Consider the following 55,680-nt stretch of genomic DNA (forward strand, 5'->3'; position numbering starts at 1 on the left):
ACCCCGTCCGACAGGTAGGGCAGGAAGAGGACGACGAAGCTGAACGCGCCCGCCGCCTGCGTGGACCTGACCAGCAGGCCCCAGAGGACGGCCAGCGCGGACATGGCCAGGACGTACCCGGCGACCAGCAGCAGCACCAGTGCCCAGCCGGCCGGATCGGCGGTGGGCCTGAAGCCCAGCAGGACCGCCGCGCCCAGGGCGATGGCCGCCGCCGCGACGTTGCGGATCACCGAGGCCACGACATGCCCGGCGGGCACGACCCAGCCGCTGATGGGCAGGGTGCGGAAGCGGTCGATCAAGCCTCCTGTCATGTCGTCGGCGATGTTCACGGCGGTCAGCGCGGCCCCGTACCCGCTGGACATGAGCAGCACGGCGGGCACCACGAAGTCGATGTAGGCCAGCCCGCTGGAGCCGGTGGTGATCGCGCCGCCGAAGACGTACACGAAGAGGACCATGATGAGCACGGGCAGGGCCGTGTTCACGATGAGACTGTCGGGGATGCGCAGCTCGCGCCGCAGGTCGCGGACGACGAGACGGCGCAGGTCGCCCGCGGCGGTGCCGGCGGCGCTCATGCGGCGGCCGCGGTGAGCTCGAAGAAGACGTCGTCCAGCGTCGGGGTGCGCAGCTCCACGCGCTCGGCGCCGATGCCCGCGCGGTGCAGCAGGTCCAAGGCGCGACGCAGGTGGTCGGGACCCTGGAGGGCCAGCGTGAGCTCCCGCGCGTCCGCGTCGAGGTGCGGCGCCGCCTCGGCGAGCGCCGCACCCGCCCGTGGTACGTCCTCAGCCCGTGACAGGCGCACCACCAGACGTTCGGAGCCGACCTGGCGCTTCAGCGCGGCCGGAGAGTCGTCGGCGACGACACGGCCGCCGTTGATCACCGCCACGCGGTCGGCGAGCTGATCGGCCTCCTCCAGGTACTGGGTGGTGAGCAGGATCGTGGTGCCCGAGCCGAGCAGCTCGCGGATCACCGACCACAGCTCGGCCCGGCTGCGCGGATCGAGACCCGTGGTCGGCTCGTCGAGGAACAGGATCCGCGGCGCCGACACCATGCTCGCCGCGAGGTCGAGCCGGCGGCGCATCCCGCCCGAATAGGTCGCGACCCGGCGGTTCGCGGCCTCGGCCAGGTCGAGGCGTTCGAGCAGCTCCGCCGCCCGCCGCCGGCCCTGGCGGCGGCCGAGATGGTACAGACCGGCGAACAGCTCCAGGTTCTCCCGCCCGGTCAGCAGGCCGTCCACGGTGGCCTGCTGGGCGGTGAGGCCGATGACCCGGCGCACCGCGGGGCCCGCGCGGGTGACGTCGTGCCCGTCCACTGTGGCCGTGCCGCCGTCCGGGGCGAGCAATGTGGTCAGGATGCGCACCGTGGTCGTCTTGCCGGAGCCGTTGGGGCCGAGCAGAGCCAGCAGCGAGCCGGTGGGGACGCTCAGGTCCACCCCGGTCAGAACCCGCGTGCCGCCGAACGACTTGACCAAGCCCCGGGCATGGATGGCTTCTGTGAATGGCGTACTGTGTATGACGTTCATAGTTTTAAGGTAATGCAGAATCCTAGGAGCGAGTCAAGGAGGGAACCGATGGCGGAGGAGTGGACGCTGCCACCCGTCGTGGAGCGGATGTGGGGGCGCGAGCAGGTGCCGCGCAGGGGGCCGCGCCCGCGGCTGGACCTGGCGCGGATCACCGCCGCCGCCATCGAGATCGCCGACGCGGAAGGGCTCGCCGGGGTGTCGATGGCCTCGGCGGCCGCGCGGGTGGACGTGGCCGCCACGGCGCTCTACCGCTATGTCGGCAGCAAGGACGACCTGCTCACCGCGATGGCCGACGCCGCCGCCCCGCTGCCGCCCGACCCGGGGGAGACGCACTGGCGGGACTACCTGGCCCTGTGGACGCGGGCCCAGCGCGACCTCCTGCTCGAACACGCCTGGCTGTTGTCCATCGCCCGGCTCGCCCCGCCGATGGGCCCGCGGCGGCTGTTGTGGCTGGACCGCGTGCTGGCCGCGCTCGGCGGCTTGGGGCTCGACGACGGCGAGAAGATCAACGTGGCGAGCGCGCTGACCGGGTACGCACTGACCAACGCGGCGCTCGTCCACGGAGCGGGCGCGGGGGATCCGCAGCTCGACGACGCGGGGATCACCGGCGCCGCCGACTACGGCGAGGTGCTCGCCCAGGTGCTCGACCCCGAGACCTACCCGGCCCTGTCGTCCGCGGTGCGCGGGGGCGCCCTGCGCGGCGCCGAGGGCTGGGTGGACGACGGCGACTTCCTCTTCGGCCTCGGGCTGCTGCTCGACGGCGTCGAGGCGCTGATCACCCGGCGCGCCGGAGGCCGAGGTCCGACGGGAGCAACTGCTCGGTGAGCAGCCGGTACGCGGCCAGCTTCCCTTCCGGCCTGCCCTCGGCCGCCAGGAACGAACACCTGGTGGGCCACGGTCCGCACCCCGGGGGCCCATGCCGAGCTCCGCGCCAGGGTCGCCCGCCACCTCGACCAGCACGCCGCCGACCTCTCCCGCCACGCCCACTGGTTGAGGCGGGCCTGGTCACCGCCCCGGCGGATGATCGGGCGCGGAGGTGGGCGCAGGGATGGGCGCGGTGGGCATGGAGGCGGGGGTGAGGACGGTGGTGAGCATGGTGTCGAGGGCGCGCTGCGACGTCTGGAGCCGCTCGATCGTCTCCGCGATGCGCCGCTGCTCCCGCCGCAGGCTCGTGACCATGCCGGGGCAGGCCGTGGGGACCATCCGGGGGCCCTCGTCGTGGACGCAGTCCAGCAGCCGCCCGATGACGACCGTCGGCAGCCCGGCGGCCAGCATGGTGCGGATGTGGCGGACCGCCGCGACGTCCGCGTCGCCGTACTCGCGGTAGCCGTTGGGCAGCCGCAGCGGCCGCAGCAGCCCCTGCTCCTCGTAGTAACGCAGCAGCCGCCTGCTCACGCCGGTCTCGCGGGCCAGGTCACCGATCCTCATACGCTTCCTTGACCTTCACATGGATGTGACGCCTTAGCGTCGCCGGTGTCAGGGGTAACGAATGTGAGTGGCAACAACGTGAAGGAGCAAATGATGCCGGGTGCGGTGATTGTGGGGGCAGGTCCGGGGATCGGCCGGTCGGTCGCCCGCAGGTTCGCGAAGGAAGGACTGCCGGTCGCACTCGTCTCGCGGTCCGGCGGGACACTGGATCTCGCCGGGGTGCGGGCATACCGGGCGGACAGCGCCGACGAGACGGAGCTGCGCGCGGCACTCGACGCGGCGGCGGCCGAGCTGGGCACGCCGGACGTCGTGGTGTACAACGCCGCGATCATCCGGCCCGGGTCTCCTGGTGAGGCGACCGTACGCGATCAGCTGGACGCCTGGGCGGTCAACGTGGTGGGGGCGCTGATCACGGGCGCGCACGTCGCGCCCGCGATGGCGCGGCGCGGCGGTGGCACGTTCCTGATCACCGGCGGGATGCCCGAGCCCAAGGCGGCCTACACCAGCCTCTCCCTCGGCAAGGCCGGCGTTCGGACGCTGGTGCGGCTGCTCGACGAGGAGTACGGCCCCGGCGGCGTCCACGTGGCCAGCGTCACCGTGGCGGGAGAGGTCGCCCCCGGGACGGCCTTCGACCCCGACGACATCGCCGAGCACTACTGGCGCCTGCACACCCAGCCGAGGGACGCATGGGAGCACGAGGTCCTGCACAGCGGCGAGCCCGCCACGCCGTAGGGCCCAAGAGCGCCGGCTGCCCGGCCCAAGAGCGCCGGCTGCCCGGCCCAAGAGCGCCGGCTGCCCGGCCCAAGAGCGCCGGCTGCCCGGCCCAAGAGCGCCGGCTGCCCGGCCCAAGAGCGCCGGCTGCCCGGCCCAAGAGCGCCAGTCGCCCGGCTCAAGAGGGCCGACCGCCAGGCCCAGGAGCGCCCGCCGTCAGGTCGTGGTCTTCGGACGGGTGAGCTTCCACAGCCAGCCGAGCCCGCGCAGACCGAGCCGTTCGGCCACCCGCTGGGACGACCGGTTGTCCGCGCTCGTGCTGTAGAACAGGTGCGGGCACGCCTCCGGCAGCAGCCCGGCCCACGCGGCGGTGACCGCGGCGGCGTACCCGCGGCCGCGGAAGGCGGGTGAGGTCCAGGTGCCCGCCTCGGCCGCGATGGCCGTCCTGCGGGCGGTGTGGCACACGGCGACGACCTGCCCGTCCTCGACGATCATCGACCAGGGCGCTCCTTCGCCGCCGCCGACCAGCTCCGCCCACTCCCCGGGCTCCCAGGTGAGCGGCCGCAGGCTACGGACGCGTTCGGCGTGCGCGGGCTCGCCGGACCTCAGCACCGCGACCGCGGAGGTGAGCGCGACCGGCGGGCTCACCAGGTAGCTGGGCCCACCGGCCACGACCAGCTCGTCGTCGTCCAGCAGGTCGCGGCACTCCTCCAGCACGGCGGGAGGCCGGCCGGGAGACGACGGGGCGGCGCGGGCGACGAGGGCCAGCAGCCGCGCGGCCAGCTCGTCCGGCACGTCCCGGCCGACCGCCCCGGTCAGGCCGCCGGCCGCCGCGCCGATCACCAGCTCCTCCGGGCCGGGGAGGCGCCCGCGCCCATCGAGGGCCCAGATGGTGCCGATCTCGATGCGAAGCAGGTCAAGGTCTTTGAGGGAAGAGCCCGTCACTATGGGTCGTGTCTCCTTATGAGCGCTTTTTCCGGACGACACGGTACCGAAGGCGCGGCTCAGGAGACCGAGATGAGCCTGATCAGGTCCTCGCGGAAACGGGCGTAGTCCTCGACCGCGCCGAGCAGGTCACCGGAGTCGCGCTCCTTCTCGCGCGCGTGCGCCAGCACCTCCGAGCCCTTCTCGGTCAGCTCGACCAGCACCCGCCGTCGGTCCCGGTCGTCGGTGCGCTTGCCGATGTAGCCGGAGCGGAGCAGATGGCCGATCGTCCGGCTCATCGTCTGGTCGGTCACCCGGCAGCCCACCGCCAGCTCGCGCTGCGTCAGCGGGCCCGTGGTGAGGTGGTGGAGGGCGATCAGGCCCGCGTGGGTGAGCTGGTGGGCGGCCAGGAAGTCGTGGAAGCGCCGCTCGACCAGCCGCGCGGCCACGGACAGCAGCCGGCCGGTGGGCCAGGAGCGGATGTCGGCGCGCACCTCGTCGGCGGCCTCGGCCACGAAACGCGCGTCTTCGCCCACCACGCGCTCATTGTACGGTGCTCGCCCGCGCCCTCCTGGCGATCCGCAGGCCCAGCCACATCAGCAGGGCGAGCACGCCCACCAGGAGGTACTCGACGGCCGGGATCCGCACCACCCCGGCCACGCCGAGCGGCTCGCCGCGCAGCGCGTACACGGCGAGGGCCGCGGCGGCGTAGCCGAGCCCGAGCAGCCACCGTGTGCCCCGCCCGAGGCCCAGCCCGTGCATCTGGGTGACGACGAAGACCCCGAGGAAGCCGAACAGGAACATCGGCCACGCCCCGCCGGGCCCGCTGTTCATGACGGCGACCAGCGTGCCGTGCGCCGCCACCGCGAGCTCCAGGGTGAGCGTCCACCAGCGGGCGGTGTGCGCCCGCGTCAGGAACAGGCTGCCCTGCAACAGCAGCAGGAACATGTACATGAACCCGATCAGATGCCCGCTGGTGGTCTCCGCCGGGTGGTACCAGAAGGTGTAGACCGCCGCCCAGCTGAACAGGTAGCCGTGGTAGCGGCGGGCGAAGGCGACGAGCTCCGCGCGGATGGGGGCCGGGCGGCCGAAGAACAGGCCGCGCCGCCGGTTCTCCATGAGCAGCACCGTCACGAGGAGCAGGATGACCGAGCCCTGGGAGCTGAAGATCGACACGTCCTGCGCGAGCCCGTCGTAGAAGAGCTGCGTCTGCAGCAGGTGCAGGAGGATGAAGCCGGTGTTCACCGCCAGGGCCACGACGTTGACCGGGTGGCGTCCCCGGGCGTAACGGCCGACCTTGGTCTGCGCATAGTGGATCAGCCACCAGAACGCGACCTGATGGGCCGCGTAGCCGCCCCACGCGGACAACCTGGTCCACACCGTCGGCTCTGGAAGCTTCCAGTAGTACCAGGACGGCCCCTGGTCGGGCAGCAGGGCGATGCCGTGCAACCGCTGGCCCAGCAGCCAGACCAGCCCCGTCAGCACCAGGCTGGCCGCCACTCCGCCGACCAGCACCTGTCCCGCCCCCCATTTCTTCAGCATGCTGAACATTATCCAAAATTTCTCAGCCCGCTGAACAATTCCTGTCCTTACAGATACCTCGCTCTTACCTAAGAGGCAGTGGGCCGTACCTATCTAGAGACTCTACGCATAGTATCTGTTTGATTACTTTCAGTAGTTGTTAGCTGGCTGCGCGGGGGATGCCGGGTTCGATCCACTTCAGCGATTGCGAGGAAACATGTCCACGGAGTCAACGGAACCCGGGACGGAATCACGGCTGAGCCTGGACACCAGGGCCGCCCGCAATCTGGCCACCACCACCAAGACCCGCCCGCAGATGCAGGCCATCACCTCCCGCTGGCTGCTGCGCAGGCTGCCCTGGGTGGACGTGCGGGGCGGCACCTACCGCGTCAACCGCAGGCTCACCCACACGGTCGGTCGCGGCCGGGTGAGCGTGGTGCAGAACGGCGCGGACGACGTGCGCATCATCCCGGAGACGCTCGCGGAGCTGCCCCCGCTGCGCGGTTTCGACGGGCCGGAGGTCCTGGAGGCGATCGCCGCGACGTTCACCCCGAGGGACGTCCAGGCGGGGGAGGTCCTCGTCGAGGCCGGCGATCCGGTCACCGAGACGTACATCATCGCCCACGGCCGCCTCAACCGCCTGTCCACCGGCAAGTACGGCAACACGGAGGTCCACGGCGTCATCGCCGACGGCGACCAGTTCGGCGACGAGGCGCTCGGGCAGGACGACCCGCGCTGGCTCTTCACCGTCAAGGCGGCCACGTCCGGCACCATCCTCGTCTCGCCCTGGTCCCGCTTCCAGGAGGTGCTCGCCGCGTCGCCGGCCCTGCAGCGGCACATCGAGCGGTATCTGGAGGGGACGCGCAAGCCGGTCAACCGCCGCGGCGAGGCCGCCGTGGACGTCGCCGCCGGTCACGTGGGCGAGCAGGCCATCAACGGCACGTTCGTGGACTACGACCTGAGCCCCCGCGAGTACGAGCTGAGCGTCGCCCAGACCGTCCTCCGCGTCCACAGCCGCGTGGCCGACCTCTTCAACGACCCGATGAACCAGATCGAGCAGCAGCTCCGCCTGACGATCCACGAGATCCGCGAGCGGCAGGAGTGGGAGCTGCTCAACAACCGCGAGTACGGCCTGCTGCACAACGCCGACTACAGCCAGCGGATCAACACCTGGTCGGGACCGCCCACCCCCGACGACCTCGACGACCTGATCAGCATGCGCCGCAAGACCCGCCTGCTGCTCGCCCACCCCAAGGCCATCGCCGCGTTCTTCAGGGAGTGCAACAAACGCGGCCTGGTCCCCGGCAGCGCCGACGTCGACGGCCACGAGATCCCGGCCTGGCGCGGCGTGCCCATCTTCCCCTGCGGCAAGATCCCGGTCTCGGCCCACCAGACCAGCTCGATCCTGGCCCTGCGCACGGGCGAGGACGACCAGGGCGTCGTCGGGCTGCACCAGACCGGCATCCCCGAGGAGTACGAGCCGGGGCTGAACGTCCGGTTCATGGGCGTGAACGCCAAGGCGGTGATGTCGTACCTGGTCAGCGCGTACTTCTCGACGGCGATCCTGGTCCCGGACGCGATCGGGATCCTCGAGAACGTCGACATCGCGGCCCCGCGCTCCTGACCGGCCGGCCAGTCCAGGATCGAAAGGAAGAAGAGACGCGTCATGCCAGATGAGGTCGCGGCACCGCCCGCGTACCAGACTCCCGACCCGCTGCCCATCCCGACGGGCCCGACGGGCCTGGGCGCCGCCGCCCTGCGCTGGGCCGACGCGCTGCGGCCCGCCGTGAGCGAGGCCGCCGGAGCGGTGCACGTGCCGGTCGCTCCGAGCGGCCTCGGGACCTCCACGCTCCGCCTCCAGGACCTGCGGAAGCCCGCACCCGCAGAGCCGGCGGAAGCGGAGGACCCCCCAGAAGACGGCCCAGAAGACGGCCCAGAAGATGGTGCTGATGACGGGCATCGGCCCGCCGCCCTGCCGCCGGTCCGCCGGGCCCTGCCCGACCTCGCGCCGCTGCCCTACCGCGAGCGTGAGTGGGGCGACGGGTCGTACCCGCCGCTGTACTGTCCCGACACCGTACGCGACGACGAGGCGCTCGGCGCGGAGGTGAACCGGCGGCTGGTGGCGTGGGCGGAGCGGACCGGCATCTACGCCGGGCAGATCGAGACGTTCGGCGACACCGGGTTCGGGCGGCTGGCCATGCTCGCGCATCCCGACAGCGACGACCCCGACCTGCTGCTGGTCGGCGCCCAGATGAACGCGGCCTGGTGGGCGTCGGACGACTACTACGCCGACGAGACCGACCTCGGCGCGACGCCCACGGAGCTGCCCCCGCGCCTCGCCCTGGTGACCTCGGCCATGGACCCGCCCCCGCCGGCCGGCGACTACACCCGGCAGCTGGAGGAGGCGATCGAGGCGGATCCCGTCCTGGTCGCGCTCCGATCGGCCGTCGGCCACGTCAGCCGCCATGCCAGCCCCGCTCAGAGGATGCGAATCTGCAACATCACCTCCCAGATGTACGTGAGCTGGACCGCGTACGCCGCGTGGCGCTACCTGGAGGCGCCGCCGCCCGTGTGGCGCTACCTCGCGGCCCGCCAGCACGACAGCTTCTACACCTCCATGACGCTCATCGACATCGTCGCCGGGTTCGAGCTGCCCGCCGACCTCTTCGGCGACCGGCGCTTCCACACCGCCCTCATGCAGGCGGGCACCGCGAGCGTCATCGTCAACGACCTCCACTCCGTCGCCAAGGAGGCGGCGGACGAGCTCCCGGACGCCAACGTGGTCCTCCTCATCGCAGGGGAGGAGAAGTGCTCGATCCGGGAGGCGACGGAGGCCGCCGTCCACATGCACAACGACTTCGTGAAGGGCTTCGAAGCCAGCCAGCGGGCGCTGTCCGCCGTTCCGTGCGCCGAGCTGCAGCGGTTCCTGCGCGGCGCACAGGGATGGATGGCCGGATGTCTCGAATGGCACGGCTCCAGCAGCCGCTACAAATCGTGAATTCCCTCAGGAAAGGAGCTCGTCAGGTGACTGCGAACCCCGTACTCAGCAGCCTTTACCAGCATTCCGTCGCCGACTACTGGAACGCCGAGCGCAACCCGGTCAACCTGCGCCTGGGCGAGGTGGACGGCATCTACCACCACCACTACGGCATCGGCGAGGCGGACTGGTCCGTCCTGGACGGCCCGGAGGAGACCCGCCAGGAACGCATCGTCGCGGAGCTGCACCGGCTCGAACAGGCGCAGGCCGACGTCCTCATCGGGCAGCTCGGCGACCTGCGGCCGCATCATCGGGTCATGGACGCCGGCTGCGGCCGCGGCGGCTCCAGCCTGCTCGTCAACATGCGGCACGGTTGCAGCGTGGACGGCGTGTCGATCTCGGAGTCCCAGGTGTCCTTCGCCAACGAGCGGGCCAAGGAACGCGGCGTGGACGACAAGGTGCGCTTCCATTTCCGCAACATGCTCGACACCGGGTTCGAGGCGGGCTCGTTCCAGGCGATCTGGAACAACGAGAGCACCATGTACGTCGAGCTCTCCCTGCTGTTCGCCGCGCACTCCCGGCTGCTGGCCCGCGGCGGCCGGTACGTGACCATCACCGGCTGCTACAACGACGCCTACGGCCTGCCGTCGCGCGCCATCAGCCAGATCAACGCCCACTACATCTGCGACATCCACTCACGCAGCACCTACTTCAAGGAGATGGCGGCCAACCGTCTCGTGCCGGTCAGCGTGATCGACCTCACGGCGGCCACCATCCCCTACTGGGAGCTGCGGGCCAGGACCCAGCTCGCGACCGGCATCGAGCAGGCGTTCCTGGACGCGTACAAGAACGGCAGCTTCCAGTACCTGCTCATCGCCGCCGACCGTGTCTGAGACAGGCGTCTGAGGCAAGCCCTTAGCCGGTGGTCTCGCGCCAGCGGTTGGTGATCGGCAGGCGGCGGTCCCTGCCGAAGTTCTTGGGGGTGATCTTGGGGCCGGGCGGATACTGGCGGCGCTTGTACTCCGCCAGGTCCACCAGCCTGATCACCCTCGTCACCAGGGCGGGGTCGTGGCCGGCCGCGATGAGCTCCTGCGAGCCCATGTCCTTCTCCACGTAGTCGTCGAGCAGCCGGTCGAGGACCTCGTACGGGGGCAGGGAGTCGGTGTCGCGCTGGTCGGGCCGCAGCTCGGCGCTCGGTTCCTTGGAGATGGAGTTCTCCGGGATCGGGCGCTCCGCGCTCATCAGGAACTGCGGCTCCGAGTGGGCGTTGCGCCACCTGGACAGCTCCCACACCATCGTCTTCGGGACGTCCTTGATCGGCGCGAAGCCGCCCGCCGAGTCGCCGTAGAGGGTCGAGTAGCCGGTCGCCAGCTCGCTCTTGTTGCCCGTCGTCAGCACCAGGTGGCCGTGCTCGTTGGACAGGCCCATGAGGATCATGCCGCGCACCCTGGCCTGGAGGTTCTCGGAGGCCAGGCCGGACAGGTCGATCTCCTTCTCGTAGGCGTTGACGATCTCGGCGATCGGCACGACCTGCGCGTTGACGCCCTGCCTGCGCACCAGCTCCTCCGCGTCCGCCAGCGAGTGGTCGGAGGAGTAACGGGAGGGCATGAGCGCCACGTGGACGCGGGAGGGGCCGATGGCGTCGGAGGCGATCGTCGCCGTCAGGGCGGAGTCGATGCCGCCCGACAGGCCCAGGATGACCGACTGGAAGCCGTTCTTGGCCACGTAGTCCCTGACCGCGAGCACGAGCGCCGAATAGACCTCCGCGTGCAGGTCCAGCCGCTCCGCGACCCTGCCGGGCGCCGGCTCGCGCGGCTCGCGCGGCTCGACCGGCTCGCCGGACAGCACCAGGCGGTCGACCGTGATCGTGGAGCCGTCGCCCGCGTCGTGCGGGAACGTACCGGCTTGAGCGCCGGAGACCGGAAGGTCGTCCAGATCGACGACCAGCAGCTCCTCCGTGAACTGGCCCGCGCGTGCCACCAGCTCGCCCGAGCCGTCCACGACGATCGAGTCGCCGTCGAAGACCAGCTCGTCCTGCCCGCCGACCTGGTTGACGTAGACGAGCGCGCACCCGGCCTCGCGCGCCCTGCGCGCGCACAGCTCCAGGCGTACGTCGTCCTTCTCCTTCTCGTACGGCGAGGCGTTCGGCACGACCAGCAGCCCGGCTCCCGCCTGCCCCACGACGGCCACGGGGCCGCCCTCCTGCCAGAGGTCCTCGCACACCGCGATCGCCACGTCCACCCCGTGCAGCCGGAAGATCGGCAGCCGGTCGCCGCGCACGAAATAGCGGTATTCGTCGAACACCCCGTAGTTCGGCAGGTGGTGCTTGGCCGTGCGGGCGACCACCTCGCCCTTGTGGAGCAGTGCGGCCGCGTCCAGCGGGGCGCCCCTCGGCTGGCCCACCCGGGGAGCCAGGCCGGCGCGGTCGACGTAGCCGACCACCACCGGCAGCTCGCCCAGGCCCTCCCGCTCCAGCGTGCGCGCCACCTCTTCCAGGGTCCTGATGCTGGCGTCCACGAAGGACGTGCGCAGCACGAGGTCCTCCACGGGGTAGCCGGTCAGGAACATCTCGGTGAAGACGACGAGATGGGCTCCGCGCTCGGCGGCGTCGCGGGTCCACGCGACCAGCCGCTCCGCGTTGCCGGTCAGGTCGCCGACGATGGGATTCGTCTGTGCCAGGGCAATGCGCAGTTGTGCCACATGACCAGCCTAATACGCCATGATTTTTATCGTCAAAGCGACGAAAAGAACCTCATTTCGTGACAGCGGTGCCGGGCGTGACCAGGCCCGACTCGTACGCGGCCATCACGAGCTGCGCCCGGTCGAACAGCCCGAGGTGCTCCAGCAGCGATTTGACCATGACGCCCGCCTCCTCCTCGGACAGCGCGAGCGTCTGGCCGATCTGCCGGTTCGTCAGGCCCCTGGCGACGAGTTTCAGCACGTCGAGCCGGGCGTCGGAGAGCCCGGCCAGCGCCGGGGGAGAGGCCGGGTCGGTGCGCCCGGTGAACGCCGAGATCAGCCGGGTGGTGACCGCCGGGTCGATGAGCGCGTCCCCGGCCGCCGCGGCCCTGATCGCGGCCAGGAACTGCTCGGGGGCCGAGGTCTTCAGCACGAATCCGCTCACCCCCGCTCGCAACGCCGCGTACAGGTTCTCGTCGCTGCCGAACGTGGTCATCATCACCACCTTCGGCGGCCGGTCCTCGGCCAGGATCCTGCGGGCCGCGGCCAGGCCGTCGAGGTGCGGCATCTGGATGTCGAGCAGGACCACGTCGGGCCGCGTCTCGCGCACCCCGGTGATCGCCTCCTCGCCGTTGCCCGCCTCGCCCGCCAGCTCCACCCCGGCCTCGATGTCCAGCATCGCCCGCAGCCCCGCGCGGACGAGGGCCTGGTCGTCGGCCACCAGGACGCGCAGCACCTTCCCCCGGCCTGAGTCGTGCGCTGCGGGGGTGGCGGCGGCCGGTTCCTCCAGCCGCTGGGCGAGCATGTCGGCCTCCAGGCGCTTGAGCCCGGCCGACAGGTCGAGGCCCAGCTCGTCCCGCCACACCGCGCGCGCCCTGCGCAGCGCCGCCAGCGCGTCGCCCTGGCGGCCCATCCGGTAGAGGGCCACCGACAGCAGCCGCCACGCCTCCTCGCGCAGCGGGTACGCCAACGCGTGCGCCTCCAGGTCGGCGACCAGCGCCGTCGCCCGGCCCAGTGCCAGCCCGGCGCCGGCGCGCCGCTCGACGGCGATCAGCCGCAGCTCCTCCAGCCTGCTCGCCTCGGTGGCGGCCCAGCTCAGCTCCGCGAACTCGGCCAGCGCGGGCCCCCGCCACAGCCCCAGCGCGGTGTCCATGGCCGCCCACACCCGCGCGGGATCGCCGTCCGACTTCACCAGGGCCTCGAACCGCCACGCGTCCACCTGCTCGGGCGCCGCCCGCAGGGCGTAGCCGGGCGCGGCGGAGACCAGCACGCCCGCCTCCTCGCGCGGCGCGCGGTCCGGTTCGAGCGCGCGGCGCAGGCGGGACACGTAGCCCTGGATCGTGGACAGGGCCTGCGCGGGCGGGCTGCCCGGCCACAGCTCGTCGATGAGGGTGTTCACGGGCACGGCGCGGCCGCCGGCCACGAGCAGGCGCGCGAGCACCGCCCGTTGCCGCTGGCCGCCGAGGTCGAGGGAGGCGCCGTCGGACCAGGCCTGGAACGGTCCCAGCGCGGTGAAGGTCAGCATGTCAGGCGTAACTGTAGAGGGAGATCGTGTCTGGGTATATGGCGAAATTTCATAGGGGAAGAGCAGCACGCCCAGGGTGAGCTGCCGGACGATCACCAGCCGCGGCCGGGCTGTGCACCAGGATCGCGCCGGTCAGCGCCGCCGGATCGCCGGTCCGAGCAGCAGCAGCCCGGCCGCCGACAGCACGCCGACCCCGCCGACCGAGAACCACAGCGCGCCCGTGCCGATCTCCAGCAGCGGCCCGCCGAGCAGCGGGGCCAGCACCGCGGCCAGCGACCAGGCGAACCCGAACAGCCCCGCGTACCGGCCGCGCAGCTCCGCCGGCGCCAGCGTGGCCACGACGGCGCCGGGGATGCCCGCCGTGATGATCTCGCCCGCGGTCCACACGGCGATCGTGGCGATCAGGCCCAGCGTGTTCGTGACGAACGCGGTCATCGCGAACCCGGCGCCCATCACGGCCATGCCCAGCGCCAGCGTACGGGCCGCGTCCCTGCGCCCCAGCCAGCCGGACACCAGCGGCTGCACGACGACGATCAGCACCCCGTTCAGCGCCATGGCCAGCCCGTACTGGCCCGGCGACAGCTTCACGACCTCGGTCATCGCGACCGGCAGCATGGTCATCGTCTGCGAGTAGACCAGCGCGTTGCCCAGGATGACGAGCGTGAAGCCGACCATGACCCGGTCGCGCAGCACCACGCCGAACCCGCCCGCGGACTTCCGCGCCTCCGGCCTGGTCTCCGGCACCGCCCGCCAGACCAGCACGGCGAAGAGCACGCTCGACACCGCGTCGATCCAGAACAGCCAGACGAACCCGAGCCCCGCCAGCCAGCCTCCCGCCGTCATGCCGAACGCGTAGCCGAGGTTGATCCCCCAGAACAGCAGCCCGTACGCGCGGGGCCGCTCGACCGGTGAGACCAGGTCGGCGACCAGGGCGTTCGAGGCGGGCCTGTAGACGTCGATCACCAGGCCGAGCAGGAACATCGCGGCCAGGATCGCGGGCAGCGAGGTGCTGTAGCCGAGCGCCAGCATGCACGCGGCGGTGGCCAGCATGCCGCCCGACAGCGTGGCCCGGCGGCCGATCCGGTCCGTGAGCACCCCGGCGAGGAGCTGCGACAGCAGCGAGCCCGCGCCGAACACGCCCATCACCAGGCCAGCCGTGGCCAGCGAGAGGCCGCGGCTCTGGGTCAGGTACACGCCGGTGAAGGGCATGACCATGGTGCCCAGGCGGTTCACGACCGTGCCGCCCCACAGGGCCCAGAACGGGCGCGGCAGGCCGCCTATCTGGGCGCGGAAGAACTGCGCGGCCTTCTGGGCCTGCTTTTGGGACTGCTTTTGGGGCGGCGGTCCGACGGAGACGGTTGACACGCGATAAGACTGATATTTGGGCTTTTGTTGCGCGAACGATTTAGTGCACACTAAAAGGATGTCCATAACCTGGGTGCTGAGGCCGGAGGACGTGGCGCGCATCCGGTTCGCGTTCTCCCCGATGTGGGAGCTCGTCGCGAGCCTGCGCACCCTCCAGGGGCCCGCCAGGCAGTCGATCCACCTGCCGTGGATCAAGGCCGTCCGGCCCCTGATCGACGGGCTGGACCTGGCCGAGCTGTTCGCGCTCGTGCCGCCGAGCGGCTACATCGCCGACTTCATCACGCCGCCGCCCGACACGCCGATGCCGGAGTTCGGGGCCGAGCTGGAACGGGTCAGGAGCGCGCCGCCCGAGCTGGCCCGCGCGGAGGTCACGAAGATCGCGGGGACCGACCCGGCGCTGCTGGAGCGGTTCGCGGCCGACCCGGAGGCGGGCGTGGCCCGGGTCGCGGACGCGCTCGAACGGTACTGGGAGACGTGTTTCGCCGAGTTCTGGCCCCGCGTGTACGGGCTGCTGGAGCGCGACGTCCTGCGCCGATCGCGGCAGCTCGCGCAGGGCGGTGCGCGGGAGCTGTTCGCCGGGCTCGACCCGGCCGTGGTCTGGACGGGGGAGCAGCTGATCGTCGACCGGCCGTGGTGCATGCTGGGCGGGCTGCACGGCGACGGGCTGGTGCTGGTGCCGAGCGCGTTCTGGTGGCCGGCGGTGGCGGTGATGTCGGCGCCGTACCAGTCGACGCTGGTCTACCCGGTGCTCGGCGTCGGCACCCTGTGGGACCAGGGGCCGCCGCCCGCGCCCGGCGCGCTGGCGGCCCTCATCGGCAGGAGCAGGGCGCGGATCCTGCTCGCGCTCGCCGAGCCCAGCACCACCTCCGCCCTGGCCGGGCGCATGGAGCTGACGCCCGGCGCGGTGAGCCAGCACCTCGGCGTGCTCAGCGGCGGCGGGCTCACGGTGGGGATGCGGGTCGGCAAACAGGTCGTCTACCGCCGCACCCCCGCGGGCGACATGCTCGCGGGCGGCACCGCCATGGGCGCCCATTGAGCGCCCGCTGAGCTCTCATTGAGCGCCCGCTGAGCACCCATGGAGGGCCGCCCGCTCTCAGGCGTAGCGCTTGGACTCCAGGAGCCAGTCCAGGTGGGCGCGCGGCGCGGCGAGGTAGGCGCAGGCCACCTTGGCGGCGTCCCTGGCCTCCTTCGGCCCGAGGTCGTCCAGCGGCAGCAGCCTGGCGGCCTTGCGCATGTCCTGGCAGCGCGCCGCGATGCGGTCCAGCACCCAGGCGATCGCCTCCCGCTCGCCCAGCCCGAGCTGGCGCATCGCGAGCACCACGAAGTTGTGCACGTCGCCGCGCTCCTTCGGCCGCGAGGCCACGTCGTTGCACCAGGCCGTGACGTCGCTGCAGGCGTCCACGAGCTGCTGCCACGCGTCGCACTCGTGCACCCAGGCCGGCACCTCCACCCGCAGGCACGGCTCGACCAGGTCGTAGACGTACGGGCCCACGGTGCCCCTGCGCAGCGCCGGATACTCCTCCAGCGTCGGCATCCGGCCGGAGGCCCTGTTGTCGGCCTCCGTACGGCAGGCGTCGTGCTGGCGTTGCAGCCCCACCGCGAACCTGGCCCGCCACTGGTCGCTCATCCGCGAGCTCGTCACCCGCCACAGGTCGGCGAAGGCCGCCTCCAGCGGATGGCGCGAGGCGCCCTTGAGCATGCCCTGGAAGATGTCCAGCGGGCACGAGCCTTCGTCCAGCTCGTCGTCCAGGTGGAACAGCCAGGTCAGCCACTGCGCGAACAGGGCGGCCGCGGCGGCGTCGAACTCGGCGAACGCGCGGCCGGCCATCCGGTGGAACCCGACCTCCGGATCGGCCCGCAGCCCGGTCCGCCTGGCCCAGTCGATGACCGCGGCCTCGATCGCGTACACGGCCGGGTGCATCCTGCACGGCGCCGCCATGGCGGGCACGCGTTCGATGAGCGGCAGCAGCGCCAGCGCGGCCGAGCCGCCCCTGCGAGGCAGCGGCATCATGGAGGCCAGCGCCGAGCGCAGCGCGGTGCGTACCGTGGCGAACACGGTGGTGCTCATCGTGGTGCTCACAGCGGTCCGAAGAGCCAGTTGCCGGGCGCGTTCGGGTCCTCGCTGCGGTAGAACTCGGCGGCGGCCAGGACCAGCTCGTCCACGGTGAGCGAGCCCCTTCCCGTCCGGTCCAGCCGGTCGAACGCCTCGTCCACGTCGTCGTAGGCGATGCCGAACGCGCACAGCATCGTACGGAACTCACCGGGCCGGATGCTTCCGTCCCTGTCGCTGTCGCACAGCTCCGCCACCGCCACGGTGGCGGGTCTGAACACCGGGTCGTACCGGTCTCCCCTGACGAACGCCGCCGCCATCCCCGTACGGAAGTCCGCACGCGCGATGCCGGAGTCGCCGTCGCGTTCGAGCGCGTACGACAGGGTGGCCCAGATGCCGTCGAAGCTGTCGACGAGGCTCGCCCCGGTGACCGACGTGGGGGACTCCCCGAAGCCCACCAGAATGCGGGCGCCCAGCCCCAGCAGATCCTCACGCTCGACGACGCCGTTCCCGCACGCGTCGATGTGGTCGAACGCCCGATCGAGCTTGTGATTGAGCAGGTCGATAGCCACCAATGCCTCCCCCGAGACTAACTGCGTGATCACAGTAAGTCTGGGCGGGCCCTTTGTCAGCGAGGCTCGCACCGGCACCCCCCGTAACGTGTGCGAAACACGGACACGGCATCCTGATAGGAGACCTGTTCTGTCTTATTGAGGGGATGCCTTGGACCGCCAGCAGGAGTTCGTGCTCCGCACGCTCGAGGAACGCGACATCCGGTTCATCCGGCTGTGGTTCACTGACGTGCTCGGCTTCCTCAAGTCAGTAGCGATCGCACCGGCCGAGTTGGAGGGCGCGTTCGCGGAGGGCATCGGTTTCGACGGCTCGGCCATCGAGGGCTTCGCCCGCGTCTACGAGTCCGACATGCTCGCCAAGCCCGACCCGGCCACGTTCCAGATCCTGCCGTGGCGCAGCGAGACGCCCGGCGCGGCGCGCATCTTCTGCGACATCCTCATGCCCGACGGCTCGCCGTCGCACGCCGACCCGCGCTGGGTCCTCAAGCGCACGCTCGCCAAGTGCGCCGACATGGGGTTCACCTTCTACACGCACCCGGAGATCGAGTTCTTCCTGCTGAAGAACCGTCCCGAGCCGGGCGTGCGGCCCGAGCCGATCGACTCCGGCGGCTACTTCGACCACACGCCCCACAGCTCCGGTCACGACTTCCGGCGCCAGGCGATCATGATGCTGGAGTCGATGGGCATCTCCGTCGAGTTCAGCCACCACGAGGGCGCGCCCGGCCAGCAGGAGATCGACCTGCGCTACGCCGACGCGCTGACCACGGCCGACAACATCATGACCTTCCGCCTGATCATGAAGGAAGTCGCGCTGGAGCAGGGCATCTGGGCCTCGTTCATGCCCAAGCCGTTCACCGAGCACCCGGGCTCCGGCATGCACACGCACATGTCGCTGTTCGAGGGCGACAGGAACGCCTTCTACGAGGCCGGCTCCGACTACCGCCTGTCGAAGATCGGCCGGTCGTTCATCGCCGGGCTGCTCAAGCACGCCGCCGAGATCACGGCCGTCACCAACCAGTGGGTCAACTCCTACAAGCGGCTCTGGGGCGGGGCCGAGGCCATCGCCGGGCTGGGCGGCGAGGCGCCCTCCTACGTGTGCTGGGGCCACAACAACCGCTCGGCCCTGGTCCGGGTGCCGATGTACAAGCCGCACAAGGGCGGCTCGACGCGCATCGAGTTCCGTTCGCTCGACTCGGCGTGCAACCCCTACCTGGCCTTCGCGCTCATCCTGGCGGCCGGGCTGAAGGGCATCGAGGAGAGCTACGAGCTGCCCGCCGCCGCCGAGGACAACGTCTGGACGCTGACCAGCGCGGAGCGCCGCGCCCTGGGCATCCAGCCGCTGCCGGGGTCGCTCAACGACGCGATCGAGGTCATGGAGCGCAGCGAGCTCGTGGCGGAGACGCTGGGCGAGCACGTCTTCGACTTCTTCCTGCGCAACAAGCGGTCGGAGTGGCGCGAGTACCGGCGCCACGTGACCGAGTTCGAGCTCGGCCGCTACCTGCCGGTCCTGTAGCCGTACCGGGGCGGGTCGCTGAGTGCCCGCCCCGATCATGACGTGAAGCCGGTGGCCGGGGCGGGCCCGGTGAGTGCCCGCCCCGGCCCTGTGCTCAGCCCTGGAACTCGCGGACCTCGATCGGCAGCAGGGCCACCGCCTTCGCCATCTTGCGGGCCCAGCCGAGCGCGGCCTCCATGTCGGGTGCCGTGATGACGGTGAACCCGCCGACGTGCTCCTTGCCCTCGGTGTAGGGGCCGTCGGTGGTGAGCACCTCGCCGCCGCGCAGCTGAACGACCTCCGCCTGCCCCGGCTGCTGCAGCGCGCCGGAGAAGACCCAGACGCCGGCGGCCTTCATCTCCTGTTCGAGGGCGATGAGGTCGCGCATGACGGGGTCCAGGATCTCGGGCGGGGGCGGGTCGCCGTCGGGCTGGAACATGGTGAGCAGGTAGCGCTTCATAAGAGGTTCCTTTTCGTCGCGGTCCTCGTTCTCAGTCCTTACACGAACGACCTCTGCCCGGATCGACACGCCCCGACGAAAAAAAGCGGGCCACGCCGTGGACGTGACCCGCTTTAACCCGAAATTTCTACTTATTGACGTACTTGTACAGGTACACCGCGGTCTTCTTGAGCTGGGCGGCCGAAGCCTTGCCCGTACGGTGCCTCTCCGCGGTGCCGACCGCCTGCTTCAGCGTCGTCTTGCCGTGCACCTTGGCCGAGCCGTTGTACACGCCGTGCGCGTAGTTCAGCCAGGCGGCCAGTAGTTCGCGGTCGAGCAGCGCCTTGGCGGCCTTGCTCTTCGGCTTGAGGATCTTGTACGCCTTGCTGAGCGAACCGGCGTTGCTCAGCTCGGCGAAGACCTTGCTGCCGTTCTGGGCGATCGCGAGGTAGCAGGTGAGCGTGGAGTCGCTCAGGGAGCCCTTGTTGCGCAGCATCTCGGTGGCCCAGGACGTGGAGCTCAGCGGCTTGGTGCCCTTGCCGCGCACGCATGTGTCGGGAACCGGGATCGGATCGCCGCCCAGGCTCGGGTTGTCGTCGAAACCTGGGTCGTCCGTCGGGTGCGACTTGGTGGGGGAGGGCTGCGGCTTGGCGGACGTCGGAGTGGCGGTCGGCGTCACCGTCGGGCTGACGGTCGGCGTCGGCGTCACTGTCGGAGTGACCGTCGGGGTCGGTGTGGGGGTCGGTGTGGGGGACTGGGTCGGCTTGGGCGGTGTGGCCTTTGCCAGGTCGATCCGCTTGGTCGTCACCTGAGCGCCGCCACTGGCGTAGGTGATGGCCTTGCCGGTCTCCTGCAGCTTGCTGACGAGGGCCTCGATGGGCAGGCTCGGGTACGCATGCCGCATGACCGCCAAGGCGCCGGCGACGTGCGGGGTGGACATCGAGGTGCCGCTCAGACTCTGGTAACCGTTGCCCGTCACTGCCGAGTTGATCTGCATGCCAGGAGCGAACAGGTCGAGCAGGGGGCCGGCGTTGCTGAAGCTGGCCACGGCGTCACCGTCGTCGGTGGCGCCGACCGTGACTGCCGCCGAGAGGCAGCCCGGACTGATGACGCCATCGGAGAATCCGTTGTTGCCCGAGGCGATGACCGTGGCCACGCCGAACTGCCGCAGCGTCACGACTTCATCCTTGAGCCCGTTGGCGCCGGGGATGTTGTCGCAGTGCGTGGTCTGCTTAGGGCCGCCGCCGAGGCTCATGTTGGCCGCGACGATCTTGAGTCCCGCGTGAACGCTGTCGACGTACTGCAGCGCGGCCTTCTGGTTGGAGGTGAAGCTGCCGACGCACGGCTTGGCGACGTGCAGGACCTCTTCGCACGCGTTGCCGTTGAGCCTGGTGAACACCTGGATGGGCAGGATGCCCGCTTCCGGCGCGACGCCGTCGGAAGGCGCGCCGGTCGTCTTCTTGCCCGCCGCGATGCCGGCCACGTGCGTGCCGTGGTAGCACAGATTTCCGGTGGGGCCGACGCACTTCGCGGTCTCCGCGTTCGCCGAGCCCGTGCCCGTCTGGGCCGTCTGGCCGTTCGGGCACAGCGATTGGGCCTGGTAGTACGTGTTGCCGTCGTTCGTGGAGAAGCAGGCCTCGCCCACGATCCGGCCGGCGAAGAACGGGTGGTCGAGGTCGATGCCCGTGTCGAGGATCGCGACCGTGGAGCCCTTGCCGGTCCAGCCGGCCACGTTGGCCTTGTCCGAGCCGATCAGCTTGGTGCTGACGTCGAGCGAGGCCGCGCTCAGCGTGTCCTCGTAGATGGCCTCGATGCGGTCGTCGGTCTTGAGCTCTTTGAGCGTCGCCTTGTCGAGGGTGGCGACCAGGAACTCGTCCGAGGACGTCTTGTCGACGACCTTGGTGTCAGCCGAGGCGTTCTCAGCCGTCTTGGCCACGGCGGCGACGCTCTCCCCGTGCTTGAGCTCGACGATGGCGCGTACCTTCTCGCCGCTCCGCACGTCGGACGTCACGCTGTTGGCGACTTCAGGGTCGCCGGTGGCCGCTTGCGCGGGAGTGCTGACGGCCAGAGCAGCCGTCATGGTGATGGCGAGCACAGAGGTGCCCGCCAGCAGAGACCGTAGTCTCACTGGTCCTCCGAGGGGGGTAAGCCGGTTCTGCAACGGACCGGCTGTCGAAAGAGGGACCGCCATCAGCGGATATGACGGGTGTGCGAGCACACTCAGCTACACCCGCGCCTCCCCGTGGCTGATGGTGTGGAAATCTCCCCGCTTATGCGTGTTCGGCAAGCGTATGGAGCGATCCATGTGTTTGGTGAGAATGAAGTTATTCCGTTATCGGGAATTTCCGGCTTGCCGCTTTAGGGGCGGATCTGCTGGTCCCTGCGGCGGACTACGTCACGTCGCCCCGGTGCTGCTCGGTGTTTTCCGAGGGGAGAAGGGTCAGCCGGAAGGGTGGCGGTTGCCTCCGGTGGGGCGGGCGCCGGTGCGGGCCTCGTCGAACAGGATGGCCTCCAGCAGCGCCGCCTCGGCCCGATCCACGATCTGGGCGCCTGCGGCGGGGGCCGGGTCGCCGGTCTTCACCCGCGTCACCAGGCTGTCCCATCTGCGCTGGTGGCGGGCGAACGTCTTCGCCGCGACCACCCTGCCCCTGGCTCGCTGGCCCGCCAGCGCCGCCTCGGCGGGCGCGTCCAGCAGGAGCAGGTGGAAGGTCGTGCTGTGCCGGCGGGCGAGCCAGGCGAAACCTCTGAGCACGTACGGGGCGCAGCCCCGGTTGTGGGCGATGACCGAGTGGCCGCGGGTCAGCGCCTGCCGGATGCGGCTCAGGTGGGTGGCGAAGACGACGGCCCGGCGGAGCGGGTTGGGGGCCCAGTCAAGCCTGCCGTACCAGTGCTGCCTGGACTGCACCGAGTCGATCACCACGACCGTGCCGACGGTGACGGGCAGGCTTTCCGCGCCGTGCAACCCGTACAGGCGTTGCAGCAGGGTGGTTTTGCCCGCGCCGGGCAGCCCGGTCAATATGACCAGAGACCCGGGCGGATACCGCAACATCGCCCCCTGCACAGGCTCACCCCGTAACATCCAGATCGTCGTCCCCTGCCGCGCCAGCATAGGGCGTGTGGTTCCAGACTCTCCGAGGTTGGCCGATCGTGCGCACCTTCGGGGCAAATCATCTTGTTCACGGGGTGAGCCTGGCTGTGAGCGAGGTCACCTCTTCGTGCAACCGGCTCTGCGCGGATCCGAGGTCGACCAGGGCTTTGCGCACCTCCGCGAGCTCTGAGATCACCTCGGCCAGCTCGGCCTCGGTGCGGCGGTCGAGTGCGGCCGTGCGTTCGAAGCGCTCGACGAACCAGGAGGCGATGGCCGCCGTCACGACGCCGAGCAGGGCGATCCCGGCGAGCATCAGCCCCGCCGCGACCAGTCGGCCCTCGGAGGTCACGGGGAAGCGGTCGCCGTACCCGACGGTCGTCATGGTCGTGAGCGACCACCACAGGGCGTCGCCGACCGTCTTGATGTTGCCGCCGGGGTCGACGCGCTCCGCGTCCAGGACGGCGACGCTGCCGACCAGGGCCAGGAAGATCGCGGTGCCGCTGACGTAGACGACGGCGCGCAGGCGCAGCGGGACCTTCACGCGCTCGGCGATGACGTGCAGCAGGAGCAGCGCCCGCAGCAGCCACAGCGGGCGGAGCAGCGGCAGGAGGACGACCAGAAGGGAGGGGATGTTCCTGATGAGGAAGCGCAGGCGCTGCGGGGCCAGGGCGACGCGGATCACGTAGTCGGCGGTGAACAGGGCCCAGGTGATGATCTGCAGGTACCAGAACGCGGTGCGCGCGGGGGCGGACAGGCCCGGGACGATGACGGGGACTGCCCAGCCGAGTAAGAAACCTGTGCCGATGATGAGGAGCCCGCCGCTGGTGCGGCGCTCCCATGAGGTCAGCCGGTCCATGCCGACAGTGTGCATAATCACGTCCGCCGCCAGTAGCCCTCCTGCGGTCGGACGGCCCGCCGCTGTGGGCTTCAACTGGCCGTACGCCTGTGCTTCTGTGGCGGGCCGGTATCGGGGGATTGGTCGCGGGACGTGGGAAATCCGGGATAAGGTACAGCCAACGCCTTGATCGGCCTCACTCCACCAGCGGTCCGGAGTGAGGCCGATTTTCGTTGCTTCTGACCCCCGAGTCACATCCGCGCCATGTGCGGTGCGTAACGTGCCGGTACCCCTGGTAGCAGGGATGCCTGGGTGGGGAAGTTTCGGGCCCCTTCGAGGCGTTACGTAGTGGTATCGAGCGGCGCCAGGACCCCCGACATCTGGCGAAACCGGGAGTCCAGTAAAATCGGCCTGCTTCTTATGATATTTCCGGACTTCTCGCCTTGTGTGGCGATATAGGAGGGTGTGGCATGACGACGGCTGCCCTGCAGACCGTGTTGACCGTTCCCGAGCGTTTCCGGGGACCCGTGGGCGTCGCCAACGGCGGCTGGATAGCGGGCACCATGGCCGAAGCGCTGAACGGTGGTCGATCAGCCGTCGAGGTCACGCTTCATGCGCCAACGCCTCTGGGGACCGAGTTGCGGCTGGAGCACGTGGCCAACTCCGTGTCCCTCTTCGACGGCGACAAGCTGCTGGTCGAGGCGATCCCCGTGGCCGAGGATCTGGAGGGCCCCGGCTTCGTGCCGTTCAACGACGCCGCCCGGGCCGAGGCCGGGTTCGTGGGCCTGAAGGCGCACCCGTTCGCGGAGTGCTTCGCCTGCGGCCTGCGTGAGCCCGGTGACGGTCTGCGCATCTTCCCCGGCCCGGTCGAGGGCACGGATCTGGTGGCGGCCGGCTGGCGGGTGCCGTTCACGGTGACGGGCGAGGACGGGGTGCCCGCCTCGATCGTGGGCGCGGTGCTCGACTGCATCACCGGCTGGGCGCACTTCGGCCCTGGCGAGACGGCGCTGCTCGGACGGCTCGCGGTGCAGATCCACCGCCCGGTGACGCCCGGCGGGCGATACTCCGTCGTGGCGCGGCCGACCGGTCGTGACGGGCGCAAGATGTTCGGTCAGAGCGCCATCTACGAGGCGGACGGGACGATCGTGGCCGCCGCTCGCGCCACGTGGATCGCTCCACGTTAGTCAGCCGTCACGCCGTACCGTGTGGCGGGTCCGGAGATCGGCTGTCATGCCACGTTCGTGTGGCGGCTCCGTAGATCGGTGCCGCCACATCGGCTGGTCAGGCCGGGGAGGTGAGCCGGTCCGTGACGGTCGTCGCGCAGCGGTCGTCGAACAGGATCGTGTAGTGGTTGCAGTCCGGCACCAGCTCGTCCCTGAGGCCGGGCAGCCGGGCGGCCCAGGGCAGCGCCAGCTCGTCGGGGAGCATGCCGGTCTCCTGGTCGAGGAGCCCGCGCGGTGCTCTGAGCAGGTGCAGCGGGGACTTGATCGCCTGCAGCGCGGCGGCGATCCGGTCCGCCTCCAGCCGGATCCACCGGCCGTCCTCCAGGACCGCCTCGCCGACGGCTCGTGAGCGCAGCGCGCCCTCCGGGCCGGTCAGGTCGTAACGTACGTACGCTTCGGCGTCGGCGTTCCAATGTCCGGCGAAGGCGGGATGCGCCCTGAAGAACTCGACGTACGCCTCCGCCGACGGGAACGTCTGCCGCAGCCTGGCGAGTGCCGGACCCAGTGACGCCTCCGTCGCGGCGTCGGCGTCCATCCCCTCGGGCAGCGGTGGCAGGGGCAGCCCGCCGTCCACCAGCACCACCCGGCCGAAGTCCCGCTCGGCGGCGGCGAGCGCGGCCACGTACGCGCCCATCGAGTGGCCGGTCAGCACCGCGTCAGGGCCCGCGCCGACGTGGTCGGCGACGCGCAGCACGTCCTCGGCGTGCCTGGGCAGGCCGTACGGGCCCGGCAGCGCGGCGCTGTGACCACGGCCACGGAGGTCCATCGCGACCAGCGACGAGCCTTCTGGCAGCCGCCGTGCCACCGCGCCCCAGGCCATGAGTGAGGCGGTGATGCCGTGCACCGCGATGATCGTGCGCGGGCCTGATCCTGCTCTGCCGATGCGCAGGCCGTCGAGGTCTTCGAATGTGAAGCTCATAGGCGGAGCTTAAGGACAAACGGGGTGGGGTGGCCTGGGCCGGTGGGCAAAGATTCCGCGTCGATGCCGCCCTGCTCGCGAGCGGGGGAGGGGGTGAGGCCCGGCCCTGGGTGGGGGCGTCGGGAGCCCGGCCGTCGTGGGTGGTGAGGGTGTGGGGAGCCCGGCCATCGTAAGTGGCGAGGGAGTGGGGAGCCCGGCTCACCGTGAGTGGCGAGGGCGTGGGAAGTCCGGCCCGTCGCGGGTGGCGAGGGTGGTGGGAAAGTTCGGATAATTTGCCGATATGCGCATCACGGTGATCGAGCATGAGGCTGAGGCAGGGCTCGGGTATTTGGCTGGGGCTGGCCTGCGACGTCGTACGGCCGTACCTGGGCGATGAGATCCCCGTGCGGCCGGCGGACGGTCTGATCGTGCTGGGTGGTGCGGCGGCCGCCTGGGAGGACGAGCGCAGCCCCTGGCAGCCCGCCACCCGCGACCTGCTGCGCCGTGCCGTGGACGAGGCCACGCCGACGCTGGCCATCTGCCTGGGCGCGCAACTGCTGACCATGGCCTGCGGCGGCACGGTCGAGCGGGGTGCGAACGGGCTGGAGGTGGGCGCCCGCGAAGTGGTCGCCCTGCCGGCCGCCGCCTCCGACCGGCTGCTGTCGGGCGCCGGTACGGCCGTGGCCGTCCAGTATCACCAGGACGCCATGACGCGGCTGCCCGATGGCGCGGTGCCCTTGATGACCGGCTCCCAGTACCCGAACCAGGCCTACCGCCTCGGTGAGACGGCCTGGGCGGTGCAGTTCCACCCCGAGGCCACGCCCGAGATCTTCTGCTCCTGGACCGAGGAGTCCGGGCTGGCGGCGGCCGGCGAGCTCAACGCCGAGGTCAAGGCCGCCGAAGGCGCGCTCGTCGCGACCTGGCGGCCGATGGCGGCGGCGTTCGCGGAGGTGGTCAGGGCCGGCGGTCGTACCTGAGGGCGCTCGCGCCTGAGGGCCTTCGCGCTGGGGGAGCGCGCGCTGGGGAGCGCGGGCCCGCGACGGTCAGAACCAGCGGTCGCCTCCGAGGAAGCGTCGTCGCGGGTGCGACTCTCCGGCCTGGACGGCTCCGGCCCGGACGGCTCCGGCTCGGACGGCTTCGGTTCGGACGGCTCCGGCCTGGACGGCTTCGGTTCGGACGGCTCCGGCCTGGACGGCTTCGGTTCGGACGGCTCCAGCCCTGCTACGGGGCCTGGTGAGCGCGTGCGCCAGCACGTGCACGCCGCCGAGCAGCGCGGGAAGCGCCGCCACCGCCGCCCACCCCGACCGCCCGGATGAGACCGGCACCCCCGCAGAACGCAGCCGCCGCCAGGCCCACACCGAGAACGGGATCACCACCACGGGCGCGGTGACCACCCCCGGCGTGTAGCCGCGCGTCGCGGCAGACTGCGCCAGGTGCGCCACCCCGTGCAGCCCGAACCCGGCCAGCGCCGCCTGGAACACCGGGCTGCGCCCGCCCGTACGGGCTCCTAACGCCGACGCCCCGGCCATGGCGACGCCCATGAGCCCGATGGCCACGTTCACGTGCCGCTGCGACACCTCCAGCCGGTCCCACGGCACCCGCGGATACCGCGACTCCAGCCGGGGCCGGGCCGTGCGCACCCACCCGGCCATGGTCGCCAGCTCCTCCGCGTCGTGCACGGTCCACGCGGCCAGCAACCCCCACGTCACCGTCCACGGCACAGCCCTCATGCCGGCCCCCATGCCCGCCCGTGCGCCGGCCGCCCGACGCGCCCCCGCCCCGGCAGCCTGGCCCGCCGCCCTGCTTCCCGTGGAAGACCCCATCCTTGCCCCCTCCGCTGAAACGCGAAACGCAACGCAACGTTGCGTTTAACTCTACGGCGAAACGCCGGGATGCTGTCAAGATGGAGGGGTGCCCAGGATCGAATCCACCGCAGCGAGGCTCGCCAAGCTCGGCTTCGCCGACGGCGCCAGGGCCGCCCAGCTCGTCCGGCAGGCAGGCGCCGAGCTGGACGACCTCCTCGAATCCCTGGTCACCGTGGCCGACCCCGACCAGGCGCTGATCTCACTGACCCGCCTGGCCGAGCGCGAACCGGCCGTGCTCGACACCCTCCGCCAGGACGAGCACCTGCGCTCCAGGCTGCTCGCCGTGCTCGGCGTCAGCGCGGCGCTCGGCGAGCACCTGGTGCGCCACCCCGGCCAGGTGGCGCTGCTCGCGAGGCCGGAGCTCGGTGACGCGCGGGCGGAGCTGCTGTGCGCGGTCGGCGCCGACCCGGACGACCCCGAGCCTCGCGCGACCGGCGAGAACACGCTGGTCGCGCTGCGCGTCGCCTACCGCGGCAGGCTCACGCACCTGGCCGCCCGCGATCTGACCCGGCAGGCCGGGCTGGGAGAGGTCACCTCGGAGCTGTCCGACCTCGCGGGCGCCGCGCTGGAGGCCGCGCTGGCCATCGCGCGGGCCGAGGTGGACGACAGCGAGGTACGCCTGGCGGTCGTCGGCATGGGCAAATGCGGCGCCAGGGAGCTCAACTACATCAGCGACGTCGATGTGATCTTCGTGGCCGAGCCGCGGGAGGGCGCCGACGAGACCAAGGCGCTGCGCGCCGCGACCCGGCTGGCCCAGGCCATGATGCGGGCCTGCACCGCGACCACGCCCGAGGGCTCGCTGTGGGAGGTGGACGCGGGGCTGCGGCCGGAGGGGCGGTCCGGGCCGCTGGTGCGCACGCTCGCCAGCCACCTGGCCTACTACAAGCGCTGGGCCAAGACGTGGGAGTTCCAGGCGCTGCTCAAGGCCCGGCCGGTGGCGGGCGACCTGGAGCTGGGCTCCGCCTACGTCGAGGCGGTCAACGACATGGTGTGGGCGGCGGCCACCCGCGAGCACTTCGTCGAGGATGTGCAGGCGATGCGCCGCCGGGTCGAGGCCCACGTGCGCCCCGAGGGCGAACGCCAGCTCAAGCTGGGTCCCGGCGGGCTGCGCGACATCGAGTTCGCGGTGCAGCTCCTGCAGCTCGTGCACGGCCGGCTCGATCCGCTGCTGCGCCGCAGGGCCACGCTGCCCGCGCTGGCCGCGCTGTCGCGGGGCGGCTACGTCGGGCGCGACGACTCGCGCGGGCTGGCGGAGGCGTACACGTTCCTGCGGCAGGTCGAGCACCTGCTGCAACTGCACCGGATGCGGCGTACGCACATCGTGCCCACCGACGAGGCCGACCTGCGCAGGCTCGGCAGGGCGCTGGGGATGACGGCCGATCCGGTGGGGGAGTTCACGGAGCGGTGGCGGCGGCACGCGATGGAGGCGCGCAGGCTGCACGAGAAGCTGTTCTACCGGCCGCTGCTGCAGGCGGTGTCGCGGCTGCAGGAGTCCGAGGCGCGGCTGTCGACCACGGCGGCCAAGGCCAGGCTGGAGGCGCTCGGCTACGTCGATCCCACCGGGGCGCTGCGGCACATCGCCAACCTCTCGACGGGGGTGTCCAGGCGGGCGTCGATCCAGCGCACGCTGCTGCCCGTCATGCTCGCCTGGTTCGCCGACACGCCCGACCCGGACGCGGCGCTGCTCGGGTTCCGGCAGGTCAGCGACAAGCTGGGCAGCACGCCGTGGTACCTGCGGCTGCTGCGCGACGAGACGGCGGTCGCGTCCAGGATGGCGCGCGTGCTGGGCACCAGCCGCTACGCGACCGGGCTGCTCATGCACGCGCCCGACGCGGTCGCGATGCTGGGCTCGGACGCGGAGCTGGCCGTACGCCCGCAGGAGTCGCTGCTGAGCGAGGCGTCGGCGGCGGTGTCCAGGCACGTCCCCACGGGCACTCCCACGCAAAGCCCCGCACAAAGCCCTGCACAAAGCCCTGCACAAAGCCCCGCACAAAGCCCCGCGCAAGCGGGCGACACCGCGCCCGCCAACGGCGGCGACCCGGAGACCGCGGTCGCGGCGGTGCGGGCGTTGCGGCGCAAAGAGCTGTTCAGGACGGCCGTGGCCGACATCTTCGGCCTGATCGACATCGAGACGGTCGGGCACGCCCTGTCGTCCCTGTCCGACGTGACGCTCCAGGCCGCACTCGACGCCGCCCTCGTCCGCGCCAGGAACGTCACCTCGTTCGCCATCATCGCCCTGGGCCGGCTCGGCGGCATGGAGAGCTCCTACGCCAGCGACGCCGACGTCATGTTCGTCCACTCGCCCCTGCCCGGCGTCGAGGAGCGCGAGGCCACCGACGCCGCCTACGCCGTGGCGAACGAGCTGCGCAGGCTGCTCTCGCTGCCCGCCCCCGACCCGCCGCTGATCATCGACCCCGACCTGCGGCCGGAGGGCAGGCAGGGCCCGCTGGTGCGCACCCTTGCCTCCTACCGCGCCTACTACTCGCGCTGGTCGTCGCCGTGGGAGTCGCAGGCGCTGCTGCGGGCCAGGTTCTCGGCGGGGGACGCGGCGCTCGGCAGGGAGTTCGTCGCGATGATCGACGACCTGCGCTACCCGCAGGACGGCCTGCACGACGACGCCGTCAGGGAGATCAGGCGGCTCAAGGCCCGCATGGAGGCCGAGCGCCTGCCGCGCGGCGCCGACCCGGCCCTGCACACCAAGCTCGGCCCCGGCGGGCTGTCCGACGTGGAGTGGGTGGCCCAGCTCCTGCAGCTCCGCTACGCCGGGACACTGCCGTCGCTGCGCACCACCCGTACGCTCGACGCCCTGCGCGCGGCCGTGGCCGAGGGGCTGCTGAGCCGCTCCGACGAGAAGGTGCTCGGCGAGGCGTGGCGCTTCGCCTCCCGCATCCGTGACGCGATCATGCTGGTCAAGGGCCGTCCCGGCGACAGCGTCCCGCGTGACGCGGGGGAGCGCAGGCTGATCGCCAGGACGCTCGGCTACCCGCCGGACGGCTCGGAGGACTTCCTCGACGACTACCGTCGCGTGACCCGGCGCGCACGGCGCGTGGTGGATCGGGTCTTCTACGGGGCTTGATCAATGACCGCGAACGGGTGTATCAATGCGCGGTGTTATCCATTTATGTGGATCTGGCCCTCGGCCTCGTCGTGTCGTTCCTGCTGCTGTCGCTGCTGGTGAGCGGCCTCAACGAGGCGTTCGTCCGGCTGCTCGGCATTCGCAGCAAGTTCCTGTGGGCCTACCTCAGGGACACCCTGGACGGCTCGGACGCCCAGGGCAAGTCATGGTTGCCGGCCAGGCTGCGCGACGTCTTCGCGGCGTTGCCCTTCGTCCGCGACCCGCGCCCCAAGCACAGCGACCAGCCGGCCCCGGCCGAGCCGGGGGTGCTCCCCGCGCAGGAGACCAAGGCGGAGGACGCCATGGTCAAGCTGCTCTACCAGCGGGTCCAGGAGATCGACCACCCCATGAAGGGCCGTACCAGCATCGCGAACATCCCTCCAGGGCGCTTCGCGGTCGCCCTGATGGAGATGGCCGCGGCGGAGCCGGGCGGCGTCGAGGGGTTCCTGGAGAAGCTCAAGGCGATGCGCAGCCCGCTCTACGGCCACCTCAAGGGCGTGTGGGAGACGGCGCAGCGCGACCTCGACCGGTTCAGGCAGGGGGTGGAGACCTGGTTCGACGGGGAGATGCAGCGGCTGTCCATGCTGTACAAGCGCTACGTGAAGTGGGTGGTGGCGGTGCTCGGCGTCGCCGTGACGCTGCTGTTCACGATGGACGGGCTGGAGTACGGCAAGACGCTGCTGCGGGACAACGCCTTCCGCGCCTCGGTGACGGCCGTGGCCGAGGCGGGGCCGGACGCGTACAACGAGCTCAAGGCGCGGTGCACGGGCGGCGATCCGGTGCCGTGCGTCACCGAGACGCTCAGCCAGCCTGCCCTGGTCAAGATGCTCGACCAGGCGCTGGTCAGCGTGTCGATCCCGGAGCAGGGCGACCCGTCCGTGCACTGGAACGGCGGCCTGTGGTGGGACCGGCTCACCACGCCGAGCCACTGGCCGGGCTTCCTGCTGACGTACGTGGCGCTGCTGTTCGGGGCGCCGTTCTGGTGGGACGTGTTCCGGCGGATCACGGGTATCAAGACGCGGCGGTCATGACCCGCCTCTGGCGGCCAGGGCGACGACGTCGGCCAGCTCCGCCAGCTTGCCCGGGTCGTCGGTGAGCCTGGCCGTGGCCAGCCGCACGTGGGGGGTCGGCGCGGGGTCGATGACGTACCGGCTGCCGGCCGCGACGGAGATCCCGTGCGCGGCCAGGGTGACCAGCGCGGCCGACTCCTCCCGTACGGGCACCCAGAGCACCAGCCCGTCACTCCCGCCCGTACGCACACCGCGCGCCGCCAGCTCGCCGGCCAGCCGCGCCCGGCGGCTCGCGTAGACCGCGCGGGCGTGCTCGACCCGCTCGCGCACGCCGGCGTCGCCGAGCAGGTGCGCCAGCGTGTCCTGGAGAATCCTGCTGGTCCAGCCGGTGCCGAAGCTGCGCAGCACGCGCACCCGCTCGACCGCGTCCGCCGCCCCGCCGATGACCGCGATGCGCAGGTCGGGGCCGTGGGACTTGGAGAAGGAGCGCACCAGCACGGTACGGCCGGGAAAGCGCGTCCCCATGCTGACCATCGGCGAGACCGACAGCTCGCCGATCCCGTCGTCCTCGACGATGAGCGTGGCCGCCGGCTCCAGCAGCGCGGCCAGCTCCGCCGAGCGCTCGGGGGTCACGGCGTGGCCGCAGGGCGACTGCCCGCGCGGCTGGTACACGAACGCCACCGGCCGCGCCTTCAGCGCCTTGGCCAGGGAGTCCGGCTTGGGGCCCGACTCGTCGCAGGCCACGGGGATGATCTGGACGCCGATAGTCTCCAGGATGTCCAGCAGCCGCGCGCCGGTCGGCTCCTCGATCGCGATCCGGTCGCCGGGCAGCGCGGTCGTCTGGCACAGGAGCTGGACGCCCTCGTAGCCGCCGCCGACCGCGAGCCAGCTCTGCGCGGCGAACGGCCAGGCCGGCTCGACGGCGGCGCGCAACCGGGGCGTGATCGTCTCGCGGGCGTAGTCGTTGAGCCCGTCGGCGTGCGCCGCCGCGAGCAGGGCCGAGTCCAGCGGCGGCAGCAGCGCCGGGTCGGGTGAGGCGATCGCGAGGTCGATGGCCAGCCGGTCGCCCCAGTGGCCGATGCGCTCGTACCGGATGGGGCGGGGCACGTCGGGCGGCCCGAGCACGACCGTCCCGCGCCGGCGTTCAGTGTGGATCATCCCGCGCCGCCGCAGCTCGGACCAGGCCTCCGCGACGGTGCCCGAGCTGACGCCGAGCTCCCTGGCCAGGCCGCGGACGGTCGGCAGGCGCGTCTGGGCGGTGACCGTGCCTTCCCTGATCAGGTCGGTCAGAGCGGCGGCGATGCCCCGCGCGCTGGGCTCGCCGATCCGCTGCGCCAGCCATCCGGCGTCCACATTGCCCCCTGCAATCCTGTTTCAGGCTGTAAATCTTTGTTCAGGAACAAAGATCACCTTGTGTTCTCTTGTTTCCTGAACATATGGTTTCTGGCAATTAACGGCAAGTAAGAACCGTTTGGGGGGTTTGTGGCGAATACCAGAATTCGTCTGGGACTGCGGGACTGGGATCACCTCGTGCCGGTGGCGACGGGCGACGTCCGTCCCGAGGGCTTCGAGCTGGACCTCGACTCCCGCGCCGTCACTCCCGACGTCCTGAGCGAGCCGGAGCTGGACGGCGGCGAGACCTCCTTCAGCAGGTACGTGCTCGGCCGCGCGGCCGGCGACGACCGCCTGGTGGGCCTGCCCGTGTTCGTGATGCGCGGCTTCCGCCACCGCTGCGTCCTCGTCCGCCGCGACAGCGAGCTGACCTCGCTGGACGAGCTCAAGGACGCCCGCATCGGCCTGACCGGCTGGCCGGACTCGGGCAACACGTGGACCAGGGCGTTGCTGCGGGCCGCCGGCGTGGACGTCAAGGGCGTCGAGTGGACGGTCGGCCCCCTGGTCGCCGGTGAGACGGGCAAGGACCGCGTCGGTCCCGTCCCGTTCCCCGACAACGTCTCGCTGACCGAGGAGTCCCTGGCCGAGGGCCTGGCGGACGGCCGCTTCGACGCGATCATGACGCCGTTCATGCCCGCGGAGTTCTTCACCCCGGACAGCCGCTTCCGCCATCTCCTGCCCGACCACCGCGCCGCCGAGCTGGCCTACTACCAGGAGACCGGCTTCGTTCCCGGCATCCACCTGGTCACGCTCAAGCGCGAGAGCGTCGAGCGCGCCCCGTGGCTGCCCCAGGCCGTACAGGACCTGTTCGAGGCGTCCAAGTGGCACTGGCTGGCGCGGCGGCGGCTGCTCGCCGACACCACGCCGTGGCTGCTCGCCGACCTGACCGGGACGGCCCGCACCTTCGGTGCCGACTGGATGCCGTACGGCGCCGGCCAGAACGCCGCCATGGTCGCCGCCTTCTGCGCGGAACTGCACGCCCAGGGCATCTCGTCCCGCCGCATCGCCCCCGAGGAGGTCTTCCCCGTATGAGCACCTTGAGAATCGCCGTGGGGCAGTTCGCGTCCGCCGAGGACTGGACCGCCAACCTGAAGACCTGCCAGGAGCTGATCGACCAGGCCGTCGCGGGCGGCGCGGACCTGCTCGTCCTGCCCGAGGGCTCGCTCTCGCTCTTCGTGGACGAGCCCAAGCGCATCCGCGAGGCCGCCCAGCCGCTGGACGGGCCGTTCGTGAGCGGGCTGGTCGAGCACACGCGCGGCTCCGCGACCACCGTGATCGTCGGCGTGCACACCCCGGCGGAGGACGGCCGGGTGTACAACGTCCTGGTCGCCGCCAGGGACGGCGAGATCGTCGCGACGTACACCAAGCTGCACCTGTACGACGCCTTCGGCCGGCGCGAGTCCGACAACGTCGTCCCCGGCGTGAACGCGCCCGTCGTGATCGACTGCGCCGGTTGGAAGGTCGGCATGATGACCTGCTACGACGTACGGTTCCCCGAGCTGGCCAGGCTCCTGGCCGACCAGGGCGCCCAGGTGATCGCGCTGCCCACCGCCTGGGTGCGCGGCCCGGCCAAGGAATGGCACTGGGAGGTCATGGTCACCGCCCGCGCCCTGGAGAACACCTGCTACGTGGCCGCCTCGGGCGAATGCGGCCGGCGCAACATCGGCGCGAGCATGGTCGTCGACCCGCTCGGCATCACCCGGGCCCGCCTCGGCGACGCGCCCGGCCTGCTGTGGGCCGACGCCTCGGCCGAGGACCTCGCGGCCGCCCGGCTCAGCCTGCCCGTCCTCGAGAACCGGCGCTTCGCCGTGGACCCGCGATTGGAGCGACATGCCTAAGAACTACGCCGCTGCGGCCCTGCTCGGTGCGGCCCTCCTGGTGGCCGGCTGCGGCGCCAACCCGGAGGAGGCCGAGGGCGCGCTGAGCTCCCAGCAGCCCGCCGGGGAGAGCGCCGCCGCGCAGACCAAGGACCAGGCGCTGTACGACCGGCTGCCGGAGAAGGTCAAGACCGCCGGCAAGCTGATCTCGGTGAACAACGGCTCCTTCCCGCCGTACGAGATCGCCGGAGCGGACGGCAGGTCACTGACCGGCGCCGCCGCCGACATGTCGGACGCGCTCGGCCAACTGCTCGGCGTCAAGATCGAGCACGTCACCGTGGACGGCCTGCCGAGCTCGCTCACCGGCATCGCCTCGGGCCGCTACGACTTCGCGATCGGCCCGGTCGGCGACTTCCCCGACCGTCAGAAGGCCAACGACTTCGTGGACTGGGTGAAGGAGTACGTCGTCTTCGCGGTGCCGAAGGGCAACCCAGACAAGATCGGCTCGGTCGCGGACACGTGCGGGCTGAAGATCTCGGTCATGGCCGGCGGCTCCGCCGAGAAGGTGATCAAGGGCCAGTCGGACACCTGCGCCAAGGCGGGCAAGCCGAAGATCACGGTCCAGTCGTACAAGGACCAGCCGACCTCCGTGCTGGCGGTCAGCTCCGGGCGCGCCGACGCGTTCTTCTCCTCCCAGGCGCCGCTCACCTACTTCGTCTCCCAGGCCGGCGGCAAGCTGGAGCTGGCGGGCAAGGGCCAGGCGAACGGGTTCGACGACCTCTACCAGGGCGCGGTCGTCGGCAAGGACTCACCGTTGCGTGACGTGCTCAAGGACGGCATGCAGAAGCTCATCGACAACGGCACGTACGCCAAGATCATGGACAAGTGGGGGACCACCGACAACAAGCTGGACCAGGCCGGTGTGAACCTGGCGAAGTCATGAGCCTGCCCGAGATCGACGTCGCGGGCGCCGCCCGCACCCGTCATCCGCTGCGCTGGGTGGCCTCGATCGTCCTGCTCGTGCTCGCCGCGCAGCTCGTGAGCCTGCTGGTCACCAACCCCAACTTCCAGTGGGACGTCGTCGGCCGCTACGTCAACGCGCAGCTCATCGGCCAGGGCATCTTCACCACGCTGCTCCTCACCGTGATCGCCATGGCGGTGGGCGTCGTGCTGGGCGTGCTCCTGGCGATCGGCCGGCTCTCGGAGAACCCGGTCGCGCGCGGCGCCTGCGGGCTCTACGTCTGGTTCTTCCGTGGCACTCCGGTGCTGGTGCAGCTCGTGCTCTGGTACAACCTGTCGTACCTGCTGCCGGAGATCTCCTTCGGCATCCCGTTCGGGCCCGAGTTCGTCAGCGCCGACACCAACGTGCTCATCACGCCGCTGCTCGCCGCCATCCTCGGTCTCGGGCTGAACGAGGGCGCGTACATGGCGGAGATCATCCGTGGCGGCCTGATGTCGGTGGACCCCGGGCAGACCGAGGCGGCCTCGGCGCTGGGCATGAGCAACGGCCGCACCTTCCGCAGGATCGTGCTGCCCCAAGCCATGCGCTTCATCATCCCGCCCACCGGCAGCCAGGTCATCAGCATGCTGAAGGCCACCTCGCTGGTCAGCGTCATCGCCCTGGCCGACCTGCTGTACACGGTGCAGTCCATCTACAACCGCACCTTCCAGACCATCCCGCTGCTGATCGTGGCCTGCGTCTGGTACCTGGTGATCACCTCCGTCCTGTACGTCGGCCAGTCGTTCATCGAGCGCCACTACGCCCGCGGCGCCACCAGGAACGCCCCGCAGAGCTTCTGGTCCTTCGTGGCCTTCCGCCGCCGCCGTCCCCCGGAGGTGACCCCGTGAGCGTCCCCATGGTGCACGCCCGCGCCGTACACAAGCACTTCGGCCACCTGGAGGTGCTCAAGGGCATCGACCTGGACGTGCAGCCGGGCGAGGTCGTGGTCATCCTCGGCCCGTCAGGGTCGGGCAAGTCGACCTTCCTGCGCTGCGTGAACCACCTGGAGACCATCGACGGCGGCGCCATCCACGTGGACGGCGAGCTGATCGGCTTCGAGGCGTCCGGTGGCCGGGTGCGGCACCTGCACAAGCGGCAGATCACCCGCCAGCGCAGGGAGATCGGCATGGTCTTCCAGCAGTTCAACCTGTTCCCGCACATGACGGTGCTGCAGAACGTCATGGAGGCGCCCGTCGGCGTCCGCGGCGAGCCGCGCCAGCAGGCCAGGGAACGGGCGCTCGCGCTGCTGCGCCGGGTGGGCCTGGAGGACAAGGCCACCGGCTACCCCCGTCAGCTGTCCGGCGGGCAGCAGCAGCGGGTGGCGATCGCGCGGGCGCTGGCGATGCGGCCCAAGCTGATGCTGTTCGACGAGCCGACCAGCGCCCTCGACCCCGAGCTGGTCGGCGAGGTGCTGGCCACCATGAAGGGCCTCGCGGAGGACGGGCTCACCATGATCGTGGTGACCCACGAGATCGGGTTCGCGCGCGAGGTGGCCGACCGGGTGGTGTTCATGGACGCCGGCGTGGTGGTCGAGTCGGGTACGCCCGCCGACGTGCTCGACAACCCGACCAGCCCGCGGACGAAGGCGTTCCTCAGCCGCGTCCTGTGAGCTCATCGGCGGCCGGCTTCACCGGGGTCAGGTGCTCATGGCGTACAGGACGTCGCGCAGTGCGGGCTCGCGGCTGCGCAGCCAGATGAGCCGCAACGCCAGCGCCGGCGCGTCGCAGTCCAGCTCCACCAGCGCGCCCGAGGCCAGATCCGACCCCAGCGCGAAGTCGGGCAGCAACGCCGAGCCGAGCCCCTGCCGCGACCACTCGCGCGCGGTCGCGATGCTGGTGAGCTCCCTGCGCGGCAGGTCCGTCCCGAACGCCTGATCGGCCGCCAGCCGGATCGAGCAGCCCGGTGCGCTCACCAGCAGCGGCTCCCGGTCGCCGCCCGGTGCCGCGACCAGTGACAGCTTGACCTCGCCCACGTCGAAGTGGTCCAGGTCGGCCGGCGGCGTGAACCCGAGCCCGCCGACCCGCGGGCCCCAGTCGAGCAGCAGCGCCGCGTCCAGCCGGCCGTCCGCCACCTCGGCCAGCAGCGGCTGCCTGGTCAGCGAGTGGACGTCCACGTCCAGGTCGGGGCGGCGTTCTGACAGGCGGCGGATCACGGCGGGGAGTTTGGCCGCGGCCAGCATCTCCAGCGCGCCGATCCGCACCCGCCCGCGCCGGCCCGTCACGGCCCGTCGTACCTCGTCGGCGTGGTCGAGCAGGCCCTGCGCCCGCGTGAGCAGCGCGGTGCCCGCCTCGGTCAGCCGCATGCCCTGCGGCGTGCGCTCGAAGAGCGTCACGCCGAGGCTGCGCTCCAGCCTGCGCACCTGCTCCGACACCGAGGCCGGGGCCAGGCCCAGCACGTTCGCGGCCGCGGTGACGGTGCCGGACCCGGCCACCGCCACGAACCCCCTCAACTGCCGCAACTCCATACATGTCAGCATACGGCTTTCCCGAATGCCCCCTGAGGCTGCGCCTGTTGAGCCGGCCGGGCCTGTTTCAGCAGGCTGAGGGGCATGTTCGGCTTCTCCCTTGCCTACTTCCTGGTGATCCTCGACACCACCGTCCTGACGATCGCCCTGCCCGACCTGAGCGCCTCGCTCGGCGGCTCACTGGCGGGCCAGCAGTGGGCGGTGAACGCGTACACCGTCGCCTTCGCCGCCTGCCTGCTCGCCGGGGGAGCGGTGGCCGACCGGTACGGCGCGGCCCGCGTCTTCAAGGCCGGCGTGGCCGCCTTCGGCGTGCTCTCGCTGCTCAGCGCCGCCGCACCCGACCTCGGCGTGCTGATCGCCCTGCGCGCCCTGCTCGGCGTGGCGGGCGCGCTCTGCACCGGCGGCTCGCTCGGCCTGCTCGCCGAGATGTTCCCGGTCCCCGCCGCGCGCGCCCGCGCCACCGGCCTGTGGGCGGCCATCACCGGCAGCGCTCTCGCCGTCGGCCCCCTGCTCGGGGGCGTCCTCGTCGACCTGTACGGGTGGCGCGCCGTCTTCCTCATCAACCCGCCGATCGCCCTGATCAGCCTGCTGGCCATGCGCCGGGCCAGGTCGCCGCGCGGGCACCGGCTGATCGACTGGTGGGTCCAGGTCCTGGCCTGCGTCTTCCTGGGACTCGTGGCCGAGGCACTGATCGACTCCTCGCTCGTGGCGGGCCTGCTCGCCCTGGCCGCGCTGGCCGGCCTCGTGCTCGCCGAACGCCGCAGCCACGCCCCCGCCCTGCCCGGCGGCCTGCTCGCCGCCACCTGGCCGGAGCTGCTCGCGGGCGCGGTCGCGAACTTCGCCTTCTCCGGCGCCCTGTTCGTGCTCACCCTGTTCTTCCAGGACACCCGGCAGCTGACCCCGATGGCGGCCGGCCTGGCGTTCCTGCCGCTCACGCTCCCCATGACGGTGAACCCGCTGCTCACCGGCCGCCTGGTGGCCCGCTACGGCCCGCGCCCGCCGATCTTCTGCGGCCTCGCGCTGCTCGCGATCGGGCTGGCGGGCCTCGCGCTCACCGACGTCCTCGTGCCCTGGCTGGTCGTGATGGGGTTCGGGCTGTCGTTCGTGCTGCCCGCGCTGATGGCGGGCATGGTCAACAGCGCACCTCCCGGTACGGCGGGCACGGCCGGCGGCGTGCTGAACGCGTTCCGCCAGGTCGGCGCGACCCTGGGCGTGGCGGTGCTCGGCGGCCTGTCCCGGCCCCTGCTCGCGGCCGCCGTCCTGGTGTCCCTGACCTGCCTCTGCTACGGCGCTGTAGGCTCGCGGAGACGATCACATGTACCTGCCGCCGCGGAGTGACCCATGTATTTCCAGCATTCCGATGACATCTGGCGAGACTTCCCCGAGCTCGTCCCGGGGGCGCTGCACGCGGCGGGCATCACCGGCGACGTCTCCGCTCACGACCGGGTCGCCGGCTTCGCCGAGGTCGCGGCGAAGCGCCTGGCGAGCGCCTCGGAGAGCGAGCTGCCGGAGATCCAGGCGTGGCGGCGCGCCTTCTCCAGGATGGGCCTCAAACCGACCCAATACCGATGCGCCTCGGAGTCCCTGCTGCGCCGCTTCAGGAAGGAAGGCTCCCTGCCGACGCTCCACCCGCTGATCGACCTCTGCAACGCGGTGTCGATCGCGTACGCGATCCCGGTGGCCGTGTTCGACGTCTCGCAGGTCTCGGGCTTCGTCGAGGTCCGCCACGCGGCGGGCGACGAGACGTATGTGACGTTCTCCGGCGATACCGAGCACCCGCCGGCCGGCGAAGTGATCTTCGCGGACGCGGCCGGCCAGGCGCACGCCCGCCGCTGGACCAACCGCCAGAGCGGCCTCTCGGCGGTCCGCGACACGACCACGGACGTCCTGATCGTCGCGGAGGCGCTGCACGACTCGGCACGCGCGGACATCGACTCCCTCCTGACCGCCCTCTCCGGCGAGCTGACCACACTGTGGCCCGTCACCCCTCCGAAGCCGGCGATCCTGACGGCCTCTGCACCCCGGTTCGACTTCAGCTGACCGGGCCGGCCTACGGCACAGCTCACCATCCCTGAAGAGATCCGGCAGGCGCTGCATATCGGTGAAGGGGACGAGATCGAGTTCGCCATGCATGATGATGGCAGTGTGACCGTTCGTGGCTTCGTGTCGATTCCGGCTGACCAGGCATGGTTTTGGACTGCTGAATGGCAGGCGGGTGAAGGGCAGGCCGCAGCCGACATCGCCTCCGGTCGCTCCACGTTCCATCGCTCTGCCGAAGACATGTTCACTCACCTTGAGTCGACCGACGACTGATGCCAATGTTCGACACGGCCGACCGGTTTGAGCGGCGAGATTTCGTAAGGTGATCACCGAAGCGTTCGTTCCCGACATTCTCGCCGACGGGCCATTTCGTGGCGGGCTCCGGGTGAAGGGCGTAACCGCCTATCCGGGAGTATTCGAGATGACCTGGGCGCCTGACGGCCGTGCCACTTTCAGCTACGGCGCTGAGCGGGTCCCCGGTGAAGTGCACATCGTCTGGCGCAGGATCGGCACTCACGACATCTTCACTCCGCCGCCAGGTCCTTAGGACCGCCAGGGGCTGTGGAGCTGAAGGCCGGCGAGGTGGCTGTCGGAAGTCTTGTCGCGGCCGAAAAGTGATCGGCGACGGGCGTACGGGAGTGTCGCGCGAACTTTCTCGCGGGATGCGTCGTCGTACTCCCAACGATCAACATCGCTGGGATCCGGGGTCCACCATGAGCTCACTACGCGTGATCGCGCTGTCGGCTGCTGTGCTGGCGGTGGCCGGTTGTTCGGCCCAGACCGCCGGGACGCAGGCTGCCGTCACCCAGACCGTCGCACCGCGGCAGCCCGTCTCGGGGGCGTCGTCCGACTCGCCTCCGGCCGGCCTTCCCAAGCCGACGGCGACCACTGGTCTAAAGGCCCGTCCGCGTCCCAAGGTCTGCGATCGTCGCGGCGAACACCGCGTACCCGTCTCCGACGTGCTGACCATCAGCGGCGTCAGCGTCGACGGCGATCGCGTGGTGCTGAAGGCCAGACCGTCCATCCTGGTCTGCGGCCCCAGGGTCGCCAACGACGGCTACTACGAGCCCGCCGCCGGCCCCGCCAAGACCTACCGGCTGGCCCGGCGCGCCACGGTCATCCTCATGGACATGAGCAACGGCCCCGTGCCCGCACACTACGGCGTCGGGGCGTTCGTCGAGCTGCTGCGCGCCACGCCCGAGCTGAGCCTGGAACGTGGCGGTCTCGATCCGCATTTCCGCTCCTTCAAGACCGCCTCCGCCGACCCCTCGGACGGCACGGAGATCACGACGCTCTCTCAGCAGTACCACCCGTGACCGGCTATCGGGCCGCACCGTTCATGATCTTCCGCCACAGTTCCAGCGCGTCGCCGTACGGGCTGGGGTGGCTTTCGCGGACGACGGGGGCCGAGGGGGATCGGTCGGTGGTCCGGATCCAGGCGAGCCCGCCTCCGGCGCAGAACTCGTAGATCTCTTCGCGGCAGTCGCACGTGCGCCGGACGATGCGCACGCTGTGAGACCTCGGCGCGGGATGCTGCCACGCGATCGCCTCGGCGTCCGGCTGGTGCCCGTCGGCGTGCGGGCCATGGAAGTCGGGATAGATGTCCACAGTGTCGGCCCTCCTGAACTCCTGAGAGCCCTGACTCTAGCCTGCTCGTCCATGCTCGTACATACTCGTACTCGAACATGAAGCCTTGAGTATGCTCGCTTACGGTCGAGCTATGATCGAGTTCGCCGCGGACCGTCCCGTCTGGAAGCAGGTCGCCGACATCCTGCGTGCGCGCATCGGCAACGGCACCTACCGGCCGCGTCAGCCTATCCCCAGCGAGACGCAACTCGTCGGGGAGTTCGGCATCGCGCGGGGGACGGCCAGGAAGGTCGTGGCCGCGCTGCGGGACGAGGGGCTGATCTACACGGTGCCGCAGATGGGGTCGTTCGTCTCACCGCCGGAAGGTGAGTAGACGTGTCATCTACCTCAACCGGCCCTCGACCGGCGTCCGCTGTCGCCCCCACCTTCGTACTGGTCCACGGTTCAGGCTCCAGCTCGTTCATGTGGGCCCCCGTCCAGCGCGAACTCGCGTTGCTCGGCCACCGCAGCTTCGCCGTCGACCTGCCGGGGCATGGCCTCGACGCGCAGTACCCGGTCGCCTACCAGGCCCCGCAAGACCTCGCCGCGTGGGCGGACGAGCCGTCGACGTTGGCCGGGGTCAGCCTTCAGGACAACGTCGACATGGTCGTTGACGTCGTCCGCCGCGTGGCCGGGCACGGGCCGGTGGTGCTGGTGGGGGCCAGCCTCGGAGGGACGACCATCAGCGGGGTGGGCAACACCGTGCCCGACCTGGTCGATCGGCTGGTGTACATCTCCGCGTGGTCCTGCGTGGAGCTGGCCAACCCCATCGAGTACATGCAGACGCCCGAGTTCGGTGCCAACCTGCTGGCGCCCCTCGCCGCGTTGAACGTCGGAGACCCGGCTCGACTCGGCGCCGGCCGGGCCAACTACCGCACCGCCGACCCGGCCCTGCTCGCCGGTCTGAAGGCGGCGATCATGGCGGATGCCACCGACCAGCAGTTCCGCGCCTTTCTCAACATCCTGCAGCCGGACGAGTCCATTGCGGTGATGACGTCCGATGCCCGCGTCCATGCCGGCACCTGGGGCACGATCGCCCGCACCTACATCCGCCTCACCCGCGACCTGTCGCTGCCCATCGCCATGCAGGACCGGCTGATCGCCGAAGCGGATGCGCTGACTCCCGGCAACCCCTACGACGTTCACACCCTGGACACGTCACACGTCGGGTTCCTGTTCAGGGCGGCGGAGGTGGCCGCGATTCTCGACAAGCTACGCGTTACCTGAATGGTCCAGCTTGGACCGGGCTTCATGCCCGGGAAGGATTTCGGTGGCTTCAGGGGCCGGAAGCCTGCCCAGAAAAGTGTTGAGCTGCCAATCGTAGGTGCCGGGCACCCCTGTCTCCTTCATGCCGATCTCACGCTTGACAACTCTATAGAATTCGCCGCGCGCACGACTCGTCGCCTTTATGGCAAGATCCCAAGGTAGATCCGCCGCTTTTCCGATGGCGATCGATTCCAAAAGAAAAACGGACTCGTGCCACTTTCTTCCCGCCATGATGGCTTCGTCGCTGCCGAAAAGCAGCACGGCCTCCCAGCTCACGGTCCGGTCCTCCTCGGCCGCCGCCAGGTCCGCATCGGAGTATTCCGGGGCCAAGAAGTTCAGCTCGACGCCCACACCTCGCTGGGAGGCCAGCTTGACGCAGATCGAGATGGTCTTCTTGATGGCATGTGCATATTCCATGTAGGCGATCACACGACGTTCGTCCCACCGTGTGGCAATCTGCCGTTTCCACCTCTTGCGTTCGGTGAGTGCGGTAACGCTGTACGTTCCGATCGCGCCTAATAGGACACCGATGAGTGCGGGGAGTTGTGCAAAGAAATTCTGCAACTCACACAACCTTCCTGGAGGGCATTCGGGATGCCAAAGGTCGCAGATCGTCACGAAGGCCCAGATAAGTATAAGCCTGGTATTACAGTAGAGAATATACTGCGAAGCGCCGGTCTGAGCGCGTGATCAGCCTCCATATCCCACTGCAAGATGGCGGACCTACATGCGGCAGGGCGACGCGTCATCGCGCACCGTCGGCCGCGTACGATGCCGTCACGTCCTCAGGCATAATCGTGGCTCCACATGAGGAGGCGCCCGTCCCGCCCCGCCGTGATCACGGCTGTCCGGCCGTCGAGCTCGGTGAGGCGGACGGCGGACACCTCGTCATCGTGCCCGGCGAGCGGCTCGCCGAGCACGCTGCCCTTCTCCAGGTCCCACACGTAGAGCCGTCCCTTTCCGGTGCCGGTCACCGCAACCGGACGTCCGTCCACGAGCCCTGCGTCCATGCAGGTGATGAAGTCGTCGAACTCGTCCTCCTCGATCAGCTCGGTGATGTCGTCCGGCCAGGCGAGCGGCTCGCCCCATTCGCCCGTCTCGGGGTCGCCGAGCACGACCTCATCGCGGCTGGCCGCCACCACACGGGGCTGTCCGTCGACCGGCACGAGCCCGATCCCCTGCAAGCCGCCGACGTAGCAGCCGAACTCGACGAGGCTCCGCCCTTCGAGCGGGTCCCACACCACGGCGCTGCCGTCCCAACTGCCCGACACCAGCACCGGCTGGTCCTTCAGCATCCCCGACGTCAGGCCGCCAAGACCGTCGAAATGATGTTCGCACAGCTCCGCGTGTAGCTCGCGCCGCTCGACGTCGTACACGCGCACGCGGGGGCTCGTGCTGCTGTCGCCGCCGACGAGCATGGGGCGTCCGTCCAGCTCCATCCCCAGCGACTTTCCGAGGCCGGCATGCGACTCATCCGCGAAGACCCGCACCGCGCCGCTCTCGAGGTCCCACTGCGCAAACGGCTGATGGCTCGCTCCCCCGCCGATCACGATCCGGCCATTGTGGACGACGGCTCCGATCGCGAGCACTTCGGTGAAGCGCAAATCGCTGTCCTTGTGAAACGGCATGTCCAGCCGGTGCTTGCTCCACCGATCCTCGGACGGGTCCCACAGGAACACGCTGCTGACGTTGTCGACACAGACGAGGAGCGGACGTCCGTCCAGCCTGACGATGTCGAAGTCCTCGATCGGGCCGGCCGAGGGGATCATGGCGGATCGGATGACGGAGAAGGCTGCCATGATCGACACCGTAGGGGAAACGGCCTACAAGCGCTCCAAAACGGATTGATCTCCTGACGGCCCGAGGACGCCGTCACTCGCGGTGACAGGACGACGCCGCCGAGAGTGGGATGTGGCAGGCTTCCGGCTATGGGTCCCCGCATCCCCGCAACTCGGGGAATACGGAAACCCATTCGGCTCGCTATGCGGCCACCGCCGGTAAGCGATCACCGTGTTGCGACAGCCCCTCGAATACGCCCTGCCGGGCTACTTCGTATTTGCGGTGTTATGCCGGTCTGCATGGTGCCGTGGTCGCTTCGCTGGTGTTGCGGAGGGGAGCGAGCCTAGATCTTCTTCAGATGCGCGGTGAGGCCGGGGTTGCGGGTGTCGTTCAGTTCGGGCGCCGTGACGTTGGCGCCGTCCCGTCCTCCTCTGCCAGGGCGATCAGGGAGCAGCCGAGTGAGCGTCAAGCAGCAGGTCATCACCGACGAGCAGTGGCAGCACGCCCGCACCATCTGGGACTACCACCAGATGCACCACGACCTGCGCCGGTGCCATGTGGCCATCGGCTTGGGCAGTCATGATCTCGGCGTGGCACGCGCGGCCGCAGAGTTCTACCACGCGGGCTGGTTCTCGCTGCTCGTCTTCTCCGGTGCGACTCGCGGGGAACGGTCACAGCGGCTGGCTGACCTTGCATGGTTGACTGGCGCGACGACCTACCTGTGCGGGACCGGCGGCATGCGATACCTGGCCGGTCCACACGCCTCGCGGCGAGCGATGACCGACCTGCAGACAAGGCTCGCGATGAGGCCACGCGGAGAGCGTGGGTTGTGCCTGCGGCGCTGAACGTTTGCGCCAAGAGGCTGGCTACCGCCACTGCCCCGACTGGGTTGCGGCTTCCCCGGGAGAAGTAAATGGCAGGTGCCGGTGGGCGATGCTGACCCGCTGCGGGCTGACGAGGCGGCGCAGCAGGTGGAGGGGCTGGCCGACCCGGGCATCGAGCGGTGGTGAGCTGATAATCGCGCACCGCAATTATCAGTCTCACCTGCGAAGGACGGCCCGACACCGATCAGGGTGCCGGGCCGTTCTGCTGCCGCTGAAACCGCTTCGTCACACGTCGTAGTAGAGCTCGAACTCGTGCGGGTGCGGGCGCAGCCGGATCGGGTCGACCTCGTTCTCGCGCTTGTACGCCACCCACGTCTCGATCAGGTCAGGCGTGAACACGCCGCCCTCGAGGAGGTAGTCGTGGTCCTCCTCCAGCGCGTTGAGCACGTCGGTGAGCGAGCCGGGCACCTGCGGGATGTTCCGGGCCTCCTCCGGCGGGAGCTCGTAGAGGTCCTTGTCGACCGGCTCCGGCGGCTCGATCTTGTTGCGGATGCCGTCGATGCCGGCCATCAGCATCGCGGCGAACGCGAAGTACGGGTTGCACGACGGGTCCGGCACGCGGAACTCGATGCGCTTGGCCTTCGGGTTGGAGCCCGTGATCGGGATGCGGACGCACGCCGAGCGGTTGCGCTGGGAGTAGACCAGGTTGACCGGGGCTTCGTAGCCGGGGACCAGGCGGTGGTATGAGTTGACCGTCGGGTTGGTGAAGGCCAGCAGCGACGGGGCGTGCTTGAGCAGGCCGCCGATGTAGTAGCGGGCCGTGTCGGACAGGCCCGCGTAGCCGACCTCGTCGTAGAAGAGCGGCGAGCCGTCCTTCCAGAGCGACTGGTGGCAGTGCATGCCGGAGCCGTTGTCACCGAAGATCGGCTTGGGCATGAACGTGACCGTGTGGCCGTATTCGAGCGCCGTGCTCTTGATGACGTACTTGTAGAGCATCAGCTGGTCGGCGGTCTTGAGCAGCGTGCCGAACTTGAAGTCGATCTCCGCCTGACCGGCCGTGCCGACCTCGTGGTGCTGCATCTCGACGTCGATGCCGCACTCGATGAGGTTGCGGACCATCTCGGAGCGCAGGTCGGTGAAGTGGTCCATCGGCGGGACCGGGAAGTAGCCGCCCTTGTAACGCGGCTTGTAGCCCAGGTTGCCGCCCTCGGTCGCCTTGCCGGTGTTCCAGGCGCCCTCGATGGAGTCGATGTAGTAGTAGCCGGCGTTCTCCTTCGTTTCGAAGCGAACGTCGTCGAAGATGTAGAACTCGGCCTCCGGGCCGAAATAGACCGTGTCGGCGATGCCGGTGCCCTTGAGGAACTCCTCCGCCTTGCGGGCGACGTTGCGCGGGTCGCGGCTGTAGGCCTCGCCCGTCAGCGGGTCGTGCACGAAGAAGTTCAGGTTGAGCGTCTTGTGCTGGCGGAACGGGTCCACCACGGCGCTGGTCGGGTCGGGCAACAGGAGCATGTCGGACTCGTGGATCGCCTGGAAACCGCGAATGGACGAGCCGTCGAACATGAGTCCGTCGGTGAAGACGCTCGCGCTGAAGTTCTCTACCGGGAAGGTGAAGTGGTGCGTCGTCCCCGGCAGGTCGGTGAACCTGACATCGACGAATTGCACCCCTTCGTCACTGATGAACTTCAGGACGTCGTCGGCGGAGTTGAACACTCTCGAACCTCCCTGGGGACTGGCCATCATTCCGACGCTAGGGCGTGGCCGTTTCCGTATGGTGTCTCGATTGTTTCGCACGTGTTACGCAGGGTCAGCCTGGCACATGATCACCCACGAGGGCGCTCACGTCCTGTTCGCGGCGGCACATTTCTTGAGTCGTGGCTGGTCGAGGTCGTAGGGGTCGATGGGGGTGCCGGTCGGGCGCTCCCCGTCCTGGGCCGAGCCGGGGTAGTGGGGGCGGACGAATCCGTCCTCGCGGCGGGTCCCGCACCCGGCCGGGGTCACGCTGCCGCCCCATTCCCCGACCCATGTGACGGCGCCGCGCGTGTCGCGGTACATGAGCACGCTGCCCTGGTGGTGCCTGACCAGCCGGATCGTGCGGCCGGGATCCCCCGGCGGGTGGACCGCGTAGACGACCAGGTAATTGGTCGTGAGCTCGGCGCCGGTGTGCCCGTCCTTCTTGTACGCCGACAGCTTCGACGCGCCGTGCACCTTGATCACGTCGGTGGCCAGCTCGGTCGTCTTCGACGCGAAGCTCACCACCCACGACCGGGTGTTCCGCTCGCCCTTGCGGTCGAGGTGCGCGCGGAACTGCGCGCGCTCGTCAGGATGGAGCAGCTTCATGAACGACGCCGGCTTCCCGCCCATGAGCGTCCTGCGATCGAGGTGGGCCGCCGCCAGCAGGTCGCGCGCCCGCTCCAGCCCCTTGGCCACGTCCTTCTTCGACAGCCCGCCGAGCGCCTTGGCCTTGGGCATGACGAAACCGGCCGCGCCTTCCGCGTAGTCCGCCGCCGGCGACCCGTCGAACGGCCCGGCCGCCTGGCCCTGCCCGGGCTCGGGCGCGCCGGTCTCCCCAGGCTCCCCGACGGTGGCCTCGTTCAGGGCGGGCCCAGTCTCCGTACTGAACGAGTCCAGGTCCACGCCGGACGGGGCGAGCAGCTCCGGGCGGAAGGTGACGACGGCGCCCCCGGCGACGAGCACGGCCGTGATCGTGGCCATCGCGAGCCAGGCGCGCCCGATCCTGCGCGGACCGGCCGCCCCCGGCCGGTCCCATCGATCGGCGCCGCGCGCCCGATCGGCCCCGGCTAACCTGCCGGTACGCCGCTCCGCCCGGGCCTGTCTGGCCCCCTTCGCGGCCGAGGTGCGCATCTTGCGCTGCTCCTCGGCGTCGATCTGCGCGACCAGCTCGTTGAACCGCGCATCAAGGTCATCCCCGTGTGGCATGGCGTACATCATGGCCGCCTCTTGACGCGGTTGGGTCACAATCCGGACCGGCCCATCGGGCGGCTACCGTGGAGTGCATGAGCAGCAACGAGCCTCGCTGGACCCAGACCTGGCTGGGCGGAGTACGCGCCGCCGGGGTGGACCTCGGCTACCCGGGCGAGCGCCTGGGGCTGCCCGAGAAGGGCAGCGGGTCGGTCGCCGGATGGGGACGCAGGATCGGGGCCCTGGTCATCGACTGGATGATCTGCACCTGGGTCGTCGTGCAGCTGCTGCTCAGGATGAACCCGGCCGAGTCGCCGTGGGCGCCGGTCGCCGTCTTCGCCCTGCAGTACCTGATCCTGGTCGGTTTCATGGGCCAGACGTTCGGCCACCGGCTGACGGGGATCAGGGTCGCCGCGATGGACGGCGGCAACCCGCGGCTGCTGCCCGTGCTGGTGCGCACCGTGCTGCTGTGCCTCGCGGTGCCCGCGCTGATCTGGGACCGCGACCATCGGGGCGTGCACGACCGCGTGTCCAGCACGGTGGTCGTCCGGATGTGACCTCGCTTAAAAAAACCATACCGGGTTCAAAAATGAACTCGGTATGGTTTACGCTGTCCTCATGATGGCGGGACTGAGGGAGCGGAAGAAGGAGCAGACCCGGCGGCGGATCTCCGAGGTGGCGCTGCGGCTGTTCGACGAACGCGGCTACGACGCGGTGACCGTCAACGAGATCGCCGAGGCGGCCGGGGTCGCCAAGGTGACGCTGTTCAACTACTTCCCGACCAAGGAGTGCCTCGTCACCGACGGGGTCGAAGAGGACATGGCCGCCGTCGTCGTGGCCGGCCGCGCGGAGGGGCGCGCGCCGATCGAGGCGTTGCGCGAGCACTACCTGGCGACGGCCGGACAGGGCGCGGGCGAGGTGGACGTCGAGGCGCTGCTCGTCAGGATCCGCGTCATCGGGTCGAGCCCGTCCCTGCTGGGCGCGGTGTACGGGGCGCACATGGGCCAGCGCTACCAGCTGGCCGCCGCCCTCGCGGATGGGCGGGAGGGCGATCTGACCGCCCACCTGATGGCCGCGCAGATCACCGCCGCCGTCACCACGCTGCAGGAGTCGTTCTTCCATCGGCTCTCCGCGGGGGAGTCGCTGGAGGAGGCCGGCCGCCGCCTGGCGGCCGACGTCGAGCTGGCCTTCGACCTCCTCGAAAACGGCTTTAAATCGATAAAAGGGGAAAAATCATGAAAAACGGGATCAACTATGACGTGGGGTTCCTGCCGGGCGACGACAACTCCCGCAAGACGTTCGACGCCGGCACCGTCGCCCGCGACATGCGGGTGATCGCCGGCGACCTGCACTGCCAGGTCGTCAGGATCTCGGGGGCGGACCCGGAGCGGCTCACCGTGGCCGCCGAGCAGGCCGCCGCGGCGGGCCTGGAGATCTGGCTCACGCCGTTCCCCGTGGACCTCACGCAGCAGGAGATGCTCGGCGTCTTCGCCGAGGCGGCCGAGCGCGCCGAGTCCGTCCGCCGGGCCGGGGCCGAGATCGTCCTGGTCACCGGCTGCGAGCTCACCGCGTTCGGCAAGGGCTTCATCGAGGGCGCGGGCTACCGCGACCGGCTCAACGCGATGACGACCGGCGACATGACCTGGTGGACGACCCTGATGCAGGTCATGCCGCGCTTCAACGGTTACCTGGCGGAGGTGGCCGAGACTGTGCGCCCGCGGTTCGGCGGCCGGCTGAGCTACGCCTCCGGGCCGTGGGAGCCGGTCGACTGGACGCCGTTCGACGTGGCCGGCATCGACGCCTACCGCGCCTCCTACAACGCCCACGACTTCACCGACGAGCTGCGCGCCCACTTCAAGCACGGCAAGCCGGTGGCCGTGACCGAGTTCGGCACCTGCCCGTACAAGGGGGCGGGCGACCGGGGCGGCTCGGCGTGGGTGGTGCCCGAGGACGCGGTGCCCGACGAGGGCGAGCAGGTCCGCTACTTCACCGAGCTCATGGACATCTTCGAGCAGGAGGGCGTGGACACCGCCCTGTGGTTCACCTTCGCCGCCTACAACCGCCTCGGCGACGCCGGCATCGGCTCGTACGGCGTGGTCACGATGCTCGACGACACCCGGTGGGAGGCCAGAGAGGTCTTCCGCGCCATGGCCGCTAGATATTCGCGCAGCTGAAGATGGCCGTGCCCGGGATGTGACGGCCGCGCAACGGGCTCCAGCCGCCCCACACCCGCTCGTGCCCCTCCGGCCACTCGGGCTCCAGCAGCCCGGTGAGGCTCAGCCCGGAGGTCACCACCAGGTTCACCCAGTCGGCCATCGTGCGATGGTGCTCGGCGTAGGTCACCGCGCCGCCCTCGTCCTTCTCCACGTAGGGGGAGCGGTCGAAGTAGGACCGGTCCGAGGTCAGCCCGCGCGGCCCCGGATCGTCGGGGAAGGCCCACCGCACGGGGTGGCTCACCGAGAACACGAACCGGCCACCCGGCCTGAGCACCCTGCGCACCTCGCGGAACACGGCCGCCGGATCGGCCACGAACGGCAGCGCCCCGAACGCCGAGCAGGCCAGGTCGAAGGAGCCGTCCGCGAACGGCAGCGCCTCGGCGTCGGCCTGCGCCACGGGGACGTGCAGGCCGGTCTCCAGGTCGATGCGCTGCGAGTGGCGCAGCTGGCGGTGCGAGATGTCGAACGCCGCCACCTGCGCCCCCTGCGTCACCAGCCACCGCGCGCACTGCGCCGCGCCGCAGCCGATCTCCAGGACGCGCCGGCCGCGCACCTCGCCGAGGAGGTGCGCGTCGGCCTCGTCCACGCCTTCAGGGCACCACACGAACCCGCTGTCACGCAGGAACTCGCCGTGCTCGACCTGGTACTCGTCGGCGTTGCCGTCCCACCAGCCGAGATTGGCCCGCGAGGAGACGGAGATCACTAGCGCATCTTGGGGCCGCGCGGCATGCGGGCGCCCTTGGGCATCGGGCCCTTGGGCATCGGCATGTTCTTCGGCAGCGAGCGCAGGCGATCCTTGACCTCGTTGACCGAGGGCTTCTTCAGGTTGCGCGGCAGCTTCATGATGTGCCGCTGCAGCTTGCCGAGCGGCACCTGCCCCTCGCCGTCGCCGCACTGGATGTCGTAGATCTCGACGCCCAGCACCACCCGCGCGACCCGCTTCTTCTCGGCCGAGAGCATCTTCGCCACCCGGTTGCCCGGCCCCTCCGACACCAGCACCACGCCGGGATAGCCGACCACCAGGTGGATCAGGTCCTGGTCACGGTTGACCGCGATGGCCGGGGTCACCTGCCAGTTGCCACGCATGCCCTGCAGCACGGCCGCGGCGGCGCCGGTCTGGCCGTGCAGGATGGAGTATTGGGCCTTCTGCGCGAGCTGCCCGAACACCACCAGGCCGACCGTGAACGCCGCCAGGACACCGATGAACACCGAATACCACAGGTAGTCCGTGACCAGGCCGATCACGACGACCACAGCGAGCGTGCCCACCGCCGAAAGGAAGACGATGGGCAACCCCTTGGGGTTGGCCTGCTTGATGATCTGCGCGATCATGCGGAGCTGCTTGATGCGCCCCGGCTTCTCTGGGTCCTCGGACTTTGCCATGCTCAGAAGGATACAAACCAACTGGTGCGGGATGGAAAACGTGCCCGGCTCTTTTTGGTAGCGGCTAGATCTTCACCGTGACCGAGAGTCGCGGATCGGCCACACTGTGTGCCGCCTGGAGAGTGTACTCGCCCTCGGCCGTCCGCCATCCGTCCGACCACGTCTGGAAGGCCCGCTCGGGCAGGAAGACGGTGGTGATCACCGTCTCTCCCGGATCGGCCTCGACCACGTCGAAGCCGCCCAGCCACCGGCCCGAGTCGTCGGAGACGTAGATCTGCACGACCTCGCGGCCCGGGCGCGGCCCGGTGTTGGTCACGGCGACCGTCACGCTGGTGCCCTCGGCCGCGATCGAGTCGTACGACCAGGTCGTGTATCCCAGCCCGTGCCCGAACCAGAACGCCGGCGTCCGCCCCGACCGCTCCCACGCCCGGTAGCCGATGAAGGCGCCCTCGTCGTAGGGGACGACGCCGTCCACGGGCGTCACGTTCGTCACGGGCGCGTCCTCCAGGCGGCGCGGCCAGGTCGTGGGCAGCCGCCCGCCCGGCTCGGCGTCCCCGAACAGCACGCGGGCCAGCGCCGTCCCCGCCTCCTGCCCGGGGAACCAGGTGAGCAGCACCGCCGCCACCTCCTCCGTCCACGGCATCTCGACCGGGGAGCCCGCGTTGACCACCACGACGGTGCGCGGGTTCGCGGCGGCGACGGCGCGTACCAGCTCGTCCTGCCGTCCGGGCAGCGCGAGGTCCGTACGGTCGAAGCCCTCGCTCTCCACCTCGGGCGTGGTCGCGACCACCACCACGGCCACGTCGCACTCGCCCGCCACGCGGACGGCCTCGGCCATCAGCTCCTCCTCGCCGGGGGAGGGGACGGCGTGGCCGAGCGTGAAGGAGACGAACGCCATCCCCCCGAACGCCCCCGCCGGGTGCGTCACGGTCAGCTCGTACGTCTCGCCGGCCGTCATCGGCACCCGCACCCGCCGCTCGGGCGGCGACAGGAACGCCATGGCCGGGTCGCCGCCCGCCAGTTCGACGGTCTCGTCGAAGACGGCCGTGCCGTTCACGGTGACGGTGAACGCGCCGACCCCGGCGACGGAGAGCTGGTGGTCGCCGGAGACCTCAGCCGGGTACGAGGTCCGCAGCCGCACCGCCTTGAGCCGGTCGCCGTCCACCCCGGGCGGCAACCGGCCGAGCCACCGCGCCTCGGCGGTGGCCAGCGGCTGCTCGGCCAGCACGCCGCCCGCCTCGTCCAGGAACACGGCGGTCGCGGGCCGGGCGAGCGGCGACAGGCGGATGCGCGGATCGGTGCCGACGGCGTACCGGACCTCGGCGCGCTCGGCGAGACCGGCCAGCGGCGAGACGATCCTGCCGGGGAAGACCTGCGCGCTGCCGCCGCCCATGACGCGCGCCTCGCCGGCGGCCGAGCCGATCACGGCCAGGGTGCGGACGTCCCGCAGGGGCAGCAGGCCGTCGTTCGTGAGCAGGGTGAACCCGCGCTCGGCCACTTCACGCGCCAGCGCGACCCCGTCCACGGGCGCGCCGTCGTCAGGCACGGGACCGCGCAGGGCGCCGACCCGCTCGGCGAGCCGCAGGATGCGGCGGACGCGGTCGTCCACCACCGACTCCGGCACGCGCCCCTCGCGCACCGCCGCCTCCAGCCGCTCCCCCCACGGCCCGGACGGTCCCGGCATCGCCACGTCGGTCCCGCCCATCGCGGCGGCCTCGGTGGAGCGCACCGCCGTCCAGTCGGACACGACGAACCCGTCGAAGCCCCACTCGCCCTTCAGCACCCCGTTCACCAGGTCCGCGTGCTCGGTCATGGTGGTGCCGTTCACCGAGTTGTAGGCGGTCATGACGCCCCACGCGCCCGCCCCCAGCACCACCCGCTCGAACGGCCGCAGATACACCTCGCGCAGCGTCCTGTCGTCCACCACGACGTTCGCGGTGAACCGGTCGGTCTCGAAGTCGTTGGCCACGTAGTGCTTGGGCGTGGTGCCCACGCCGCCCTCCTGGACGCCCTCGACGTAGGCCGCGCCGATCTCCCCCGTCAGGTACGGATCCTCCGAGAAGCACTCGAAGTGCCGCCCGCCGAGCGGGGACCTGTGCAGGTTCAGCGTGGGCGCGAGCAGGACGTGCACGCCCTTGCGCCGGGCCTCCCGGGCGAGCAGCCGGCCCGCCCGCCTGACCAGGTCCACGTCCCAGGACGCGGCCAGCGCCGTCGGGCTGGGCAGGGCGATCGAGGGGTCCGCGGAGCTCCACTGCTCACCGCGTACGCCGATGGGACCGTCGCTCATCACGAGCCGGTCGAGGCCGATCTCGGGAATCGGCGGGAGAGACCACATGTCCGCGCCGGTGAGCAGCCGGATCTTGGTGCTGAGGTCGAGCCTGCTGAGCAGTTCGTCGAAGTCCACGACCACAGTCTTCACAGAAAACCGAGCGATCGATAGGTTTGTGGCCTTTGCGTTACGTAAAGACGGCGATCAGCGCCGTTCTCCCCTTTCGGGAGGGCGCTGATCGCCGGGCTCAGGCGAAGAACTCCAGCAGCTCGGGGGCCAGCGCCTCGGGGGCCACGTCGTGCCCCTGCCCGTGCAGGACGCGCCGCACCGCGCCGGGCACGGCCGCCGTGACCGCCGTCCCCGCGTTCGCCATCCAGGCGGGGCTGACCGCGCCGTTGAGCACGAGCGTCGGCTGCGCGATCGTGCCCAGCCGGGCGGCCGGCAGCGCGTTGCCCGGCCCCAGCACCGCGGCCTCGTACGCGAGGGTCTGCGCGACGGCCTCGACCTGCGCCCAGAACGGCTGCGCGCGCATCGCCGCGACGGCCCCTGCGGGCACCTCGGCCGCCTCCACCATGAACAGCTCCACCGCCGCGCCGGGACGGCCCGCCCGCACCAGCTCGTCGAGCCGCGCCGCGAAGTCGGCCGGCAGCTCGGGCGCGCTGTCGTCCACGTGGTACGGCGGCTCCCACACGGCCAGCCGCTCGATGACGGGCCCCTTCTCCAGTGCCTCCACGCTGCCGGAGCCGAGCCCGGCGGCGGCGGCCTCCAGGACGAGGGCCGCGCCCGACGAGCCGCCGAACACCATCGCCGACCCGCCCGCCGCCTCGATGACCGCGGCCAGGTCCTCGATCTCCCGCTCGACCGCGTACGGACGGGTGTCCCCGCTGTCCCCGCGCCCCCTGCGGTCGTAGTTGAACACCGTGAACCAGGGCGACAGGGCGGCCGACACGCCGGCCAGCGTGACGTGCCCCTTGTCGGTGAACGCACCGTGCACCAGGACGACCGCCGGCCCCGCGCCGTACCGGTCGAAGGCGATCGGGGTGCCGTCCGCCGAGATGGCCTTGCCGCTCAGCCGGCCGGCTGCACCAGGCACAGCGCCTCCCAGTGGTGGCCGTCGAGGTCGGCGAAGCCGCGCTGGTAGCGGTATTCGTCCTCCTGCTTGACGCCCGCAGGGGTGGCCCCGGCCGCGAGCGCCTTGTCCACCAGCTCGTCGACCTGGGCGGCGTTCTCCATCCCGAGCACCAGCACCGCGCTGGTGGTCTTGGTGGCGTCGCCGATCTCCTTGGAGACGTACGTGGCGAAGGTCGGCTCGGTCAGCAACATGACCTGCGTCTCCTCGCTGATGATCACCGATGCCATGCTGTCGGCCATGCCGAAGAGGCTGAAGCCGAGCTCGGTGAAGAACTTCTTCGACCGGTCCAGATCCTTGACCGGCAGGTTGACGAAGAG

General features: G+C 70.7%; 56 protein-coding genes and 1 pseudogene (2 of these 57 running past the window's edge). 28 read left to right on the forward strand and 29 right to left on the reverse strand.

The annotated features are described in order from the left end of the window. Both ABEA43_RS18850 and ABEA43_RS18855 read right to left on the reverse strand, forming a co-directional pair. Window positions 1-572 carry the 5' portion of an ABC transporter permease gene (locus ABEA43_RS18850; protein ID WP_345563410.1) on the reverse strand. It extends 205 nt beyond the left edge of the window, so only the first 572 of its 777 coding nucleotides appear in the window; the start codon lies at window positions 570-572; its stop codon lies off the left edge, out of view. Further along, the gene (locus tag ABEA43_RS18855) at window positions 569-1,468 is read right to left on the reverse strand and encodes an ATP-binding cassette domain-containing protein (protein ID WP_345563412.1); all 900 of its coding nucleotides are present in this window, start codon (window positions 1,466-1,468) and stop codon (window positions 569-571) included. The genes ABEA43_RS18850 and ABEA43_RS18855 overlap by 4 nt, the downstream gene beginning before the upstream one ends. A gap of 99 nt (window positions 1,469-1,567) precedes the next feature. Between ABEA43_RS18855 and ABEA43_RS18860 the strand changes: the two genes are divergently transcribed. Next, the gene (locus ABEA43_RS18860; RefSeq protein ID WP_345563413.1) at window positions 1,568-2,344 is read left to right on the forward strand and encodes a TetR/AcrR family transcriptional regulator C-terminal domain-containing protein; all 777 of its coding nucleotides are present in this window, start codon (window positions 1,568-1,570) and stop codon (window positions 2,342-2,344) included. Window positions 2,345-2,524: 180 nt separating this feature from the next. Here the strand turns inward: ABEA43_RS18860 and ABEA43_RS18865 are convergent, their stop codons facing one another. After that, a complete protein-coding gene (locus tag ABEA43_RS18865; protein WP_345563415.1) occupies window positions 2,525-2,947 on the reverse strand; it encodes a MerR family transcriptional regulator in 423 nt (140 codons plus the stop codon). Window positions 2,948-3,058: 111 nt separating this feature from the next. Here ABEA43_RS18865 and ABEA43_RS18870 point away from each other — a divergent pair, with 111 nt between their 5' ends. Then, a complete protein-coding gene (locus tag ABEA43_RS18870) occupies window positions 3,059-3,679 on the forward strand; it encodes an SDR family NAD(P)-dependent oxidoreductase (protein WP_345563416.1) in 621 nt (206 codons plus the stop codon). Between the two features lie 195 nt (window positions 3,680-3,874). Here the strand turns inward: ABEA43_RS18870 and ABEA43_RS18875 are convergent, their stop codons facing one another. From ABEA43_RS18875 to ABEA43_RS18885, 3 genes are read right to left on the reverse strand one after another with little or no spacing between them, the layout of a single operon-like run. Next, window positions 3,875-4,603, reverse strand: a complete 729-nt coding sequence (locus ABEA43_RS18875) for a GNAT family N-acetyltransferase (protein ID WP_345563418.1) — start codon at window positions 4,601-4,603, stop codon at window positions 3,875-3,877. 59 nt (window positions 4,604-4,662) lie between these two features. Next, complete coding sequence (locus ABEA43_RS18880) at window positions 4,663-5,121, reverse strand: MarR family winged helix-turn-helix transcriptional regulator (RefSeq protein WP_345563419.1); 459 nt, start codon at window positions 5,119-5,121, stop codon at window positions 4,663-4,665. 4 nt (window positions 5,122-5,125) lie between these two features. Further along, the gene (locus tag ABEA43_RS18885) at window positions 5,126-6,124 is read right to left on the reverse strand and encodes a hypothetical protein (RefSeq protein ID WP_345563420.1); all 999 of its coding nucleotides are present in this window, start codon (window positions 6,122-6,124) and stop codon (window positions 5,126-5,128) included. 196 nt (window positions 6,125-6,320) lie between these two features. Here ABEA43_RS18885 and ABEA43_RS18890 point away from each other — a divergent pair, with 196 nt between their 5' ends. Genes ABEA43_RS18890 through ABEA43_RS18900 form a run of 3 tightly spaced genes read left to right on the forward strand, consistent with a single transcriptional unit; the run spans window position 6,321 to window position 9,973 of the window. Further along, entirely contained in the window at window positions 6,321-7,727 is a 1,407-nt protein-coding gene (locus ABEA43_RS18890) for a family 2B encapsulin nanocompartment shell protein (protein ID WP_345563422.1), read from the forward strand. Window positions 7,728-7,769: 42 nt separating this feature from the next. Then, window positions 7,770-9,101: a family 2 encapsulin nanocompartment cargo protein terpene cyclase gene (locus tag ABEA43_RS18895; RefSeq protein ID WP_345563424.1), complete on the forward strand. Its 1,332-nt coding sequence runs from the start codon at window positions 7,770-7,772 to the stop codon at window positions 9,099-9,101. 26 nt (window positions 9,102-9,127) lie between these two features. Further along, window positions 9,128-9,973: a geranyl diphosphate 2-C-methyltransferase gene (locus tag ABEA43_RS18900; protein WP_345563426.1), complete on the forward strand. Its 846-nt coding sequence runs from the start codon at window positions 9,128-9,130 to the stop codon at window positions 9,971-9,973. Window positions 9,974-9,995: 22 nt separating this feature from the next. Here ABEA43_RS18900 and ABEA43_RS18905 read toward each other — a convergent pair whose 3' ends face one another. The 3 genes from ABEA43_RS18905 to ABEA43_RS18915 all read right to left on the reverse strand — a co-directional run bounded on the left by ABEA43_RS18905 (window position 9,996) and on the right by ABEA43_RS18915 (window position 14,649). Continuing rightward, complete coding sequence (locus ABEA43_RS18905; protein ID WP_345563428.1) at window positions 9,996-11,780, reverse strand: NAD+ synthase; 1,785 nt, start codon at window positions 11,778-11,780, stop codon at window positions 9,996-9,998. 52 nt (window positions 11,781-11,832) lie between these two features. After that, entirely contained in the window at window positions 11,833-13,284 is a 1,452-nt protein-coding gene (locus ABEA43_RS18910) for a BTAD domain-containing putative transcriptional regulator (protein WP_345563430.1), read from the reverse strand. A 132-nt stretch (window positions 13,285-13,416) separates the two neighbouring features. Next, entirely contained in the window at window positions 13,417-14,649 is a 1,233-nt protein-coding gene (locus ABEA43_RS18915; protein WP_345563431.1) for an MDR family MFS transporter, read from the reverse strand. Between the two features lie 58 nt (window positions 14,650-14,707). Here ABEA43_RS18915 and ABEA43_RS18920 point away from each other — a divergent pair, with 58 nt between their 5' ends. After that, window positions 14,708-15,685: a DUF5937 family protein gene (locus tag ABEA43_RS18920; protein ID WP_345563433.1), complete on the forward strand. Its 978-nt coding sequence runs from the start codon at window positions 14,708-14,710 to the stop codon at window positions 15,683-15,685. A gap of 57 nt (window positions 15,686-15,742) precedes the next feature. On the opposite strand, the gene ABEA43_RS18925 is transcribed toward ABEA43_RS18920, so the two are convergent. Continuing rightward, window positions 15,743-16,717 carry a terpene synthase family protein gene (locus ABEA43_RS18925; RefSeq protein ID WP_345563435.1) on the reverse strand — a complete coding sequence of 325 codons (975 nt, stop codon included), beginning with the start codon at window positions 16,715-16,717 and terminating at the stop codon, window positions 15,743-15,745. Between the two features lie 8 nt (window positions 16,718-16,725). After that, a complete protein-coding gene (locus tag ABEA43_RS18930) occupies window positions 16,726-17,271 on the reverse strand; it encodes an EF-hand domain-containing protein (protein WP_345563437.1) in 546 nt (181 codons plus the stop codon). 151 nt (window positions 17,272-17,422) lie between these two features. On the opposite strand from ABEA43_RS18930, the gene ABEA43_RS18935 reads away from it, so the two are divergent. Then, window positions 17,423-18,784, forward strand: coding sequence for a glutamine synthetase family protein (locus tag ABEA43_RS18935; RefSeq protein ID WP_345563439.1), 1,362 nt, complete (start codon window positions 17,423-17,425; stop codon window positions 18,782-18,784). 94 nt (window positions 18,785-18,878) lie between these two features. Here ABEA43_RS18935 and ABEA43_RS18940 read toward each other — a convergent pair whose 3' ends face one another. The 4 genes from ABEA43_RS18940 to ABEA43_RS18955 form a co-directional block, all read right to left on the reverse strand. Continuing rightward, window positions 18,879-19,223, reverse strand: a complete 345-nt coding sequence (locus tag ABEA43_RS18940; RefSeq protein ID WP_345563440.1) for a YciI family protein — start codon at window positions 19,221-19,223, stop codon at window positions 18,879-18,881. 127 nt (window positions 19,224-19,350) lie between these two features. Further along, complete coding sequence (locus tag ABEA43_RS18945; RefSeq protein WP_345563442.1) at window positions 19,351-21,330, reverse strand: S8 family peptidase; 1,980 nt, start codon at window positions 21,328-21,330, stop codon at window positions 19,351-19,353. A gap of 312 nt (window positions 21,331-21,642) precedes the next feature. Further along, window positions 21,643-22,251, reverse strand: coding sequence for an AAA family ATPase (locus tag ABEA43_RS18950; RefSeq protein WP_345563443.1), 609 nt, complete (start codon window positions 22,249-22,251; stop codon window positions 21,643-21,645). Window positions 22,252-22,378: 127 nt separating this feature from the next. Further along, a complete protein-coding gene (locus ABEA43_RS18955) occupies window positions 22,379-23,146 on the reverse strand; it encodes a potassium channel family protein (protein WP_345563444.1) in 768 nt (255 codons plus the stop codon). Window positions 23,147-23,595: 449 nt separating this feature from the next. On the opposite strand from ABEA43_RS18955, the gene ABEA43_RS18960 reads away from it, so the two are divergent. Then, window positions 23,596-24,309, forward strand: coding sequence for a PaaI family thioesterase (locus ABEA43_RS18960; RefSeq protein ID WP_345563445.1), 714 nt, complete (start codon window positions 23,596-23,598; stop codon window positions 24,307-24,309). Window positions 24,310-24,406: 97 nt separating this feature from the next. Here ABEA43_RS18960 and ABEA43_RS18965 read toward each other — a convergent pair whose 3' ends face one another. After that, window positions 24,407-25,267, reverse strand: coding sequence for an alpha/beta hydrolase (locus ABEA43_RS18965; protein WP_345563446.1), 861 nt, complete (start codon window positions 25,265-25,267; stop codon window positions 24,407-24,409). A 302-nt stretch (window positions 25,268-25,569) separates the two neighbouring features. Between ABEA43_RS18965 and ABEA43_RS18970 the strand changes: the two genes are divergently transcribed. Next, window positions 25,570-26,223 (forward strand): type 1 glutamine amidotransferase, encoded by a 654-nt coding sequence (locus ABEA43_RS18970; protein ID WP_345563447.1) that lies wholly within the window; start codon window positions 25,570-25,572, stop codon window positions 26,221-26,223. Window positions 26,224-26,289: 66 nt separating this feature from the next. On the opposite strand, the gene ABEA43_RS18975 is transcribed toward ABEA43_RS18970, so the two are convergent. Next, on the reverse strand, window positions 26,290-26,976 hold the full coding sequence (locus ABEA43_RS18975) for an HXXEE domain-containing protein (RefSeq protein ID WP_345563448.1): 687 nt from the start codon (window positions 26,974-26,976) through the stop codon (window positions 26,290-26,292). A 181-nt stretch (window positions 26,977-27,157) separates the two neighbouring features. Between ABEA43_RS18975 and ABEA43_RS18980 the strand changes: the two genes are divergently transcribed. After that, the gene (locus ABEA43_RS18980; protein WP_345563450.1) at window positions 27,158-30,187 is read left to right on the forward strand and encodes a bifunctional [glutamine synthetase] adenylyltransferase/[glutamine synthetase]-adenylyl-L-tyrosine phosphorylase; all 3,030 of its coding nucleotides are present in this window, start codon (window positions 27,158-27,160) and stop codon (window positions 30,185-30,187) included. Between the two features lie 32 nt (window positions 30,188-30,219). Continuing rightward, the gene (locus tag ABEA43_RS18985) at window positions 30,220-31,257 is read left to right on the forward strand and encodes a hypothetical protein (protein ID WP_345563451.1); all 1,038 of its coding nucleotides are present in this window, start codon (window positions 30,220-30,222) and stop codon (window positions 31,255-31,257) included. Here the strand turns inward: ABEA43_RS18985 and ABEA43_RS18990 are convergent. Next, window positions 31,252-32,589, reverse strand: coding sequence for an aminotransferase-like domain-containing protein (locus ABEA43_RS18990; protein ID WP_345563453.1), 1,338 nt, complete (start codon window positions 32,587-32,589; stop codon window positions 31,252-31,254). The genes ABEA43_RS18985 and ABEA43_RS18990 overlap by 6 nt on opposite strands. Window positions 32,590-32,766: 177 nt before the next feature. Here ABEA43_RS18990 and ABEA43_RS18995 point away from each other — a divergent pair, with 177 nt between their 5' ends. From ABEA43_RS18995 to ABEA43_RS19015, 5 genes are read left to right on the forward strand one after another with little or no spacing between them, the layout of a single operon-like run. Next, the gene (locus ABEA43_RS18995; protein ID WP_345563455.1) at window positions 32,767-33,660 is read left to right on the forward strand and encodes a substrate-binding domain-containing protein; all 894 of its coding nucleotides are present in this window, start codon (window positions 32,767-32,769) and stop codon (window positions 33,658-33,660) included. Beyond that, window positions 33,657-34,466, forward strand: a complete 810-nt coding sequence (locus ABEA43_RS19000; RefSeq protein WP_345563456.1) for a deaminated glutathione amidase — start codon at window positions 33,657-33,659, stop codon at window positions 34,464-34,466. Before ABEA43_RS18995 ends, ABEA43_RS19000 begins: the two co-directional genes overlap by 4 nt. After that, complete coding sequence (locus tag ABEA43_RS19005) at window positions 34,459-35,388, forward strand: ABC transporter substrate-binding protein (RefSeq protein WP_345563457.1); 930 nt, start codon at window positions 34,459-34,461, stop codon at window positions 35,386-35,388. Before ABEA43_RS19000 ends, ABEA43_RS19005 begins: the two co-directional genes overlap by 8 nt. After that, window positions 35,385-36,293: an amino acid ABC transporter permease gene (locus ABEA43_RS19010; protein ID WP_345563458.1), complete on the forward strand. Its 909-nt coding sequence runs from the start codon at window positions 35,385-35,387 to the stop codon at window positions 36,291-36,293. The genes ABEA43_RS19005 and ABEA43_RS19010 overlap by 4 nt, the downstream gene beginning before the upstream one ends. A gap of 8 nt (window positions 36,294-36,301) precedes the next feature. Further along, window positions 36,302-37,054: an amino acid ABC transporter ATP-binding protein gene (locus ABEA43_RS19015; RefSeq protein WP_345563834.1), complete on the forward strand. Its 753-nt coding sequence runs from the start codon at window positions 36,302-36,304 to the stop codon at window positions 37,052-37,054. A gap of 27 nt (window positions 37,055-37,081) precedes the next feature. On the opposite strand, the gene ABEA43_RS19020 is transcribed toward ABEA43_RS19015, so the two are convergent. After that, a complete protein-coding gene (locus tag ABEA43_RS19020) occupies window positions 37,082-37,909 on the reverse strand; it encodes a LysR family transcriptional regulator (RefSeq protein ID WP_345563460.1) in 828 nt (275 codons plus the stop codon). Between the two features lie 84 nt (window positions 37,910-37,993). On the opposite strand from ABEA43_RS19020, the gene ABEA43_RS19025 reads away from it, so the two are divergent. The 6 genes and pseudogenes from ABEA43_RS19025 (at window position 37,994) to ABEA43_RS19050 (ending at window position 41,265) form a co-directional block, all read left to right on the forward strand. Beyond that, window positions 37,994-39,247: an MFS transporter gene (locus ABEA43_RS19025; protein WP_345563462.1), complete on the forward strand. Its 1,254-nt coding sequence runs from the start codon at window positions 37,994-37,996 to the stop codon at window positions 39,245-39,247. Window positions 39,248-39,250: 3 nt separating this feature from the next. Beyond that, complete coding sequence (locus ABEA43_RS19030; RefSeq protein ID WP_345563463.1) at window positions 39,251-39,949, forward strand: B3/B4 domain-containing protein; 699 nt, start codon at window positions 39,251-39,253, stop codon at window positions 39,947-39,949. A 27-nt stretch (window positions 39,950-39,976) separates the two neighbouring features. Beyond that, window positions 39,977-40,054 (forward strand): annotated as a pseudogene (locus tag ABEA43_RS19035) (AbrB/MazE/SpoVT family DNA-binding domain-containing protein); the annotation flags it as partial. Further along, window positions 40,055-40,222, forward strand: a complete 168-nt coding sequence (locus ABEA43_RS19040) for a hypothetical protein (protein WP_345563464.1) — start codon at window positions 40,055-40,057, stop codon at window positions 40,220-40,222. It begins immediately after the preceding pseudogene. Between the two features lie 49 nt (window positions 40,223-40,271). Continuing rightward, on the forward strand, window positions 40,272-40,496 hold the full coding sequence (locus ABEA43_RS19045; RefSeq protein ID WP_345563465.1) for a hypothetical protein: 225 nt from the start codon (window positions 40,272-40,274) through the stop codon (window positions 40,494-40,496). A 166-nt stretch (window positions 40,497-40,662) separates the two neighbouring features. Continuing rightward, window positions 40,663-41,265, forward strand: a complete 603-nt coding sequence (locus ABEA43_RS19050) for a hypothetical protein (protein WP_345563466.1) — start codon at window positions 40,663-40,665, stop codon at window positions 41,263-41,265. A gap of 4 nt (window positions 41,266-41,269) precedes the next feature. On the opposite strand, the gene ABEA43_RS19055 is transcribed toward ABEA43_RS19050, so the two are convergent. Further along, the gene (locus ABEA43_RS19055; protein WP_345563467.1) at window positions 41,270-41,557 is read right to left on the reverse strand and encodes a hypothetical protein; all 288 of its coding nucleotides are present in this window, start codon (window positions 41,555-41,557) and stop codon (window positions 41,270-41,272) included. A gap of 112 nt (window positions 41,558-41,669) precedes the next feature. Here ABEA43_RS19055 and ABEA43_RS19060 point away from each other — a divergent pair, with 112 nt between their 5' ends. Further along, window positions 41,670-41,909, forward strand: coding sequence for a GntR family transcriptional regulator (locus ABEA43_RS19060; protein WP_345563469.1), 240 nt, complete (start codon window positions 41,670-41,672; stop codon window positions 41,907-41,909). A 2-nt stretch (window positions 41,910-41,911) separates the two neighbouring features. Continuing rightward, complete coding sequence (locus tag ABEA43_RS19065; RefSeq protein WP_345563471.1) at window positions 41,912-42,802, forward strand: alpha/beta hydrolase; 891 nt, start codon at window positions 41,912-41,914, stop codon at window positions 42,800-42,802. Here ABEA43_RS19065 and ABEA43_RS19070 read toward each other — a convergent pair. Continuing rightward, entirely contained in the window at window positions 42,788-43,459 is a 672-nt protein-coding gene (locus ABEA43_RS19070) for a hypothetical protein (RefSeq protein WP_345563473.1), read from the reverse strand. The genes ABEA43_RS19065 and ABEA43_RS19070 overlap by 15 nt on opposite strands. A 167-nt stretch (window positions 43,460-43,626) precedes the next feature. Beyond that, on the reverse strand, window positions 43,627-44,640 hold the full coding sequence (locus ABEA43_RS19075; protein ID WP_345563475.1) for a WD40 repeat domain-containing protein: 1,014 nt from the start codon (window positions 44,638-44,640) through the stop codon (window positions 43,627-43,629). 438 nt (window positions 44,641-45,078) lie between these two features. On the opposite strand from ABEA43_RS19075, the gene ABEA43_RS19080 reads away from it, so the two are divergent. Then, window positions 45,079-45,465: a hypothetical protein gene (locus ABEA43_RS19080; protein ID WP_345563476.1), complete on the forward strand. Its 387-nt coding sequence runs from the start codon at window positions 45,079-45,081 to the stop codon at window positions 45,463-45,465. Window positions 45,466-45,729: 264 nt separating this feature from the next. Here the strand turns inward: ABEA43_RS19080 and glnA are convergent, their stop codons facing one another. Beyond that, window positions 45,730-47,154 (reverse strand): type I glutamate--ammonia ligase, encoded by a 1,425-nt coding sequence (gene glnA / locus ABEA43_RS19085; RefSeq protein ID WP_345563478.1) that lies wholly within the window; start codon window positions 47,152-47,154, stop codon window positions 45,730-45,732. A gap of 126 nt (window positions 47,155-47,280) precedes the next feature. Further along, complete coding sequence (locus tag ABEA43_RS19090; protein ID WP_345563480.1) at window positions 47,281-48,381, reverse strand: hypothetical protein; 1,101 nt, start codon at window positions 48,379-48,381, stop codon at window positions 47,281-47,283. Window positions 48,382-48,458: 77 nt separating this feature from the next. Here ABEA43_RS19090 and ABEA43_RS19095 point away from each other — a divergent pair, with 77 nt between their 5' ends. The 3 genes from ABEA43_RS19095 (at window position 48,459) to ABEA43_RS19105 (ending at window position 50,537) form a co-directional block, all read left to right on the forward strand. Continuing rightward, entirely contained in the window at window positions 48,459-48,920 is a 462-nt protein-coding gene (locus ABEA43_RS19095) for an RDD family protein (protein ID WP_345563482.1), read from the forward strand. Between the two features lie 61 nt (window positions 48,921-48,981). Further along, window positions 48,982-49,602 (forward strand): TetR/AcrR family transcriptional regulator, encoded by a 621-nt coding sequence (locus tag ABEA43_RS19100; protein ID WP_345563484.1) that lies wholly within the window; start codon window positions 48,982-48,984, stop codon window positions 49,600-49,602. After that, window positions 49,599-50,537 carry a glycoside hydrolase family 113 protein gene (locus tag ABEA43_RS19105; protein ID WP_345563486.1) on the forward strand — a complete coding sequence of 313 codons (939 nt, stop codon included), beginning with the start codon at window positions 49,599-49,601 and terminating at the stop codon, window positions 50,535-50,537. The genes ABEA43_RS19100 and ABEA43_RS19105 overlap by 4 nt, the downstream gene beginning before the upstream one ends. Here the strand turns inward: ABEA43_RS19105 and ABEA43_RS19110 are convergent. The 5 genes from ABEA43_RS19110 to ABEA43_RS19130 form a co-directional block, all read right to left on the reverse strand. Beyond that, on the reverse strand, window positions 50,518-51,282 hold the full coding sequence (locus ABEA43_RS19110) for a class I SAM-dependent methyltransferase (protein WP_345563487.1): 765 nt from the start codon (window positions 51,280-51,282) through the stop codon (window positions 50,518-50,520). The genes ABEA43_RS19105 and ABEA43_RS19110 overlap by 20 nt on opposite strands. Further along, window positions 51,282-51,962 (reverse strand): DUF4191 domain-containing protein, encoded by a 681-nt coding sequence (locus ABEA43_RS19115; RefSeq protein WP_345563489.1) that lies wholly within the window; start codon window positions 51,960-51,962, stop codon window positions 51,282-51,284. The genes ABEA43_RS19110 and ABEA43_RS19115 overlap by 1 nt, the downstream gene beginning before the upstream one ends. 64 nt (window positions 51,963-52,026) lie before the next feature. Next, window positions 52,027-54,366: a beta-glucosidase family protein gene (locus tag ABEA43_RS19120; RefSeq protein WP_345563491.1), complete on the reverse strand. Its 2,340-nt coding sequence runs from the start codon at window positions 54,364-54,366 to the stop codon at window positions 52,027-52,029. 112 nt (window positions 54,367-54,478) lie between these two features. Beyond that, complete coding sequence (locus tag ABEA43_RS19125; RefSeq protein ID WP_345563493.1) at window positions 54,479-55,324, reverse strand: alpha/beta fold hydrolase; 846 nt, start codon at window positions 55,322-55,324, stop codon at window positions 54,479-54,481. After that, on the reverse strand, window positions 55,300-55,680 hold the 3' portion of the coding sequence (locus ABEA43_RS19130) for a VOC family protein (RefSeq protein ID WP_345563494.1). Its footprint extends 6 nt past the window's final position; only the last 381 of its 387 coding nucleotides appear in the window; its start codon lies beyond the right edge, outside the window; it ends in the stop codon at window positions 55,300-55,302. The genes ABEA43_RS19125 and ABEA43_RS19130 overlap by 25 nt, the downstream gene beginning before the upstream one ends.

This window comes from Nonomuraea rosea (assembly GCF_039539705.1).
Taxonomy (GTDB): domain Bacteria; phylum Actinomycetota; class Actinomycetes; order Streptosporangiales; family Streptosporangiaceae; genus Nonomuraea; species Nonomuraea rosea.

Bases quoted from the DNA above. Each gene is read 5' to 3' on its own strand.
- ABEA43_RS19030 (WP_345563463.1), top strand. From the start codon at position 39,251: ATGTATTTCCAGCATTCCGATGACATCTGGCGAGACTTCCCCGAGCTC.
- ABEA43_RS18950 (WP_345563443.1), bottom strand. From the start codon at position 22,251: ATGTTGCGGTATCCGCCCGGGTCTCTGGTCATATTGACCGGGCTGCCC.
- ABEA43_RS19005 (WP_345563457.1), top strand. From the start codon at position 34,459: ATGCCTAAGAACTACGCCGCTGCGGCCCTGCTCGGTGCGGCCCTCCTG.
- ABEA43_RS19090 (WP_345563480.1), bottom strand. From the start codon at position 48,381: ATGCCACACGGGGATGACCTTGATGCGCGGTTCAACGAGCTGGTCGCG.
- ABEA43_RS18860 (WP_345563413.1), top strand. From the start codon at position 1,568: ATGGCGGAGGAGTGGACGCTGCCACCCGTCGTGGAGCGGATGTGGGGG.
- ABEA43_RS19000 (WP_345563456.1), top strand. From the start codon at position 33,657: ATGAGCACCTTGAGAATCGCCGTGGGGCAGTTCGCGTCCGCCGAGGAC.
- ABEA43_RS19010 (WP_345563458.1), top strand. From the start codon at position 35,385: ATGAGCCTGCCCGAGATCGACGTCGCGGGCGCCGCCCGCACCCGTCAT.
- ABEA43_RS18865 (WP_345563415.1), bottom strand. From the start codon at position 2,947: ATGAGGATCGGTGACCTGGCCCGCGAGACCGGCGTGAGCAGGCGGCTG.
- ABEA43_RS18885 (WP_345563420.1), bottom strand. From the start codon at position 6,124: ATGCTGAAGAAATGGGGGGCGGGACAGGTGCTGGTCGGCGGAGTGGCG.
- ABEA43_RS19050 (WP_345563466.1), top strand. From the start codon at position 40,663: ATGAGCTCACTACGCGTGATCGCGCTGTCGGCTGCTGTGCTGGCGGTG.
- ABEA43_RS18955 (WP_345563444.1), bottom strand. From the start codon at position 23,146: ATGGACCGGCTGACCTCATGGGAGCGCCGCACCAGCGGCGGGCTCCTC.
- ABEA43_RS19025 (WP_345563462.1), top strand. From the start codon at position 37,994: ATGTTCGGCTTCTCCCTTGCCTACTTCCTGGTGATCCTCGACACCACC.
- ABEA43_RS18895 (WP_345563424.1), top strand. From the start codon at position 7,770: ATGCCAGATGAGGTCGCGGCACCGCCCGCGTACCAGACTCCCGACCCG.
- ABEA43_RS19115 (WP_345563489.1), bottom strand. From the start codon at position 51,962: ATGGCAAAGTCCGAGGACCCAGAGAAGCCGGGGCGCATCAAGCAGCTC.
- ABEA43_RS18940 (WP_345563440.1), bottom strand. From the start codon at position 19,223: ATGAAGCGCTACCTGCTCACCATGTTCCAGCCCGACGGCGACCCGCCC.
- ABEA43_RS19105 (WP_345563486.1), top strand. From the start codon at position 49,599: ATGAAAAACGGGATCAACTATGACGTGGGGTTCCTGCCGGGCGACGAC.
- ABEA43_RS18975 (WP_345563448.1), bottom strand. From the start codon at position 26,976: ATGAGGGCTGTGCCGTGGACGGTGACGTGGGGGTTGCTGGCCGCGTGG.
- ABEA43_RS18910 (WP_345563430.1), bottom strand. From the start codon at position 13,284: ATGCTGACCTTCACCGCGCTGGGACCGTTCCAGGCCTGGTCCGACGGC.
- ABEA43_RS18960 (WP_345563445.1), top strand. From the start codon at position 23,596: ATGACGACGGCTGCCCTGCAGACCGTGTTGACCGTTCCCGAGCGTTTC.
- ABEA43_RS19015 (WP_345563834.1), top strand. From the start codon at position 36,302: ATGGTGCACGCCCGCGCCGTACACAAGCACTTCGGCCACCTGGAGGTG.
- ABEA43_RS19020 (WP_345563460.1), bottom strand. From the start codon at position 37,909: ATGGAGTTGCGGCAGTTGAGGGGGTTCGTGGCGGTGGCCGGGTCCGGC.
- ABEA43_RS18970 (WP_345563447.1), top strand. From the start codon at position 25,570: ATGAGGCTGAGGCAGGGCTCGGGTATTTGGCTGGGGCTGGCCTGCGAC.
- ABEA43_RS18925 (WP_345563435.1), bottom strand. From the start codon at position 16,717: ATGAGCACCACCGTGTTCGCCACGGTACGCACCGCGCTGCGCTCGGCG.
- ABEA43_RS19095 (WP_345563482.1), top strand. From the start codon at position 48,459: ATGAGCAGCAACGAGCCTCGCTGGACCCAGACCTGGCTGGGCGGAGTA.
- ABEA43_RS19060 (WP_345563469.1), top strand. From the start codon at position 41,670: ATGATCGAGTTCGCCGCGGACCGTCCCGTCTGGAAGCAGGTCGCCGAC.
- ABEA43_RS18920 (WP_345563433.1), top strand. From the start codon at position 14,708: ATGTCCATAACCTGGGTGCTGAGGCCGGAGGACGTGGCGCGCATCCGG.
- ABEA43_RS19100 (WP_345563484.1), top strand. From the start codon at position 48,982: ATGATGGCGGGACTGAGGGAGCGGAAGAAGGAGCAGACCCGGCGGCGG.
- ABEA43_RS18965 (WP_345563446.1), bottom strand. From the start codon at position 25,267: ATGAGCTTCACATTCGAAGACCTCGACGGCCTGCGCATCGGCAGAGCA.
- ABEA43_RS18890 (WP_345563422.1), top strand. From the start codon at position 6,321: ATGTCCACGGAGTCAACGGAACCCGGGACGGAATCACGGCTGAGCCTG.
- ABEA43_RS19075 (WP_345563475.1), bottom strand. From the start codon at position 44,640: ATGGCAGCCTTCTCCGTCATCCGATCCGCCATGATCCCCTCGGCCGGC.